The sequence below is a fragment of the Gemmatimonadota bacterium genome (genome assembly GCA_022560615.1).
Classification (GTDB): domain Bacteria; phylum Gemmatimonadota; class Gemmatimonadetes; order Longimicrobiales; family Gaopeijiaceae; genus UBA1138.
Genome location: JADFSR010000004.1, coordinates 115,344 through 173,014, shown reverse-complemented (window position 1 = coordinate 173,014; position 57,671 = coordinate 115,344). Strand labels below are relative to the sequence as shown.

The window sequence follows — 57,671 nt, the reverse complement described above, 5'->3', positions numbered from 1 at the left end:
GAGAGCTCCGCCTCCCGTCCGTCCGCGTCGAGGGCCTTCCTCACCGCAGCCTCCAAGAGCGCCTCTTCAACAGCGTCGAAGCCGCCTAGGTTGACCTGAACTTCCATCCCGCTCGGGCTATGCCGGCGCGCCGGAGTCGGCCGCCTGTGACTCGATGTCGGCGACCTGCGAAGCGTCCGGCTCAGCGCCGTCACCGTTTCCTTCCTCGCTGTCCGTCAGGTGCCTCGTGGACGGGTACTCGATGCGGCGGTGAAGGACCCCGGAGAGGATGTTGACGAACTGCTCCTTCACCTGCTCGATTTCTCGGAGCGTGATCGGAGCGTCGTCGAGCTGCCGGTCACTGATCTTTCCGTCGACGACATTGTGGATCAGATCGCGCACGCGGTCGCGGGTCGGATCCTGCATGGCGCGCGTCGCGGACTCACAGGAGTCAGCGAGCATCGCGATCGCTGTCTCCCTCGATTGGGGTTTCGGACCGGGGTATGAGAATCGCTCCTCGTCAATGTCACCGTCCGCTTCCTCTCCGGCCTTCTCGTAGAAGAACCCGATCCTCTGTGTGCCATGGTGCTCCAGGATGAACTGGATCACCAAGTCGGGCACTTTCGCGTCCTTGGCGAGCCGGACACCCTCGGTGACGTGCTCCCGCACGATGCTCGCCGAAGTCTCCGGCTTGAGTTTGTCGTGCGGATTCCGCCCCTCCTGCTGGTTCTCCACGAAGTAGTGCGGTTTGAGGATCTTCCCTACGTCGTGGTAGTAGACCCCGACCCGGGTCAAGAGGCCGTTCGCGCCGATCTTGGTGGCCGCGGTTTCGGCGAGATTCGCGACGCTGATCGTGTGCGCGTAGGTACCGGGCGCCTCGAGCGACAGACGACGCAGTAGCGGTCGAGTGGGATCGACCCATTCGAGCAGCGTCTGGTCGGTCGTGATCCCCGTGAAGAGCTCGAACACGAAGAGGAATCCCGTCGCGAGCAGCGCCGAGACTGTGGCGTTCCCAGCGACGATGGCAGTGCCCTGGGCGATGTCTATCATGTCCCGAGACGTCATCAGTCCATAGGCCAGCAGCATCAAGCCACCGGCTGCGGCAATGATCGCGATCGCGACCCACGTCTCCGAACGCCGCCGCACCGCCCGTACGCTCATCGCGGCGGCGGCACCCGCAGCGATGATCAGGAGCACGGTTCCGTACGAGGCGAAGGGAGACAGAGTCCCCGTAATCGCTGCAAGCACCAATACCAGGAAGAGCGCCATGCGCGAGTCCCACAACACCGCGACTGGCAGCGCCACGAACGCGATGGGAAGCCACTCTGCCGCGATACCGCTCCGGTCAATCGCCACCGCCGCCGCGAAGTACGTCGAGACCAGCAGCGCGATGAAGAGTAGCCAGCGGAAGTTGGCGTACACCTCGGGGCGATTGAAGAACAGCAGCAGGCCGAACAGAGAGAAGAGCATCACGTTGAGCAAGCCTGCACCGATCACGGCGGCGGCAGACAATTGGGCCGTTTCACCACCGCCACGAGCCCGCTGCTCCACGGCGTATGCTTGCAGGCGCTCCAACGTCTCCGGCCCGATGGGATCCGCTTGGCGCACGATCGCCTGGCCCTCGAGCACGCGTTGCTTCACCGGGGGAACGGCCCGTGCGAGCGCATCCCGACGCGTCTCCGTCGCGAGCACATTGAGGACGTAGGTCGGCTGCATATGCCCGATCAGGATCATGCGGAAGAGGTCAGACTCGTCGGGCGTAGTGAGAGGCGGGAGAGCCAAAGCCGCCTGGTCATAAAAGTCTCGCGAGGTGGGGATGTCTTCGGACAACCTCGAGACCTCCCGGGTATCGCCTTCGCGGACATAGATCGTGCTCGTGGTGACTTCACCCATCACGGTGACATCGACGACGCCGTCCGCAAGAATCTCGCGGGTCGCCGCTACCGCGGAGGCACGGAACGCCTCACGCGACGCGCTGTCCTCGATGAAGTCGACTTGAGACGCGGTGGCAGTAATCCGACTTCCCTGTAGGATCGTTTGTACCCGCGTGCGGTCGTCGACCATGACGGCTGAGTCGAGCTGATCGAAGAAGCGTTCGAGCTTGGCCCTCATCGTGTCGGCAAATTCCGGGACGAAATTGAATGTCGGGGGCTCTCCCTCGCGCACCGAGTTTTGCTCCGCCTCGAGCTCGGCAAGGGTCTTCAGGACATCGAATGGGAACTCGGCGATGACGTCCTCGGGGGCAACGCTCCAGGCCTCGTAGGGCCGGACGTCCGGCCCTTGGGCCGGTGGGAAGGAGGAGGTGACGAGGCCGGCAAGTACAACGACCAGGAGGATACGCGCGCCGTGGTGGGGAATGCGCTCTCTCCACGAAGCACCGGGTTCTCCCGACAGCCTACGCAGCACGGAGTCGCCCCCGTTACGGTCGTTCTGGCGACTCACGACGGTTCGTCCTCCGCCTCCGACGCCCGCGCGTAGGCGTTGATGATGTCCTTCACGAGCCGGTGCCGGATGACGTCCTTGACGTCGAGGTACACGATCGAGATCCCGTCGATGTCCGACAGAATGCGCTCGACCTCCAAGAGACCGGAGTCGGTCGCGCGGGGAAGATCGATCTGCGTCTTGTCCCCGGTGATCACGACCTGGGAATTCAGCCCAAGGCGGGTCAAGAACATCATCATTTGCGCCGTCGTGGCGTTCTGAGCCTCGTCGAGAATGACGAAAGCGTCCGACAGCGTGCGGCCGCGCATATATGCCAGCGGAACGATCTCGATCGTCGACTCCTCCAGCGCCCGCCGCATCCGGTCGGGCGGCATCATGTCCTCGAGCGCGTCGTAGAGCGGACGAAGATACGGGTCGACCTTTTCCTGAAGGTCCCCGGGAAGAAAGCCCAGATTCTCCCCGGCTTCGACCGCCGGACGTACCAGGATGATCCGGCGCACACGCTTCTTGTAGAGCGCGTCGAGGCCGCACGCCACAGCGAGGTATGTCTTTCCGGTCCCGGCGGGACCGATACCGATGACGATGTCGTTGTTGGTGATCCTCTGCACGTACCGCCGCTGACCATCGGACTTCGGCACGATGACCCGCCGCGAGCCGGGGATCGCGATGCGTATTTCGTCTTCGGGGTGGACGATCCCTTCAGGGCCGAGCGCGTCGACGCCATCCGCGAAGCGGCCGATGTCCGGCACGTCGAACGGCGCGCGCAAGCGAGAAAGCTCGATCATGTGCTGCACGACCGGGGCCGCCCTCTCGACTGAAGCGAGGCTACCCGAGAGGATGAGATGATCGCCGCGCATCACGACCCGGATGCCAAAGAGCCGCGTGACTTCCTGCAGGTTGCGATCGATGACCCCGGTCAGCATGAGGGGGTCGGCCCCCTCCGCGTCGAGTCGATGCTCTACGATCGTATCGCCGTTGGGCAAATTCTCTCCTGGAAAGCCTCAGCCTTCTACTTCTTCTTCGTGATCGTGAGACCGAGCTCTTCTAGCTGCTCGTCACCGAGTGCCGTGGGCGCGCCCTCGAAGAGAGCTCGCGCCGCAGTGGTCTTCGGGAACGCGATCACGTCCCTGAGACTACGTGATCCAGTGAAGCGCTGCACGATTCGGTCGATTCCCAACGCGATGCCCCCGTGTGGCGGCGCACCCGCGGCCAACGCATTGAGCAGGAACCCGAACTTCTCATCGATCTCCTCGTCGCCGAGCCCCAGTGCCCGCAATATGCGCCGCTGGAGCTCCGGCTGGTGGATCCGGATGCTGCCGGACCCGAGCTCGGTTCCATTGTACACCAAATCATAAGCCGTTCCCCGCACCGCTGCCGGGTCCGTCTCGAGCAAGTCCAGGTCGTCGACGTGGGGCATCACGAACGGGTGGTGGCTCGCCGTCAACACCCCGTCCTCTTGATCGAAGACCGGGAAGTCGGTGACCCAAAGCCACGCGTGCTCTCTCTCGGGCTCGAGTTCGAGGACCGTGATGGCCGCCACGCGCGCCGCTGCCAACGCCGGCGATGTGATGTCATCGAAGCCCGCGGCGAGCAAAGCGAGGTCGCCGGCCTCCAAGCCCATAGCGACCGCGTGCTCCGGCCGCAAGAACTTCCCGAGCGGCCCCGAGGTACCCTCCTCGGTGCATTTTGCCCAAAGAAGACCGGGAGCTCCGGTCGCCTTCGCCTCGGCTTCGATCACCTCGATCTGCCTCCTGGACAGGCGAGCCCCACCCCTCAAGCAGATACCACGCACCCGGCCTCCGGCTGCGACCGCCGACCGGATGATGCCGAAGTCCAGAGAGGCCGTCGCCTCCGTCCAATCCACGATCTCGAGGCCGAAGCGCAGGTCGGGGCGGTCCGATCCGAACCGGTCCATCGCGTCCGCCCAAGTGAGGCGGGAGAACGGCAGCGACGCGTCGAGCCCGGCCACGTCCGAGAGGCGAGCCATGAGCCCCTCCATCAACACGAAAATGTCCTCCGGCTGCACGAAGGACGCCTCCACGTCGATCTGGGTAAACTCGGGCTGACGGTCCGCACGCAGATCCTCGTCGCGGAAGCACCGCGCGATTTGGAAGTACCGGTCAAAGCCTGCGATCATCAGAATTTGCTTGTAGATTTGCGGGCTCTGAGGAAGCGCGTAGAACTCGCCCTTGTGAACACGGCTCGGCACCAGGTAGTCGCGCGCGCCCTCCGGCGTCGCCTTGGTCAGGATGGGCGTCTCGATTTCGAGGAAGCCATGCCGGTCCATGTAGTTACGCGTCGCGAGGATGAGCTCGTGTCGGAGAATCAACACCTCCTGAAGCTCCCGACGCCGAAGGTCGAGAACGCGGTGCTGCAGGCGGAGTTCCTCGGCGGGCAGCTCGTCTTCCGGCGCTCGGTACACGGGGATGGCGGGTGTCTCGGCGTCCGAGAGGATCTCCAGGGTCACCGCCTTGATCTCGATCTCTCCCGTCTCGATGTCCTTGTTGCGGGCCCCCTCCGGCCGAAGCTCGACCGTCCCGACGACTCGAATCACGTCCTCGTGCCCGATGTCGCCTGCGATCTCCATGCTCGCTGCGTCAGTCCAGTCAGGACCGAAGGAGAGCTGCAGCAAGCCGCTGCGGTCGCGAAGGTCCACGAAGACCAGGCCACCAAGGTTTCGGCGGCGGTGGACCCAGCCCGCCAACTCCATCCGCTCCCCCGCATGCTCGGCCCGCAGACCGCCCACCATGCGCGAGCGCATCTGTGTTCGTTCGTTCTCTATGTCGGTCATCTCAGAATCGGTCTTCGGGTTCGACGGGGGGCAGGGCGCCTCGACACGGCCCAGAGTCCTCGCTCTGGGCGAATGTGCGCGCGCGCGTAATGCCTGAGGACCATGGAGGGCGTCGTGAACGAGCCTGTCGCTCACCACGTTATTTGCCTCGCCTTCAGCGGGTTCCGGCCGGCGGCTAAGTTAAGCAATGCCTCCCACGCAAGCCATCGATCTGCTCTCGTTGACGCCGGACGAGCTGGGCCGGGCGCTGGCAGAGCACTTCGAGGCGAGGGCGCAGCCCCCCTATCGGTCCGCACAGGTCAAGCGGTGGATCTACGAGGGACTTGCGCCGTCGATCGAAGAGATGACGGACTTGCCATTCCGCGAACGGGAAGCGCTGCGTGAGCGCTTCGCACTGGTCGAGGCTGAGTCGGCGCAGGTCGCACTGAGCGAAGACGGCACCGTCAAACATCTCTGGCGGCTCGCCGACGGCGAGTTGATCGAATCGGTGCTGATCCCGACGAAGAAGCGGATGACCCTGTGCATCTCTTCTCAAGTCGGGTGCGCACTCGCGTGCACGTTCTGCGCGACCGGATGGGGTGGCTTCAACAGACAGCTCACAGCCGGCGAAATCGTCTCCCAGTACCGCGCCTCCCGCCGGTGGGCCGAACAGAACGGGCGCGGCACCATCACGAACATCGTCTACATGGGCATGGGAGAGCCGTTCGCCAACCGGAAGTCCGTGCATGCGTCGCTCACCATCCTGAACCAGGGGTACGGAGTCGGTGCACGGCGGATCACGGTGTCGACCGTCGGCGTGGTGCCCGGAATCCTCGAGCTCGCAGAACGGCCAGAGCAGTTCCGGCTCGCGCTCTCGCTGCACGCACCGGAGACCGAGCTCCGCGGCTCGTTGATCCCGTTGGAGAAGAGACACCCCTTGCCCGAGTTGCTGGAGGCGCTCGGGAAGTTCAACGATAGTGGCGGCAAGAGGATCACTTTCGAGTACACGATGATCCGGGGAATCAACGACGACATGGCGTTAGCCCCCAAGCTCGCCGAGATCGCGAGCCAAGTCCGCGCCTTCGTCAATCTCATCCCCTTCAATCCGATTCCCTATCAGGACTGGCGTCCGTCCCCACCGGAGCGAATCAGAGACTTCGCCGCTGTCTTGGAAGCGGCCGGTGTATCCGCTGCGGTGCGTGAGACGCGGGGACGCGACATCGACGCCGCGTGCGGCCAACTCCGCGCCCACACACTCGTGCAGCTCGAACAGGGACGCGGGTAGAGCGAGCAGCCCGTCTCGCGAGACTACCTGATGCCGCGACCGATTCGGCTGCCGCGGATCTCGCGGAGCCACGGGAAAGGCCGGTACGACTCCTTGTTGTATGAGAAGTACGTAAAGACCGCCCGACCCTCCAGGCGCCAACCCTCGAGAAGGCCCCAGTAACGGGAGTCGAGGCTCGTCTCCCGGTTGTCCCCCATCATGAAGTATCGATCCTCGGGGATCACGAGCGGACCCCAAGTGTCCCGTGTAGGCGCATACGTCTGCGGATCGGTGCCGGGTAAGAGGAACTCCCTTTGCCACTCCATCCACGGGTGCGTTTCGTCACCGACGTCGCTGTGCCTTAGGTACGGTTCGTCGAGGGCCTCATCATTCACGTACAGCACGCGATTCCTCATGCGTAGCGTATCGCCAGGCATGCCGACGAGACGCTTTACGAGCTTCAGCGTCTCTTCGTGCGGCGGATCGAAGACGAGCACGTCTCCTCGCTTGGGCGTCGAGTAGCCGGGAATCCGCACGTTCGTAAACGGGATATACGACCCGATGGAGGCGCGATTCACCAGCAACATGTCGCCGACGAGCAGCGTCTCCTCCATCGAACCCGACGTGATCACGAACGTCTGCACGAGGAACGAGCGAAGGAAGACAAAGAGCAGCGCGGCGATGACGAACGACTTCGCCCACTCGACCGCCTTGTTGTGCGGCTGCGCGTCCTTCTTCGACTTTCCGGCTTCCGCGTCGCTACTCCGACCCGTCGCCCTCGCCCTGCCCTTGCTGTTCGCCATCTATCCCGTGGAGTCGTGAGTCGTCGTCTATCGCCTGAACCAACCGCGCGGATCCCACCATGCCGGCTGCTCGCGGCCATCCGCCTCGGGCAGCTCCGGGCGACGCCATTCACTTCCCAGCAGTACGGACACATCCACGTAGAGATTCGAGTCTGGTTGGCTCCGCACGTTATTGATTCCGAGTACATCCGCAACGGCCCTCGCCGTTTCGTCCCGCCCGACGCGGTCCAAGACAACCGAGGTATCGGCGTCGAAGTCCCCAGCGTTTCCATAGTCCACGACGTCGAACCCGGAGTCGCGTAAGTATTCAGTCGCGTCCCGCGCCAAGCCGGCGATCCCGCCTGCGTTCAGGACCTCGACGCGGACGCGGGTGGTCGGCATCGGGCCTCGCTGCGCATCGTTGACCACCGGGGAGGGGGCGACGCCGGATCCAACGACAAAGACACCGACACCAATTGCGACTGCGGCGAGCACCAGACTCCAAGCGATTCGGGAGCGAGAGCTGGCCATCACTCTGTCACCAGCGCGTTCCAGAATCCGACCGTATCCGGAAGCAGATCGAGCCCGCGATCCACGACGTGACGGACTCGCGCGCCCACGATGTCCCGGGTGACAGCGTCGAGCTCCGCAGGCATTCGTGCCCGGAGTCCTGCCCTCCACTCCGGAATGAAAGTTCGCCCCGGATCCAGAAAGTCCGCCGCATACAAGGCACGACCCAGCATGCCGAGCGATGCGTGGCCCACGGTGTGATACGTCAGCGCAATGAGCAGCTCTCCGTCGAGCACGCCATGCACCCGCAGCCGTTCGGCTACAGCGGGCCCATGCAGAATCGGCCCAGGAAGCGAAGATTGGTTAGGGGGCACCTTCGGACGCAGGACGTCAGGCGCGACCTCGCGAAGGGCGTCATGCAGGAATCCGGCCGCACGCCACCGGTACCGGTCCCAGTCGGAGAGTCCGAGTGCGTCGGCCCAGGCACCCAGCAGTTCGGAAACGCGCACCATGTGTGCGCGTCGGCTGGGGCCCACTGCTGCCCACTCGGGCAACGTGCCTTCGGCTGCGGCCTCGATGAGGGGGTGTCGACCGTTGTTCACGGCTAAACATGGTCCCTAGCAGCCCGTGGTAGAAGTACAATGGGCCGCCTCATCGAGTTGACCCGGTTAGCTTTCGGCATGTCGATGCGATGGGACGCACTGCTTGTGCGGCACACGGCGCGCGAGCTCGACGAGCGCCTCGCACGCGCGCGGCTTTCGGCGATCCGTTTGGACGGAGTGCAGCGAGACGTCGTGCTGTTCTTCCGCGATTCGACGCTCCTGTGGCGACTCCACCCTACGCGCGGGTACCTCCAGACCTTCGCCGCGTCCGAGCCTGGGCCGGGCGCCATCAAGCTGCCGACGCGAGTTCGTAGGGTCTACGCGCCCCCGGATGAACGACTCCTCGTCTTCGAATTGATGCCGGTGCGTGGTCGCCGAAGGTCTCGGGACCTGATGATCGAGCTCCTCGGGAACCAATGGAATTGCATCGTGACGGAGGGCGAAGAACAAGTGATCCGGCACGTGCTACACACGCGCGTCGGGAAGCGAACCCTGCGCGTCGGACAGCCCTACGCCCTTCCCGCGCCCTCGGCTAGACGCGGTACCGATGGAGCCATCACGGTCGAGGAGTGGCGAGCGCTCACTTCGGGGCTCGACGATAAGGAGCGTCGCAAGCGCCTCATCTCCAACGTTGCGTGGACATCTCCGGTGAACGCGGCCGCTCTTCTCGACGAATCACTGGAGAATGGCGGTCAGGCGCTCTGGGAGCGGTGGGCGTCCGGGAAGGCCGACCCGGAACCCGTACTGCTCCGGTCGCCTCGAGGACTCCAGCCATACCCTTTCAGGCTGCCACATGAGGACGCGGAGCCGGTGGACTCGCTCATCGAAGCGCTCGAGCGCATGGCCGACCACGACGGTGCCGACGGCTCGCGAGCCGTCTTCCTCGATCCACCGCTGCTTCGCCGCCTCGAGCGCGCGATCGAGCAGGCGGAGCGTCGAGTGACTCGATTGATCGCTGAGCTGGACGGTCTGCCGGACGAGCATGGGCTGCGCGCGATCGGTGACCTCATCCTCGCCCGGTTCTCCGAGATTCCTAGCGGCGTCGCCGGCGTAAGGCTCGAAGACTTCGAGGGGAAAAGTGTCGTGGTAGAGCTCGATCCTGCTCTAGCCACGCACGCCAACGCGAGTGGTTATTACGATCGCGCCGGCAGGGCTACCCGCGCTCGGGAACGGCTGCCGTCTCTCATCGCCCAGGCTGAGTCCGGGCTCACGACCTTGCGTTCGCTCGTCGAGCGGGCCGGTTCGGGAAACGTATCGGCGGGCGAGATCGAGGCGGCCATACCGGATGACGTTCTGACGGTGGGAAAGGGGGGGAGGAAACAGCTACCGCCGTACCGCCGCTTCCGCAGCTCGGGCGGCATCGAGATCCGAGTGGGGCGTGGCGCACGCCACAACGACGATCTCACGTTCCATCACTCCGCGCCGACCGACGTGTGGCTGCACGCCCGCCACACGGCGGGAGCCCACGTCATTCTGAGGTGGAACGGACCCGGCAACCCCCCCGCGCGTGACCTAGAGGAGGCGGCGATGCTGGCGGTTCTGCACTCGAAGGCCCGTACGTCGGGCAGTGCACCAGTCGACTGGACGCTCCGCAAGTACGTCCGGAAGCCGCGTGGGGCGGCACCGGGCTCGGTCGTGCCCGATCGCGTACGGACCGTGTTCGTCGAGCCGGACGAGCGCGCGCTTGAAACGCTCGTCGATAGCGATTACTAGTGGCGCACGGCGTCCATGCCAGACCGGAGGGACGACAGAAAGCTGGCAGCGGAATCGATCCCCCCGTCCTCGAGCACTTGGATCAATGCGCTTCCCACGACGACCCCGTCGGCAACCGCGGCAACCTCGCCGGCCTGCTCCGGAGTGGAGATCCCGAACCCGACGGCAACCGGTAGGGAGACCGCCTCTCGAACTCGGCCGACCTCGTCACGGATTGCATCCCTCAACTCAGACCTCGCTCCCGTGACGCCCGTCCGGGAGATGTAATACAGGAAGCCCGAACCACCCGCAGCAATCTCGGGGACTCGATCCGGCGCAGTGGTCGGTGCGACGAGTCGGATCAGGTCGAGCGGTGACGTGGAGATTCTCTCTTCCAGGCCAGGATCCGCCCCGGCCGGCAGGTCGGTCAGGAGAAGGCCGTTCGCGCCAGCCTCGACGGCATCCGCCAGGAAGGCATCGACTCCGTATCGGAGCACCGGATTCAGGTACGTGAAGAGCACGACCGGCGTCTCGTTCCGCGAGCGGAACGCGCGCAGGTCGGCGAGCACGGAGCGTACGGTCGTTCCGCTCTCCAGAGACACGAACGAGGAACGCTGAATGGTTGGGCCATCGGCGAGCGGGTCCGAGAACGGGATGCCCAACTCCAGCACGTCTCCCCCGGCTGATGCCAGTGCCTCCAAGAGCGGCACGGTCGAATCGAGAGCAGGATATCCGGCGGTGACGTACGGCACGAGCGCGGCTCGACCCTCCGAGCGGCAAGCCTCGAACGTTCTAGAGATCAAGCCAGTAGGTAGTCGCTGACGCGGATCCCGTACCTCTGTGGATCTGCGGTCCGGATGATTTTCCGGATTTGACCTGCAGGCGGATCAGCGTCGGCCAGATCGACTGTGAGAGGTTGCACAAGGGGCACACCCTTCCTGTCCGAGATCACCCGAACCGTCGGCCGATGCAGCAGGTTCAGATCTGGATTGACCTTCGCCACGACTCCGAGCTCGCGCGTATCCAGGATGACGAGGCTCCCGACCGGGTATACCCCCGTCGCGGTGATCAGCACTTTCACGAGCAGGATATCCTGGCCACGCTTCGTGTTGTCGCGCATGTCCTTGAGTACGGCGTCCGGCGACCACGGCTTGTATTGGTAGCTGCGCACTGAGGTGCCAGCGTCAAAGGCGTCGGCGACCGCAACGATCCTCGAGAAGAGCGTGGGTTCGCGAGGACGCTTGTTCGACGGATAGCCCGTGAGATCGATCTTCATGTGATGCTCATACGCCATGAGCATCTGTCGGTAGGGTGTGTCCGCGAAGCCGTGCATGCTGAACAGGATCAGCAGCCCCTCCGTAGTGTGCTCCTTTATCTGCGCCCATTCGTCATCCGTAAGGCCGCCCGCCTTGTTGATGACGTCGAGGTCGACGCGTTGCTTCCCGATGTCGTGGAAGAGCGCCCCGAGCCCGAGCTCGTAGAGCTGGAGCTTATCCAGCGCAAGCCGCTGCCCGATGATCACGCTGAAGATGCAGACGTTCACGCAGTGGGTGAACGTGTATTCGTCGAAGTCCCGCAGCGTCGTCATCGTCACCATCGACGACTCGTTCGAGATCACTTGATCGACAATGCCCTGTACCGCGCGCTTCACCTTGCGGACGTTCACAGCCTTACCGATGCGCGTGTCCCCGAGCGCGTCCTTCGCAACCTGGACCGACTGCGCGTAGGTACGCTTCGCCGCGGTGATCGCGTCCTCATCGTCTTCGGGCTCGTCGCCCTCCTTCTCTGGGCGGAGCTCGATGTGCTGGGTCGGCGTTCGCTCGAAGTGCCGGCTGAAGGCCTCGAAGGGATCGTCCGCATCGGGACTCTGGAGCAGCATGGAGATGAAGGGGGCCCACTCACTACGCTCGATGCCGTGGTGCACCTCGACGGTCCCAATGCCGTGATCCTGTAGCGCGCGAGCAAAGGAACCGAACGTCGAGAAGTTCGTGAGGTCCAGGCGTACCCGAGTCTCGTTCAAGAAGAAGAAGTCTCCTACCACGCGCACCTCGGCGGTGCCGTCGTTCTGCACGACCCGCTCGATCAGCCCATGAAGCTCGGTCAGCGCGGTCTGCACGGTCTCGTTTTCGACTGGATAAAGCTTCAGCGCGCTCAGCGCACTGTAGAACGCCGCCAGGATCCTGCGCCCCTCTTGCTGGTAGTTGATCTCAGCCATTACTCGGCGCCCTCGCCCCGCATGGCGCGACCGACGTTGCTGCGCACGACCGCGTCGTCATCATGGCTCGAGTGACCGAGTGCGTCTCGCGCGGCCTGACTTCCGACCTTGCCAAGCCCGAGCGCGGCGGCGGCTCGGATTTCGGACGGCTCGCGTTTGCCCAGAAATCGCTTGCGGTTGAGCAGACGGCCGAGCAGATCGACGCCGTCGTCGTCTGCGAGCACGCCGAACGCCTCGAAGAACGCGACCTTTTCGGAGATGTCCGCGATGCGAATCTCCTTGCTCTCGAGGATTTCGGCGAGCACCCTGGCCGCTGGTCGGTGTTCGAGTTCGCCGAGTGCTCTCACGGCGGCGATTCGGATGTCCCGTTCCGGATCGTCAAGCATCTGCTCGAGCGCGTCCGCGGCGATCGACGCCTTGAGAGAGGTCACGGCCTCGATAGCCGCGAAACGCACAGCGGGGTCGGCGTGCGCCAATACGCCGACGAGCGCCGGCCCGGCTTCGGCGATCTGCATCTCGCTCGCGAGCCGCACCGCGCCTGCGGCGAGGACGGCGTCGTCCTCCTCCATCAGCTTCACGACCGCACCGCGGTTGAGGTCCGCCATCCCCTGCACGGCGTGCCGCAGAACCGCCTGTAATTCCTTGTGGTCCACACTCTCCGAGGAGCGCAGCAACGGCGCTAGAGCCTCCGCTCCCAGGAAGTGCACGAAGGCACCGAACTGGGTCGCCGAGGCCCTGATCGTGCCATCGGAAAGCGCCTGGATGAGCTCGGTGATCCCCTCCGGAGTACTGATCTCATGGACAATCTCACGACACTCGGCCAACCGCTGCTCGTCGAGCCTTCCCTCCTGGTCTTCGAGCGCGCGTAGCTCCTGAAGCACCTGCGTAGCAGCCGCGATCTGCCCGCGACTGAGGAAGCTCGGCAGAAGAGCCTTGAGGATGCCCAGGATCTCACTCTGGCGCTCGCGGTTCTCTGGCTCCTCCAAGCGATCTAGGAGCGCCGCGAGCACGTCGCTGCTCAGGTCCCTCTCCATCTCCTTCTTGAGTTCCGCGGCTAGGACCTTCATCTCCTCGGGATCGAGGGCGTACAGGGTTGGATTGAAGTCGTCCTGGGAAACCGTCTGCGGCCCTTGTTCTTGCTCGGCGCCTGCCTGGCCTGATTCGGGGGGACCCTGCTCTTCCTCGTCGGCGGTAGCCGCCAACGCCGCTTGCATTTCCGCCGGGCTGTTGCCCGGTCCGGCCTCGGGTAGCGAAACGCCTTCGGCGAGCAAGTCGACGTATTGGTACAGGAAGAACTGGAGGTCGGCCTCCCAAAGAACCGTCAGCAGGTCGTCGCCTTCCGGCACGAGCTTCCGCGCCTTCTGCAACACGCCCAGAAAGCTCACGAGCTCCTCTTCTTCCACACCCGGAAGGAAAGTGACCTCCCTCACGCTGTCTTTGAAGAAGAGGAAAGCGAGCGAGTCGTTCCGGTTCTCGGTGTGATATACCGGAGTCTCACCGAGCAGAAAGTGCTCCTCGGTGACCCTCAGGACGAGCCGGTCGGTCAGCGCCCAGAGTGTCCGGAAGTCCCCGCGCAAGGAATCGACGAAACGCTGCCGGACTGGGTTGTTCTCGTCGTATAGCTGGTACGCGCGGAAGGCCTTCCCCAGTGTGGTGAAGAGGGTCTTGACCTCCCCGACGGGTAGGTCTTCATCCCACCCTGGGTCAGCGGGAAGCCCTCCCTTGCCGGTCACGACCTCCGTCAAACCCGCACCTACAGCAGCAAGTCACCGCGTCCTTCGACGCGGGCGACGTGAGCGACGTCCTTGTCACCGCGACCCGAGAGGCAGACCAACAGAGGGCCGCCGTCCCGGTACGAGGCCCCTTCACGGAGCACGTATGCGATGGCGTGAGCAGACTCCAACGCGGGGATGATTCCCTCCAGTTGCGAGAGCCGACGAAAGGCCTCTAGCGCCTCATGATCCGTGACGGACGTGTACGTCGCGCGGCCTTGTTCCTTCAAGTACGAGTGCTCAGGCCCAACACCCGGATAGTCGAGCCCCGCCGACACGGAGTGGGCAGGGGCCACCTGTCCGTCCGAATTTTGCAGAAGATAGCTCAGCGAGCCGTGCAGAACACCCGGCCTTCCCGCGCTGAGCGACGCCGAGTGCCTGCCGGTCTCGATGCCCGCCCCAGCCGCTTCCACGCCGACCAGGCGAACACCATCCTCCTCCAGGAACGCTGAGAACATACCCATCGCGTTCGACCCTCCGCCAACGCAGGCGACTACGACATCGGGAAGTCGTCCCTCCGCCTCGAGAAGCTGGCTGCGTGCCTCACGACCGATCACGCACTGGAAGTCGCGGACCATGCGTGGAAACGGATCCGGCCCCACGACCGACCCGATGATGTAGTGCGTGTCTTCGACGTTCGTGACCCAGTCCCGGATCGCCTCGTTCGTCGCGTCCTTCAGCGTCCGCGTACCCGACGAGACGGGACGGACTTCGGCGCCCAGCAGTTCCATTCGATAGACGTTGAGGGCCTGCCGCTCGATGTCCTCCTCACCCATGTATACGACGCACTCGATGTCGAAGAGCGCGCAGGCGGTCGCGGTCGCGACCCCGTGTTGTCCCGCGCCGGTCTCAGCGATGATCCGGTGCTTCCCCATGCGCCGCGCCAACAGCACCTGCCCGATCGTATTGTTGATCTTGTGCGCACCGGTGTGGTTGAGATCCTCACGCTTGAGGTAGACGGCGGAGTGACCGATTTCTGCGCCGAGGCGCTCGGCCTTGTAGAGCGGGGTGGGCCGCCCCACGAACGTGGTCAGCAAGTGCTCCAGATCGCGTGCGAACCCGGGGTCGCGCCCGGCTTCCTCGTAGGCCACGACAAGTTCGTCCAGCGCGCGAATTAGAGTCTCGGGGACATATCGCCCACCGAATTCCCCGAAACGCCCCGTCAGGGAGGGAGTCGGGGTGCTCAACCTGTGGCCTCTTGCTTGGACAGGCGGACCGCGTCCAGGCTCGGCCCCGACCGAGCGGCCGAGATGAACGCCCGCACCAGGTCCGGATCCTTCTCCCCGACCTTGGACTCGACACCGGAGGAGACGTCGACCACGTCGGGTCGGAAGCGTGCCACGGCGGCCGCGACGGTGGCAGGGCCCAGTCCACCCGCCAGTATCAGATGCTGTGCGTCGGACAGATGCTCGTGGACCCGCTCTGGGTCGAGCTCGAGGCGGACGCCACCGCCGCCCACGACCCCTGCCTTCCACCCCTCGAGCAGGAGCCCGTCGGCGAGCCCACGATACTTGTCGAGCGCGGTGACGACATCGTCGACGGTGCGCACGCGGACCCCCTTCCACAGAGACCAACTTCCTCGTCGGGCCAGCGCTTCCAAGACGTCCGGAGGCTCGTGACCATGCAGCTGGATCACCTGTGCACGGAGTGCCTCGGCCTTCCTTTCTGCTTCGTCCGCGGACTCATCGACCAAGACGGCTACCGGTCGCGCGCGCACCTCCTCCACCAGCGCGCGTGCTCCTTGCAGATCGACGCTCCGCGGGAAGCCCGAGGTCAAGACGACGCCCAGAAAGTCGGCTCCGTGGTCGTCCGCCATGACGACGTCCTCACGGCGCCGGAGGCCGCAGATCTTCACAAGAGGGGTCTCACGCATGCACACGCTCCACACGTGCGACCCGGGACAACTCCGCGGCCGCGGCTCCGGGATCTGTGGCCCTGAGCAAGGTCTCCCCCACCAAAACCGCATCGACGCCGCCCTGCCCCAGACGCGACACGTCCGCGGCATCGCGAATACCGCTCTCGGACACCACGACGGCATCGTCCGAGATCTGCTCCAGCAGTCTCAGCGTCACGTCGAGATCGGTCGTGAACGTCGCCAGGTCTCGATTGTTGATCCCAATGACTTTCGCGCCCGCCTCCAGGGCGCGGTCGAGGTCGTACGCATCGTGTGTCTCGACGAGCGCGTGCATGCCGAGCGCCTCGACGTGCCTCAGCAGCCCGCGCAGCGAGTCGTCGGACAGGATCCTCACGATCAGCAGGACCGCGTCGGCACCAACCCCCCGGGCCTCGAGCACGTGTAGAGCATCGAGCGTGAAGTCCTTACGCAGAATGGGGATCGCCGTAGCGCCACGGATCTCGACGAGATCCCGGTTCGAGCCCCCGAAGTACGGCTCGTCCGTAAGAACGCTGAGCGCGGCGGCCCCCGACATCTCGTACGATCGCGTGAGTTCTGCGGGCTCGAGGTCTGGGCGGATGGGCCCCGCACCGGGAGACCGCCGCTTGCACTCGGCGATCAGAGAGACCCTCGCAGGATCCGAGATGGCCGCTCGGAAGTCCCGCACCGGGGGCGCGTGCTCGAGAGCTGCTTCGAGGTCGGACGCCCGGTTGTGGAGGGCCCCGAGCTCCGCGCGCTTGGTACGCACGATTTCCGCGAGAATCCCAGGAAGCGCGGCAGGATCTTGCGTTTCGGGCAACGTTCGGGTATCCTTGTTTCGGTTCTTGTTCGGGTTCACCTGGCAATGGAGGGCACGGGAATGCCCCTGACCAAGCGACAAAAGGAAATCCTCGACTACATCGGCGAATTCATCGCCAATCACGGCTATGCCCCGAGCTTCGAGGAGATCGCGAAGTCCTTCGGGTACGCATCGCTCGCAACGGTCCACGAGCATCTGAGCAATCTGGAGCGCAAAGGCTACATAAGAAAGTCCTACAATGAGAGCCGGTCCATCGAGCTCGTGAGACCGGGTCAGGGCGAGCCCTCGATCGAACTACCGTTGCTCGGCGCGGTCGCGGCGGGCCTGCCCATCGAGGCCATCCAGGACACCGAGACGCTCGCCGTTCCCCCGGACATGGTGCGCCGGCATAAGGACAACTACGTGCTGCGTGTCGAGGGAAACTCGATGATCGAGGAGCAGATCCGGGACGGCGACTACATCGTCGTGCAGGCGCAGGAGTCGGCAGAGGACGGGCAGATGGTCGTTGCGCTCGTATCCGGCGAAGCGGCCACCGTGAAGAAGCTCTATCGGGAGCCCGGCGGACGGATTCGGTTGCAGCCTGCGAACCCCGCCATGGCGCCCATCCTAGTCGATGCTGCCGACGTGCGGGTGCAAGGTGTGGTCGTGGGCGTCATCCGAAAGTATTGACCAAACACTAGGATTAGGGGGTGCGGCACGCCGCCCCGCTCCTCCACTTTCCTACGCATCATTTTCATTCGGCTTGCGTGGCGTTCCTCAGTCGCTCGAGGGCCTCGGCTGCGCGCCCGTCGTCGATGCTCGATTCGGCCAGACGGACCCCCGCTTCAAGGGATTCGACTGCACCACCCACGAAGATAGCCCCTGCCGCGTTCAGCAGGACCGCGGTTCTGGCCCCGCCCTGCTCACCGCCCAGAACTCGCTCGATCACTACCGCGTTCTCCGACGGTTCTCCGCCCGCGAGCGAGGCGAGGTCGGCCCTCTCGAGCCCGAGCGCCTCGGGCGTGACCTCGAAACGAGTGAGGCCGGACTCGGTGAGCTCGGCGACGCTCGTTACGCCGGAGGGGCTGATCTCGTCCATGCCGGGCTCTCCATGTACTATGAGCGCTCGAATGTGGCCGAGTTCCTGGAGAGAGCCTGCGACGAGATCGATCAGCTCCGGGTCTGCGACGCCGATGACCTGGCGCTGGGCGCCCGCAGGGTTCGTGAGCGGACCGAGGATGTTCATGACCGTGGTGATGCCGAGCCCGCGTCGAACCGGCCCGACGTGGCGCATCGCCGGGTGCAGCAGGGGAGCAAACATGAACACGATACCCACCTCGGCGAGTATTTCGCCCATGCGGTCCGGGGTGAGGTCGATGGCGACCCCCAGCGCCTCGAGCACGTCCGCACTGCCGCTTCGTGAGGTGAACGAGCGGTTCCCGTGCTTGGCGATCGGTACGCCCGCACCTGCCGCGACGAGCGCAGCCGCGGTGGAGATGTTGAACGTCGTGACCTCTCCGCCTCCCGTGCCAGCCGTGTCCACGAGCCTCGAGGGATCGGACGACGTCACGGGCAGCATGGCCTTCCTCAGCGCACGCACCCCCCCCGCGACCTCGCTGGGTTGTGCCCCTTTGACCCGGAGAGCTACGAGCAAGCCCGCCATTTCCACCTCGGAGGCCGAGCCGGCCATGAAGCGATCGAACGCGGCCTCAGCTTCCTCGGCGCTCAGGTGAACACCCTCCACGACCTTGGCGATGAGTCCCTTCAAGTCCATGTCGTCGTGCTGCTCGGACACGCGCACACTCCAGCTGCTAGGGGCCTCTGAACGAGGCAGAAATCCTAAGCTCCGTACGGTTTTTCTGCCAATCGGCGCCCCCCCGGCGTCGCTTGACATCCGCCCCAGTGAATCTACCTTTTCGCCGTGGAAGCCCCCGAGACGTCCCGATTACAGCTCACCGTCCACTACGACGGCTCAGCGTTCCATGGATGGCAGTACCAGCCGGAGCAGCGAACCGTCCAGGGTGACCTGCAGGCAGCTCTCACCCAGCTCGCGGATTCTCCCCGCACGGTCATCGGTTCGGGCCGCACCGACACGGGTGTGCACGCCACGGGACAAGTCGCGTCGGTCGATATGCCAGCACGGTGGACTCCGGCGAAGCTTCTGAAGGCGTTGAACGCGACATTACCGCAAGAGATCTGGATCGAGTCGGTGCGCCGAGCTGCGCCCGACTTTCATCCCCGGTACGACGCGATCGCCAGGACATACACCTATCGTGTGGGCGTCGATGACCAGGCCCGGTCTCCCTTCCAACGTAGACAGTGCTGGCCGCTGTGCGAGACGCTCGACACCGAGTTGTTGACCGCTTCAGCCGCGGACGTCCTCGGGGAGCACTCGTTCGAGGCGTTCACCAAATCGGGCCGGCCCGAGCAGCGTGGGTACCAGTGCGACGTGGCGGAGGCCGCATGGGCCGACTGGGAGCTGGGCATTCGCTTCGACATCACGGCGGACCGCTACCTGCACCACATGGTGCGGTACCTCGTCGGCACCATGATCGACATCGCGCGGCACCGCCGACCGACCGCGGACATCGCCGCACTGCTCTCCGGCCACGGCAAGCTCACCACCTCGCCACCCGCACCGCCCGAAGGGCTCTTCCTCGCCCGGGTGGAGTACCCGGAGAGCGCCCTGCTGGCGGACGAGCCACCGGCATCACCTTCACGGAGCACCGCCACCGCATGAAGATCTTCCTCGACACCGCCGACCTCGTCGAGATCCGACGCGCCGCTGACGCCGGCCTCGTCGACGGTATTACAACCAACCCGTCGCTCATCTCGAAGGTCGCGGGCGACCGAGATCCGAAGGAGATCTACCTCGAGATCTGCGAGATCGTGGACGGTCCGATCAGTCTCGAAGTCGTGGGCGTCGACAGGGACACCATGGTCGCGGAAGGACGGAAGTTGGCCGCCATCCATGAGAACGCGGTGGTGAAGGTGCCGCTCACCGAAGACGGGCTGAAGGCGTGCCGCGATCTTCGCGCGGAAGGGTTTCACACCAACGTGACGCTTTGTTTTTCCGTTTCGCAGGCTCTGTTGGCCGCCAAGGCAGGCGCGACGTACGTGTCTCCGTTCGTTGGCCGGATCGATGACATCTCGGGTGAAGGGATGGACGTCATCCATCAGATCCGTCAGGTGTACGACAACTACGGGTACGAGACGCAGATCCTCGTCGCCTCGATTCGCCACCCTGTGCATGTGGTGGAGGCGATGATGCTCGGGGCGGACTGTTGCACGATGCCGCCTAAGGTCCTGTGGCAGCTCAGCAAGCACCCGCTGACCGACCGCGGGCTCGAAGGATTCTTGACGGATTGGAACAAGTTAGACGCGGAAATCTGAGCGTCGTGGGCCTAGCAGGGTGATCGGAAAGGGGGGCGGGCCGCGCGACCCACGCCTGACGGCGCGGGTGCCCCGCGCTTGCGCGCGTTCAGGCAAGGAACGACGAGGAGTCGTAGCCGAGCGGGCACCGCCGCCGAAGGCGGTGGTCCGACGAGGAGAGACGATGGATCAACCGCGCGGGCACCGACGCGAAAGCGTTGGTCGCCATGTGCCCAACACCATGGCTGAAAGGACACGGAAGTATGTGGGTTGCGGTGGCACGGCCCCATCTCCGTCGTTGGAGCTCCTCGAAGTAGCTACGGCTACGCCTTCGTCGCACCGCGACCCGCGCAATGCGCGGGTGCCCTCTGGGGCCGTGGCACTCGGGGACCCGTGCGACAGCACGGGTGGCGGCCCGCCCCCCTTTCCGATCACCCTTCTAGCATGACAGATAGAAGACGCGTCGCCGCAATCGGCCTCCTGGCCGCTCTGATCTGCGCTCCAGCGTGCGGACAGGAGTCGGCTGAGGTCGCGTCCACCGCAGGGCTGAGCGAGGAGCCAACCGTTTCCGCGGGCATCGCTCCGGCGAAAGACGCGTCAGTCGGAACCGCACCGGCTGAGACGGAGCGTTCTCGCGGGGTACCCGGCGAGTTGGACCAGAGCCGGACAACGGCGATCGTGCGGGCCGCGAACCGAGTCGCCCCGGCCGTTGTGAGTATCAGCGTGATCCGAACCGAGCGCATTCGGGCCCGGACCCGGTACGAGAGCTTCTTCATGCCTCCAGGCGGACTGCGGCGCAGCGCGGGCTTCGGCTCGGGCGTGATCGTCCGCAGCGACGGGATCATCCTCACGAACGACCACGTGATCACCGGTGCGGACCAGATCCGGGTCACCTTGCCGGATGGGCGCGACTATGACGCCACGGTGGTGGGTACCGACCCGGTCGCCGACATCGCCGTGCTTCGCGTCGAGGGCGAGGGCCTGCCCTTCGCGCCTATCGGAACCGTCGAGGGGCTCATGATCGGGGAATGGGCTCTTGCGATCGGGAATCCTCTCGGAAACTACGCCTCCGATACCAAGCCGACCGTGACAGCCGGAGTGATCTCCGCAGTGAACCGCAACATCATCCCCTCCTCGGACGACGGCAGCTTTTACTTCGGAATGATCCAGACAGACGCCTCGATCAACCCTGGCAATTCGGGCGGCCCGCTCGTGAACGCCGCGGGCGAGGTGATCGGCATCAACGCATCGATCATTTCGCGCAGCGGTGGAAGCGAAGGACTCGGGTTTGCGATCCCAATCGACCGCGCGATGCGCATCGCAGATGATCTCCTGCGCACTGGGCAGGTGATCCGTGCCTGGGTGGGCATCGACGTCGAGCCGCTTGAAGCCGACCAGTGGGGACGCACACACGGGGTTCGAATCTCGCGGGTCGCCGACGGGTCGCCGGGAGACGTCGCGGGGCTCGAGCCTGGGGACCAGCTGCTCTCCGCAAACGGTCGTGCGCTCACGGGGCCGCTGGACTTCGAGGGCGTGCTACTCGATCTCAGGGCAGGCGAGCGCCTCACACTAGATGTCGAGGGCCAGAACCGGCCCGTCACCCTGGAGACGACGTCGTATCCGTCCGTGACAGCCGAGCGCGTGACCGTGCTGCGCGACATCCAGCTCATTTCGGTGACACCACAGGTCCAGGCAGAGCGAGACCTCGTGAGCGAGTCGGGCGCGCTCGTAACCGACATCTCGGATCGCTTGTCCGAACAGTTGGGGCTCCGTCGGGACGACGTAATCCTGCAGATCAACCGGATCCGCGTCCGGACCGCGGACGAGACCGCGCAGGCCTTCGCGGCGGTACGCGGGACCGGTCGCGTCGCGCTCATTTTCGAGCGCGACGGCGGCCGGTACGTGCGCGAGTTTTACTGGAGACGGTGAGCGTGACTCAGTACGACCGCTACTGCCACCCTCTCTCGGAGCGATACGCATCCAGCGAGATGCAGCAGATCTTCTCGCCGAAGAAACGTTTCGGCACCTGGCGCCGTCTCTGGCTGGCGCTCGCCGAGTCGGAGGCCGAGCTCGGCATCGACATCTCGGACACGGCGCTCGAGCAGATGCGCGCCGCGCTGGACACGCTCGACTTCGAGCGGGCAGCCGAGTACGAACGGCGGTTCCGCCACGACGTCATGGCGCACGTCTACCTCTTCGGGGACGATGCTCCCGAGGCCAAGGGCATCATCCACCTTGGTGCCACCAGCGCCTTCATCGCCGACAACACCGACCTGATCCTCCACCGCGAGGCGCTACGCCTCATCCGGAATCGACTCGTGCGATGCGTCGCGGCGCTCGCGGATTTCGCGCGAGAGCACGCGGCCCTGCCGACGCTCGCGTACACCCACCTCCAGCCGGCGCAACCCACGACCGTCGGCAAGCGGGCCACACTGTGGATCCAGGATCTGCTGCTCGACATCGAGGAGATCGATCACCGGATCGCGACCCTTCGATTCCGTGGCGTGCGAGGGACCACGGGCACTCAGGCCTCATTCCTGGAGCTCTTTGAGGGCGCACACGACAAGGTCGATGCGCTCGAGCGCGCGGTGGGAAAACGCATGAGCTTCGTGAGCAGCTATCCGGTGACCGGACAGACGTACCCGCGAAAGGTCGACTTCGCGGTGCAAGCGTCGCTCGCTGGGGTCGGGGCCTCGCTGTCCAAGCTGGGAAACGACTGGCGCATCCTCGCACACCTGCGCGAAGTCGAGGAACCGTTCGAGTCCGAGCAAATCGGCTCGTCTGCGATGCCGTACAAGCGCAATCCTATGCGGGCTGAGCGCATGTGCGCTCTGGCACGCCACGTCATCGTGCTCGCGCAGGACCCGGCGTTCACCGCCGCGACACAATGGCTCGAGCGCACGCTCGACGACTCGGCCAACCGGCGACTCTCGGTCCCCGACGCATTCCTGACACTCGACGGCTGCCTCGTGCTCGCCGAGAACGTCGCCACGGGTTTGATCGTGCATCCGGAGGTCGTGCGCCGAAATCTCGCAGAACATCTTCCGTTTATGGCGACGGAGACGATCTTGATGCAAGCCACGGCACGCGGAGGCGACCGACAGGAGCTCCATGAGCGGATTCGCAAGCACTCGATGGCCACCGCAGCGCGCATGAAGGAGGACGGGGCGGAGATCGACCTGCTGGAGCGAATCGCAGGGGATGAGGCCTTCGGGCTCGACGAAGACGAACTCCAGGCGCTCGTTGATCCCCTCCGGTTCGTAGGGCGGGCGCCAGAACAGGTCGCCCGATTCCTCGACACCGCGGTGGCCCCGGTGCTGGAACGACTCGCCGGCGAAGCGCAACAACTACAGGAAGCCGAGATCCATGTCTAGCGAAGCCTTGTCGCTGGACTCGGGACTCGACCTGCCGCTGCTCCACCGCGGCAAGGTGCGGGACGTCTATGAAGTCGACGCCCACACGCTGTTGATGGTCGCGAGTGATCGCATTTCGGCGTTCGACGTCATACTACCGCAGCCGATCCCGCATAAAGGTGAGGTGCTCACGCTCGTCACCGCGTGGTGGCTCGAGCAGCTTGACGACCGCATCGCGCACCACCTCATCGCGGTCGATCCCGACGCGATCATCGCACGTCATCCGGAGCTCGCCACGACCCGGGACACGTGGGCGCGGCGGGCGATGCTGGTGACCCGGACGCGACCGGTACTCGTAGAGTGCGTCGTGCGCGGCTACATCACCGGCTCGGCATGGAAGGAATACCAGAGCAGCGGCTCGCTGGCGAACGAGCCACTGCCGGAGGGTCTGCGGGAGAGCCAGCGGCTCGATCCGCCGATTTTCTCCCCAGCCACCAAAGCCGAGCAGGGCGAGCACGACGAGAACATCACGTTCGGTCAGGCACAGGAGCTGCTCGGCACGGAGCTGGCCAACCGGTTGCGCGACTTGTCGCTCGACATCTACGGATATGGCTGCGGTGTCGCGGAGACGTGCGGTATCATCCTCGCCGATACGAAGTTCGAGTTCGGCTTCGACGCCGCGGGAGAGCTGCTGCTCATCGATGAGGTGTTGACGCCAGATTCCTCGCGCTTCTGGCCCCAGGAGAGCTACGCGGTCGGTCGTGGACAGCCGTCGCTGGACAAGCAGCCCGTTCGCGAGTGGCTCGATGAATTGCAGGACTGGGACAAGAGCCCGCCGGCGCCGGAGCTGCCGGATACCGTCGTGACCTCGGCTCGCGATCGCTACGAAGACGTTTTCCACCGCCTGACCGGTATTGAGCTGGCCGACTACCAGCCACCGCTCTTCGGGACCGATCGGTGAGTTTCGCCCGCGAAGGCTACCCGTTCGTCGCAATCGAGGTGCTCTTGGCGGGCCTCGCTTGGGTCAGCGTCGCTGCGGGCATCGGTGGGCCATGGCTGCGAGGCATTGCCGGGCTACTCACGGTGATCTTCCTCTTCACACTTTGGTTCTTTCGGGACCCTGCGCCGATCGTCCCGGCCGACACCAGCGCCGTCGTGGCCCCTGGCCAGGGGAAAATCATGTCGATCTCGGAGGTCGACGAGCCGACGTTCATGGGCGATACCGTCCGCAGAATCACGATCTTTCTTTCTGTCTTCGACGTGCATGTGCAGCGCGCACCGGTGAGTGGTCTCGTCGGGCATCGGGCCTACAAGCCGGGCAAATATCTGGCCGCCTGGAATGAGAAGGCGTCGGCAGACAACGAACAGTCCTCAATCGGGATCTTCACGCCACACGGCAAGGTTCTGGTTCGGCAGATCGCCGGCCTGATCGCGCGCCGAATCGTTTCCGATCCGTCCGAAGGCGACGAGGTGGTACGCGGCGATCGCGTCGGTCTCATCCGCTTCGGCTCGCGCGTCGACCTCTTCATTCCCCTGGATTGGGACGTGGTCAGTTCCGTCGGCGACCGGGTTCGCGTAGGTTCGTCTGTGCTCGCCCGATTCCCCCCTGAAGGCTGAGGAATGAGAACGCCGCGCCCCCCGCGACGAGAGACGCTGCAGAAGGGGATCATCATCCTCCCGTCAGCGTTCACGCTCTGCAACCTCTTCTTCGGGCTCTACGCGATGATCGCTGCTTCTCGCGGCGATCTGATCTGGGCGGGGTGGTGCATCGTTTTCGCGGGCACGCTCGACATGCTGGACGGGAGCGTCGCCCGCTTCACCCGCACGGGGTCCCGCTTCGGCGCCGAGCTCGACTCTCTCGTCGATGCAATCTCGTTCGGGGTCGCGCCCGGCTTCATCATCTACGAGATCTTCTTCGCCGACGCGCAGTGGGCCTGGATTCTGTCGTTCGTCTACGTTACTGCTGTCGTCGTACGACTCGCGCGCTTCAACATCGAGCAGGGTGGGGAGGCGAAACGGCACTTCCACGGTCTCCCTTCGCCTGCGGCAGGGGGGACCCTCGCCACCTACTACCCGTTCAGCCAAACGCAGTTCTTCCAGACGTATCTGAGCGACCTTCCCTGGGCCCAGATCATGGGCGTGGGCATGGTCCTGCTCGGTGTGCTCCTGGTGAGCCACGTCCCATACGCCAAGGTGCCGAAGATCGGCCTCCGCACCACCAAGGGCGTGCTGAACACCGTTTTCGTGCTGAGCATGCTCTTCGCGGCGCTCGCCGTGCCCCGGTATTTCTTCTTCAGCGTGGGTATTCTCTACCTCGCCTGGGGCTTGATCAAGTCCGTTCTTCTCGGACTGCTCGATCGCATCCCCAGCGGCGACCCGCTGCTGGATGAAGAGGAAGACCACTTCGACGACCGTGCAGAGGTTCGCACGCTCGAATATCCCGACTTCGGCGGTCACCATCGCAGGCGAACCATGGAAGAAGAAGCTTGAGCCGGTTTCGACTGGAAGTGAGGGTAAGACCGCGCCCGGGCATACTCGACCCACAGGGCAAGGCCATCCATCACGCGCTGAACTCCCTCGGATGGGATGGCGTCGACGACGTCCGCGTCGGCAAGGCGATCTACCTGGACCTTGTCGCTGACGACGCGGGAGCTGCCCTCGAGGCAGCGGAAGCGATGTGTCGGAAGCTGCTCGCGAATCCCGTGACCGAGACCTTCGAGGTGTCGCTCGTCGAAGAGCTCGCAGGGGCTCAAGCGGCGGAAGCATGAGGGCCGCCATCATCACCTTTCCAGGCTCGAACTGCGACTACGATCTCTATAAGGCCGCGCAGCAAGTAGGAGCCGAGGCCACCTTCGTTTGGCATCGGGAGCGCGGCCTCGATGGCTATGACGCAGTGCTGCTCCCAGGCGGTTTCTCGTACGGTGACTATCTGCGCGCCGGAGCGATCGCCCGCATGAGCCCCATCATGGAAGACGTCATCGATTTCGCCAAGAGGGGTGCGCCTGTGGTCGGAATCTGCAACGGCTTCCAGATCCTCTGCGAGGCGGGCTTGCTTCCCGGAGCGCTGGTACGCAACGCATCGCTCCTGTTCGCCGGCAAGGACGTGCGGATCCGTGTGGAGCGAGCGGATACGCTCTTCACGAGCGACTATCAGCCGGGACAGATCTTGCGCGTGCCGATCGCGCACGGTGAGGGCAACTACGAAGCGGACGAAGCGACGCTCGAGCGGCTGGAGGGCGAGGGTCACGTCGTCTTCCGGTACGTGGACGTCGAGGGCGAAGCAACGGATGCGGCCAATCCGAACGGTTCTTGGCACAACATCGCGGGCATCATCAATGAAAACGGTAACGTTCTGGGCATGATGCCCCACCCCGAGCGAGCGATGGAAGAACTTCTCGGGTCTACGGACGGCATCGGCGTATTCACATCCCTCGCCACGAGCCTATCAGCTGTCGCGAGCTAACTGCGAACACTTCATCAGGAAGAGCGGCCATACCGTGAGCACGGTCGACGAAGCCGTCACGGAGACCCACGTCGCCCCCCGCCCGGGCGATCCCGAAATCACGCCCGAGCTCGTCGCGGACCACGGCCTCTCGCCAGAGGAGTACGAGCGGATCCGCGCCCTCATGGGGAGGACCCTCACCTTCACGGAGTTGGGTATTTTCAGTGCCATGTGGTCCGAGCACTGCGGCTACAAGAACTCCAAGCGCCTGCTCCGGCTCCTACCCACCGAAGCTCCGTGGGTCATTCAGGGACCCGGTGAGAACGCCGGGGTGATCGACGTAGGCGAAGGGTACGCTCTCGCCTTCAAGATCGAGTCGCACAACCACCCGTCCGCGGTCGAGCCGTACCAGGGTGCGGCGACGGGCGTGGGTGGTATCCTGCGAGACATCTTCACGATGGGCGCACGTCCCGTCGCGGTGCTGGACTCCCTGCGTTTCGGGGACCTGGACAGCGCGCGAGTGCGCTACCTGTTTGGTGGGGTCGTGGCCGGCGTGGGCGACTACGGCAACTGCATTGGCGTTCCGAACATCGGTGGCGAGGTCGTCTTCGACCGCGGCTACGAGGACAATCCCATCGTCAACGCCATGTGCCTCGGCCTGATGAAGACTGAGGAGTTGATCAGGGCGTCTGCTTCCGGCGTCGGGAACCCGCTCATGGCCGTAGGCGCCCGTACAGGTCGCGACGGCATCCATGGGGCGACGTTCGCAAGCGAAGAGCTCAGCGAGGACTCCGACGAGTCTTCGCGCCCGCGAGTCCAAGTGGGTGACGCATTTACGGAGAAGCTCCTCCTCGAGGCAAGCCTCGAGCTGATCGCGAGCGGCGCAATCACCGGCATTCAGGACATGGGCGCCGCAGGGATCACGTCGTCGGCCGCCGAGATGGCGGGGCGGGCCGGAAACGGGGTCGAGATCGACATGGCGCAGGTGCCGGTTCGCGAGCACGGCATGACCCCGTACGAGATCCTGCTCTCCGAGTCGCAGGAGCGCATGCTCGTGGTCGCAGAGAAGGGCCGCGAGCACGAGGTCGTGAGCATCCTCGAGAAGTGGGAGCTCGAGGCGAAAGTCATCGGCCACGTCACCGACGACGGCCGCTTCCGGGTACTGGAGAGCGGAGTCACGGTCGCCGACATTCCCGCCCTGCCGCTCACGGAAGGGTGTCCGACCTACGAGCGCGAAGGCATCGAAGGCGAGGAGATGAAGGCGCTGCGTGAGACCGATCTCCGTGCGCATCTGCTCCCCCGCGGCAATCTGACCACGCCCTTCCAAGAGCTACTGGCCTCACCCAACATCGCGTGCAAACGATGGGTCTATCACCAGTACGACACGACGGTGCGAACCGCGACCGCGGTTCGGCCGGGAGGAGACGCCGGCGTCATCCGGATCCGTGGCACCGACAAGGCGGTCGCTGCGACCACGGACTGCAACGGTCGCTTCGTCTATTTGGAGCCCCGGACCGGAGCGATGATCGCGGTGGCGGAAGCCGCTCGTAATCTCGTGTGTGTAGGCGCCGTTCCGACGGCGATCACGAACAACCTGAACTTCGGCAACCCACTCAAGGCGCACATCTACTACCAGTTCCGCGAAGCGGTGCTGGGCATGAAAGAGGCGTGCGAGGCGTTCGAGACCCCCGTCACCGGCGGGAACGTCTCGTTCTACAATGAGACCGACGGGCGCGCGATCTACCCGACGCCTGTCATCGGCATGGTCGGCGTGATCGACGATGCATCGAAGATCGTAGGCCACACGTTCCGCACGGAGGGCGACGACATCGTATTGCTCGGTGAAAACACCGACGAGCTCGGCGGCTCGGAATACCTGTACGTGACCGCGCGTCTCGTGGCAGGAGCGCCCCCGAGGGTCGATCTGGGCAAGGAGCGGGCACTGCAGCAGGCGGTATTGATGATGACGCACGACCGCCGCCTCAGATCGGCGCACGACTGCTCGGATGGCGGGCTGGCCTGCACGCTCGCCGAATGCGCGCTCGGAGACGGTGAAGCACCGATCGGAATCGACGTTCAGCTCCATGACGACTTGGCGCCGGTAGCCACGCTGTTCGCGGAATCCCAGGGCCGGGTCGTCGTTTCGTGCGCCGCGGAGCAGACCGCGGAGGTCCTCCGCATCGCGCAGGAGCACGGCGTCCCGGCCACGAAGATCGGATCGGTGACCGCCGTTGGCAGCCCCTTCCGGATCGTCATGTCCGAAGGCAGGGTGGAGGCCGACCTGGCCGAGATGGCGGACGCCTATTTCGGGGCTTTGCCCGACATCATGGACACGCCGTCGACCTCGGGAGCCTGACATGACGACGACCTGCCTCGACGAGGGTCCACACGAAGAATGTGGCGTGGTTGGGATCAGCGGGATGGACATGGCGTCGGAGCAGGCGTTCCTGGCGATGTACGCGCTGCAGCACCGCGGTCAGGAAGCCGCCGGGATGGTGACCTTCGACGAGGAAGGTCCCCACGTTCTGAAGGGACCGGGCCTGGTTGGTGACGTCTTTGAGACGTGGTCGATACGGAAGAAGATGCGCGGCCGAACCGCGGTCGGGCACCTCCGATACTCGACGGCCGGAGGCAGCGATGTCGAGAACATCCAGCCCATCACGGCGCGGTATGCGAATGGAGATATCGCGCTCGCACACAACGGCAACCTCACCAACCACTTCGAGCTGAGGAAACGGCTGGTCGACGAGGGTGCGATCTTCCGCACCACGTCCGACTCGGAGACGCTGGTGCATCTGATCGCGAAGTCGCGTCACGATACGGTGGATGCACAGGTCGACGACGCGCTCACCCATTTGGAGGGAGCATTCTCGATCGTGCTCTCGATCGACGACACGATTTATGCAGCACGCGACCCCCGCGGATTCCGGCCCCTCGTATTGGGTCGGAAGGACGGCGGCGCGATCGTCACGAGCGAAACGTGCGCTTTGGACATTCTCGGCGCCGAGTACGTGCGTGACCTCAAACCCGGTGAGGTCATCCGCATACGCAATGGCGTGGTCAAACAGCTCCGTTCATTGGCCCCGGCCGAACAGCCGTCTCCGTGCATCTTCGAGCTCGTCTATTTCGCGCGTCCGGACTCGCGCCTGTGGGGGATCAGCGTCGACGCCGCGCGCCGCGCGTTCGGCCGCCGCCTCGCAAAGGAGCACCCGGTGGCAGCAGACGCCGTGATCGCGGTCCCGGACAGCGCCAACTCCGCTGCCCTCGGCTTTGCCGAGGAAAGCGGCATTCCGTTCGAGCTGGGCATACTCCGACATCACTACGTGGGGCGCACCTTCATCAAGCCGTCGCAGGAGGACAGAGACTTCGGCGTGCGCATGAAGTACAGCCCGGTGCGAGAGGTGTTGGACGGGCGGCGCGTCGTGATGGTCGACGACTCGCTCGTACGCGGTACGACGAGCCGTTCGCTCGTGCGCATGCTGCGCCGGGCGGGAGCGTCTGAAATCCACCTCCGCATCGGCTCGCCGCCCGTGAAGTGCCCGTGCTTCTATGGAATCGACATGCCCACCAAGCGCGAGCTGATCGGGTCGAGTCTCGAAGTGCCGGCCATCGCCGAGAAGCTCGGCGTCGAATCACTCGGTTACCTGTCCTTGGAAGGGATGGTCGAGGCCGTGGCCGCCGGTGGGCCGTATTGCACCGCCTGCTTCTCGGGCGACTACCCTGCCCCGCTCGTCGACGTCGACAAGGGCTTCGTCTCCGAGCAGGGTCCAACGCGGAAGTGAGCCCCACGTCCGAACAGCTGCTCCGAATACCCAAGGCGGAGCTGCACGTGCATTTGGACGGGAGCCTCCGCACCTCGACCATGGTCGAGCTCGCGGCTGAGCGAGGTGTGCAGCTTCCAACGGACGACCCGGTGGCGCTGTACGATTACATGGTCGTGGACGACGCACGTAACCTCGAGGACTACCTCGAGCGCTTCCACATCACGCTGTCGCTGATGCAGGACGCCGAGGGGATTGAACGCATCGCGTACGAGCTCGCCGAGGACCACGCCAACGAGAACGTCCGCTATGTCGAGGTCCGTTTCAGCCCGATCCTCAATGCACAGGGCGAGCTGGAGGCCCATGAGGCGCTCGAGGCCGTCCTCAAGGGCCTGCACCGCGCCGAGAGCGAATTCGACGTAAGTACGGCGGTGATCGTGTGCGCCCTGCGCAGCCTCGACCCCAGCGTTTCCAAGGAGATGGCCGAGCTCGCAGTGGCTTTCGCCGACCGGGGCGTTTGCGCGTTCGACGTAGCGGGTGCTGAAGCCGGCAACCCGGTGCGCGACCATCTGGAAGCCCTACGGACTGCTGAAGCTGGCGGCCTCCCGATCACGATCCACGCCGGTGAAGGCTTTGGCGCGTCCTCGATCCGCCAAGCGATCGAGGACGGTGGAGCAGGTCGGATCGGCCACGGTACGCGGCTGCTCGAAGACGAATCCCTCCTAGGTCAGGTCAGAGATGCCGGTATCCCGCTCGAGGTCTGCATCACCTCCAACGTGCAGACTCGCGTGGCAGCCACGCACGCCGACCACCCCGTTCGGCACTACTACGACGAGGGCCTCGCGGTCTGCCTGTGCACCGACAATCGCCTCATGTCCGGCGTGACGCTAACCGAAGAATACGAGCACGCGCGGGACGACCTCGGCTTCACGTGGCAGGAGCTGGTGCGCGTGGCGAGGATGGGGTTCGAGAGTGCCTACGCGCCGGGTGACGTGAAAGAGGAGCTGCTGGGCGACTTCGACCGGGACGTCGCAGCGCTCTAGAGCGGCCCCAGGTGAAACAAGCAACGAAGGCATGGGGCCCCCGTGCGGGGGGCGCGCTCCCCGGGGCCGCTCGCCGTTTTGCGGTCCTGTTGCTTGGGGGGCTCGCTTAGCGACGCGACGCGGGGCCTCTTGCGGCAGGTGAGTTTTGGGGGAGCGCGCGTCGATACCCCGGGGAGCGCGCCCCCCGCCCGGGGCCCCACACTTGAAGCCCCGCAGGCTCCCCGAACGCGAATCGCCCCCGCCGGACCGAAGTCCGACGGGGGCGTCCTGATTCGCTCAGGTACTACTGAGCTAGGGCAAGATCACGAAATGATGAAGTTTACAATCGCCTGATCTTGGTCGCCCCTCAACCTGACCAGAAAGAAGCCACCCGCCGGCGAGGTTTCGGCTCCCGACGTGGTGACATCGTACACGCCTTCAGGCAGGCTGATGAACGTGTAGTTGCCACTCGCGTCGGTGTTCACCTGTCTGCTGAACTTAGCATCAGCCCAAGTGGTGGTGCATGTACCGGCAAAAGGTGGAGTCGGGCCTACTGGAAATCCAACAGCAGTGGCGCACTGCCTGAGAAAGACGGTAACAACCTGCCCGTCGCCGTCACCGTCGACGACACTACCAGTCAACGTGCCATTTGCGAACAGGTGGAGGAAGTGCGTCGGCGTGATCGTGGATGCCGCGTTCACGCTATTGGGACCAGCGCCGTTGTTGCCAAGATCGTCGGCAGCCACGTTCAACGCGTAATCCCAGCGCGGCAGCTCATCCAGCTGAGCCAGCGGATCGGTGTTCCCGACCTGCCTGGTTGCGGTCTGGTTCTTTGTGGCGCCTGCGCCTTTGGCCGCTGTGGTCAGCATGGACGTCTTTGCAAGCGGATCGCCACTGCTGTCGAGCGAGCGGAGAACGGTCACGCCCGCCAAGCCGTTCGGATCGGCCGAGATGATGTAGTTGTCCTCCTTGAGGCCCGTAAAGCTGTAGGCACCGTCCGCGTCGGTCGTGGTAGTCACCTGAGTCTCGCCGCTGTCGATCTTTCCGTCGGCGTCCGCGTCGTCGGTCAGCGTGATCACGACACCCGCGAGCGCTTCAGCCGCATCGACCGTGTTGAAGTCGCTGTCGCGGTCGTTCACGACGAGGCCCTCGATCTTCGTGGCCATGTAGTGCGGCGCGAAGTTGACCACGGACGTTCCGCCCCACCCCTGGTTGTCACGCGTAGCGGTATGCGCGTCGGTGTTCTCGTCCTCGCTGCCGACCTTACCTGCGACGGGCACGGTCTTGGCACCCGTATTCGCCTTCTGCGTCGTGTCCTGCAGCGTCACCATGTACTCCCACTTGCCCGTGTCGTCCTCGACGGAGACGGTGTACGGGCCCTCGCGCATGCCAGTCAGCGCCCAGGTGCCATCCGTGGCGGTCTTCACGAGGATGCTGTCGGTGCCGCGCTTGTTCGGCTGAATGTTGTCGGACGTGGCCTGGATCGTAACCAGGGTTTTCTTGTCTATTGGCGTAACGCCGTCGACCGAAAGGATCGTGCCCGAGATCGAGGTGTTGTTCGCCTTCGTAGCGAACGTCGAGACGCCACCGCTACCCCTGAGCGGAGCGATCGTATCGACCTGGTCGCCACCGTCGAGCGTGAAGTCGACCAGGGTGTCGTTCAAGATGTCCACGCGGGGATCCGTCGAAGTGGCACGGATCCGATACAACATGTCGAGGCGGCCGCCGCCCGTCGTCGCCGCTGTGTCCACGGTGATGTTGAAGTACGGACGCTCCCACGCCTTGAACGGAGCACCCGGGCCCGGCGCCAAGCTGCCGCCGAACGTCGTGGCCTTCCCCTTCGAGCTGATATTGTACAGCTGGAACCGGAGAACGCTGACCCCGGTGGTCCCATCCCCCTTCGTGAACGTCGCGACGTCCGTCGAGTCGTCCTGCTCTTGGTGTATGCCGAAGAGTACGTCGACGTCGGTGTACTTGACGCGTTGGGTGCCCACCCAGATGGTGTCGTTGGGAAGATTTGTACCATCCCAGATGAACCTGACCTGGCCACCCTTAACCGACCCTTCTCTGTCGGTCGCCGTCTGAATGAAGCCGTGCCCGTTGGCAGCGGCCTGGGTGGTCGAAAGGCGCATCCAGAGCGTGTCAGGCAGCGCACCATTCGTGGTCGCCGCCAAGTTCGCCACCGTGAGGTCGAAGTAGGACCAACCCACTGCGTCCGTCGCGCCCGACATCACTGGGCCCACCAACGTGTCCTTATTGGCCCGCAGAACAGTCTGCCACCCGGGCAGGGCGTCGCCGTCGATCTCCTCGGCGTTGAAAGCGATCGTGAGCGCGTTGTACAGCGCGTCGAACTCGTCCACCGCCGTGGTCGAGGAGTCCGTCGTCGGATACTGGATCTCGATGATCGTCTCGCCGTTCTCCGCGTACGTACCGCTCGGGGCACCCCGGCTGGCAGCGAACACGAGGTGGTCGACCTTGGACGAGTCCGGGCTCAAATCTTTTGAGCGGGCGAATCGGAACGTAGACATGCCAGCCGAATTGGTCTTGACGGCTTTGCTCGTCAACTTCCCGGCCGTGGCCCCGGTCGCCACGTAGGCCGCCGCATGGGCCTGAGTATCGAACAACCTGATCGACCAGCTCTTGATCGGGCTGATCGCTGGCCCCGGCTTCGACGCTACGTCGAGGTCGGTTCCGAGAAACGCTCCGACGTTGATCGTCTGCGTGATGATGCTGAACGGGAAGTTCGCCGTGCCATGCTCACCCGGGCCAACCGTCGTGGTCAACTGGGTCATGCCCGAGAATGCCACCATGCCCGGCACGTTCGCCAAGCTGCCGATCGTAATGTGGTACGAGCCCTCGGCGAGGTCCGGGAATGTGAAGCTACCCGTCGCGTCGGTCAGAACCGTCATCGTGTCGAGGACCAAGATGCCCTCGAGCGAGATAGGCACGCCCGCGATGGTGAGGTTCTCTTCGAGCCCCGTGTTGAGAACGCTGTCCTTGGAGAACTCGTCGATGAACAGCGCACCGCTGATCGAGGCGGTCGTTACGAGCGAACCCTCGAAGGTCACCACCTCGGAAGCGCCCGTGGCGAGCGTTACGCTCGCGGACGTCGACCCGAAGATATACGAGGCCGTGCTCGGGTTCGTCATCTCGACGGTGTAGCTCCCGGCGCGGAGACCGCTGAAGGAATACTGACCCAATTGGTCCGTCGCCGTTGCAGCGGAAGACATACCGCCGATCGCAATGGACACGCCCGCGAGGGGGGCGCTACCCACCGACACAGCGCCGATGATGGCCGAGGTCCGGACGTACGAACCGTCGAAGTTGGCAGTCACCACCTGACCAGAGGACGAGATCGTCGCGGCCTTGAGCGTGGCCGTGAACGTCGCATCGGAGGCGAAGCCACTGATGGTTACCGTGTACGAACCGACCGGAACGCCATCAAACTGGTAGGCGCCGGCGGCGTCTGTTGTCGCGGTAGGACCGGACGACAGCGTCACCGCGACACCAACAGCAGCAACAGCCTCAATCGTGACCACGCCCGCGATCGTGCCTGTGACCGGAGGGACGATTGGGTCGACTCCCTCGTCACAAGCAGCGACTGCTACGAGCGCTACGAGGGTCAAGTACTTGAAACGCTTCATTGTCAGCTTATTCCGTCGAGGAATGGATGAGGTGCCCAGATCGGGCACATGGAACCGAAGGGCTTATGAGCAAAGGGCGTGCCACTTCGCCCATACACCTAAGTCACCGTACGGCAACTAGTTAACGTCTCGTCAGTATTCTGGGACACCCCAGAAAACGGGCAACCCTCAGATTTCTGAGGCTCCCCGTAAGAAGTCTTCTGCCAAGTCGATGAGGTCAGCGGAACCGACGTAGACCGGTGTTCGTTGGTGAAGCGACTCCGGAACGACCTCGGACAGGTCCTGCAGCCCGGTGCTGGCGCGGCCCCCGGCCTGCTCGGCAATCATGGCGATCGGGGCAGCCTCGTACAGCAACCGTAGCTTCCCGGCCGGCTTCTCACGTTCAGAGGGGTACATGAAGATCCCACCCTGGAGGAGCGTACGGTGGAAGTCCGCCACGAACGACCCGATGTACCGCGAACCGAAACGACCGTCGTTCTTCAGGTGGCTGATGAGGCGTTGCTGACCCCTGGACCAACGGTCGAAGTACGCCTCGTTCACCGAATAGACCTTGCGCGGCGGATCCGGAAAACGCATCTGGGGATGGCTGAGCAGGAACTCGCCGATCGAGGGATCGAGCGTGAAGCCGTGCACGCCGGCACCCGTAGTGTAAACCAGCATGGTCGAAGAGCCGTAGAGCACGTATCCGGCGGCAACCTGTCGAGAGCCGGGCTGGAGACAGTCCTCCAGCGTGCCCCGCTCCCCGGACGTGATCTTCCGGTGGATACTGAAGATGGTCCCGATCGACACGTTCACGTCGATATTGGACGACCCGTCCAACGGGTCGAAGATCACGACGTAGTCCCCGGCGGGGAATTTTTCCGGGATCGGGATGTAGGTCTCGTTTTCTTCCGAGGCCATGCACGCGACGAGCCCGGTGTGATCGAGCGCCCGATACATCACACGGTTCGCGAACTCGTCGAGCTTCTGCACGCTCTCGCCGTGCACGTTCTCCGTGCCGGCCCCGCCGAGGATGTCGACCAGCCCGGCCCTGTTCACCTCGCGCGCGATCACCTTGGCGGCGAGCGCGATGTCGTGCAGTAGGCTGGTAAACGCCCCGGTCGCCTCCGGGACCAGCCGTTCCTGGTCGATCACGAAGCGGGAGATCGTGACCACGTGACTTTCGGGCATCGCCTTGGCACTCCCGCTAGGTGGTTCTTGCAATAGGAACGTGGACAATCTAAGGACGGCGCGGGCAGGCTGCACCCCCCTCTCCGACCGAAATAGCCACAAACAACCCTCTTGTTGCGAGTACAATTGCGAGCAGATCTCAGAATTCGATTCCGATCTAGAGGAGCAGGTAAATGAAGGAGCACGAGCTCGCGGTGGTCGACGGAGGCGCGAACGGGACAGCGCCCCTTCCGGACCGTCAGCCCATGACGCTTGCTGCCTGGGAGGGAACCGTACGCGAGCTGGCTCCTAACGAGGAACAAGACATCGCAGAAGTGAAGTCCCCGCTCGCCAGAGCCTTGTCTACGCTACTTCATCGCGATCGGGCAGGTCAGCAAGGCGGCCCAAGCAGCCGGTGGCCGAACACAAAGCGCTCCACGGTTTCGAGGACTTGCTCTACGACGCCGAGGGCAACCTGAAGGATCGACGCGTGCGTGAGGACAGCAGCTTCCTGCGCGCGCTCTTGGCTTCGATCGACCCAGAACATTGGGGGTCTCGCACTGAGCGGGACTCGAACATCACGGTCGTGATCGTGGATGACGCGGAGTAGCGTAAGATGTTGCTCCCGCTCGACAGCGAAGGCTGGGAGACGCCGACCTGGGAACACTTCCTCCAGCTCGCGATCGAAGAAGAGGAGCGCGGCGAAGTGACGCATCGCGATCCGGATAGACGCTACGACCTCACGCCGAGGAGCTTTTACGACTTGCTCGGGTGGAAATCCGTGGCGGGGTTCCTAGCGACCTCGCTTGACGAGCTGTCAGCAGTGTTCGAGGAGCCCGTCCCTGATGTCGTCGAGGATCTTGTAATGCTCATTGGGGCCGTTCATGACATACGAGTGCGGTTCTCGGACGGCTCCGTGCGGGTGTGGCTCAAAACGTACGGACCGCACCGCGGCCTGTTCCAGTGGCAATATCCGGCTGTTGCCTGAGGACTGATCAGGCGTTGCCCGACGAGTTTGATTGGACGGCACACGGGGCGGTGATCTTCGAGCCCGGTGGCGTCCAGCAGCAGCGGCCCTCTCAGCCCCCCGAACCGTCCCAGACGACGGTCTCGGGGAAGAACGCCGCCCACGCGAACCAGAACGAGACGAAGGCGCCGGTGATCTGCTCGAGGCGTCGGCCAGCGAGGGCGCCCGAGGTCGCGAGGCCGTCGAACCTCCAGTCCGAGCCCGTCTCCACGTCGACGAAACCGTTCGCGGTCGTCGCGAAGGAGAGCTCCTGCCCATCGACCTGGGTCGAAAACGCCATGGCAGCGTCGGCGGATCTGTCCCAGAAAACGACGCCGGAGCCGTTGAGCGCCGAGACCGCCTGCCGTTCCTGACGCCGCAGCTCTTCGAATGGGAAAGCGAGGCCACCGTCTCCCCCAATCGGGACCCCCAGAACGCGCTCCTTCGGGGGGAGCCGGGGATCGATCGGAAACGGGATCAGCAGGAACGGGTTGTCGATCCTCTCGTAGTCCGCGTGGATGTTCACCTCGTAGCTGCCGAAGCTGAAGTCACCGGTATCCTGAGAGACGACGACCGTGTTTGGATGCAGGCGCTTCCACGCGTCCCACCGGATCTCCACCGAGGGGACCACCGAGAGGGATGCGCCGGTTCGGGCGCTCGGCCCACACGTGGCGGCTCCGCCCCTCATCTGAGTGAAGAACGACGCGGGTTCTGCTCGATCGTACATCACCAGGTTGTTGAAATGTAGGAGTCCACTGACGCCCATTTCGACGCCCCCGAGACCAGAACGGTCGAAGACGAGCGACGAACCCGTCAGGGGACAGAACGTCACAGCGAGGCTGACGGTTGCTCGGGTTAGATTTACGACCTCGTGAAAGCGCAAGACGTTGAGCGGGATCGCTAGAGGCTCGCCCTCGAGGATGAATCCGACGACGCGCTCGTTGTCCGCCACGTAAGAGGCATCGGCGTGATCGGCAGGGATGAACGGCGGGTCCTGGAGGGAAATGATGCCGTCGGGACCCAGGACGGAGGCGAGCTCATCGGTAGAAACGTTGCAGAAGACCCCGTTCGAGGCGTCGACCAGGACGCCCGTGCCGCCGACCTCCGGGCCGCACCCGGCGACCAACGCAGTGAGTGCGAACAGTTGTGTGATTCGAGTCAACGCTCTCACCTCCGATGTCCCTCCCTTGTTATCTCTACCCGCCAATCTTGCAAACCTGCTGCAGAGCCCGAGGGTTCCTGGAGGGTCCCGCCGAGTTACCGACGGCTATCTATCTAGAGCCTCGGAGTGTTCGGGAGACCTCCACTCAGCGGAGCCACCGCCTACTTCACGATCGACGGGTTTTCTGCGCCGGTAGAGACCCCCACGCGCGTGAGGGAAATGGCAAGCCCTTGCAACTTTTTGGGGTCGAGGGCACCGCATGGATATGCACGCTCCCAGCGTATGATCGCGATGCATAAAGAGCCAGGACCACGCCGATGACCGCCAAGTCCTTGGAAGCCCAAGGGATTCAGGGCCCTAGGGTCGAAAAAACAGGTTTGCAGAAGCTGAATTATGTTGCTTTGGGCACCCCCAATGGCCGATTCCTGAGTGATTATGCACGGACCAGCCGAGTGGGTAGCGATCACGAAGGACGACATCTCCCGGCCCGACCTCGACTCAGGTCCATCGATCGACAGGACCCCAGAGGGAGACCAGACCAGCCCTGCAGCGATGTGGACTACGTCGAGGCCGTTGTCCGCATGTTCGAGATCTCGATCGAGGGCACCATACACACCACGCTCGACGCGCTCAGCCAGCGGTGGGGAGGCTCGAAAGGCGATGTAATCAAGAGCCTCTCACACATAGGCGCGACCACTGCCGTCGATGTGTTGATCCCGTGGCCCGACCAAGCGGTCCGGATCGTCAGACTCTTTGTCGGCCCGACTTGGGGTGCCTTCGGTAGCCAGCCCCTTTAGCGCCCCCGACAGCATAGTTGTCCCACGGGGTATCGGGAAGCTCCTGAGCCTCTTGAGCGCGCTACGGGTGTCTTGGAAGTACCCTGTTGTGGGCGCCCTAGCGACTTTCGGGCTTTCTACGGGGACTCAGAACGTTCGGATGGGCCACCCCGGGGCTCGAGTTTTCACGGGGCCTAGCTTTTCTTCAACGCCTCGGTTCACTGTACGTATCTAGCCCCCTCTGGCAATTTTCCAAGATTTTGAAATCGAGGTCAGGTTGCAGCTCGGACTCAGACTTTCGGGCTGGCGGGGGTGAACCTCGACGTGTATCGCGCTCTGCTCCAGCCTGTTGATGAAACCAAGTCAGAGACCAGTACGACCGGCGCGACCCTGATGTTGGAGTGGATGCTACAGGAGGCTGCGCTGCGGGATGCGGGGGGGTGGGACGCAATGCGTGACCGAGGGCCTACCCCTCGTTCAGCGACCTAACCCTCAACCAGGAGAATATGGACATTCTCAAGCCCTGGGCTCGACCATTCCGGATACTTAGCGACAGCGCTCGCATGAACCGCTGCCCGCGTATCGGCGTCGGTCACATGGCTTACGGTCTGATCGAAGAGTCGATCACCGATCTTTAGGCGCACCCTGGGGTCGCGCATCACGTTGCGGTTCCAGGCCCGGTCGTCGGGAAACACCCCGCCCTGGTAGTAGGCGGAGAACAAGTAGAGGTCGCCGTCGTAGACTGTGCAGTATGTGGTAACGGAATGCGGCATCAGGTACGGCGTGCGGGTTTGGACGAAGATCTCCTGATGGCCTTCCGTGAACGACCAATCAGTAACCGGCTCGGTGACCCGGTCCCCAGTTAGCCACAACCCAGGGCGCTGATCTCTGGGCTCGTAGCCAAGAAGGCGAAGTGAGACGAGGGTGACTGCCACGATCAGAGGCAAGGTGATTCCAATCGCCTTCGCGGCTTTCTTCATCTGTGATCACCATCGTTGGTCGCGTAGCTCCTTGCCCGCTCCTGCACCCCATCCCACGCCGCATCAATCCCGAACGCCAGCAGGATAACGCCGACGATCACCACGCCTTCCACGAAGACGCGTAGCCAGGGGATGGAGCCGGTCAATTAGGCACCCGGCGCTTCAGTTCCTCGAAGAAGTTCTGGACGAGGATGACCGACTTGGAATCGCCTTCCGCCCCGTACTGTCGAGCCATCAGGAACCGCTCGCCGTCTGAACTAATGTCGTAGAAGTTGTTTCCCCCACCAGCCCTGTACACCGCCGGGATGGTGAACAGCGTCTCCTGGGTCTGCGGCTGACCCGCAACGGGATCGAACTGCGCGGCCACCATTCCGCGGTCTCCGTCCACGAAGAACAGCTCACGCCCGCTCTTCGCCCAAACCGGCGCGATTCCCCCGTCGGTTGAAACCATCACCCTGGTCGAGTCCACATTGGGAAACGGACGAACGAACACCTCGTCGCGGCCCGTCTCGTTGGAACTGTAAGCAAGCCAGCGCCCGTCCGGCGACAGTGCAGGTGCAGCCTCCGCAAACTCGGGTGTCGCTACGAGGGGTGCGGCGGCGCTGTCCACGCCGGGACGGAAAGCCAGGATGTCGCGCAGGCCCAAACCCATCGCACTTGTCGCCATTGCACGAAGCACCAACCACTCGCCGTCGGGACTCCACGAGCCCTGCGCGTAGGGACGCTCGTCGTCGAGCACGAGCACCGGCTCTCCGGTTCCGACCCGCGTCTCCCCTCGTCCGGCGAGAGCTTCCACCTGAAGCTGGTCGGCAGACCGAACGTGTACCCCCGGATGAACGGGCGTCGCCTGACCAGAGCGAGTGACCCAGACGAACTCATATCCTGACCCACCCTCACCCGCCAGGTACACGAGGGTGCCGTCCTCAGACACACTGTAGATCAGGTGGCCGTGAGCGGCTTCATTGAAAAGACCTTCCGCCATCGGTACGGCCGCGCCCGTGAGTGCCACTCGCTCCACATCGAAAGTGGCAGCCATGAGCCTCCCGTCAGGGGTGCCGAAGAGCAGATGGCCCGACGCTGCGTAATGAGGATTGCTTCCGGGAGTGAGCACCCTCCGCTCACCCGTTTCGAGGTCCGCGGACAGAGGGTGAGATCACGTTCCATTTCTTTCAGAAGACACTGTCCGGCAACCTGAGCAAAACCCGAGGCGCGAGGCGATCCTTCTTCATCAAGGACACCTGGAAGAATGATCTCCCCGGGAAGTGCAGAGCGCGCGTGGCGAAAGCGCTGGGTTAGTGATTGACAGAAACCGCTCACGGGTGGGTCAACGCTCTCGACGCACTCGGAAGGTCCCGTCCGGCCGCGCGACGATGGTCACGGTGCCGTCGAGGTCGGTCCGGTACAGCGTGGTGCCCGAGGCGAGAAGCCGACGTAGGACCCGAGGAGATGGGTGCCCGTACCGGTTTCGTCGACCCACCGAAACCACCGACAGCTGCGGCGCGAGCCGTGCGAGCATGAGCGAGTCGGTCGAGGTGTCGCTTCCGTGATGGCCAACCTTGAGCAGCTCGAAGTCGCTCCCCAGCGATGCCGATACGTCGACCTCCACGTCCGCCGGGGCGTCACCCATGAGTAACGCATCGAATGCGCCGTAACGCACATGGATCACGAGCGACGAGGCGTTCGACTCGGTGTCGCCGTCGGAGAGATGCGAATCAGGCGCAAGCACGTCGAACGAAACTCCGTCCAACGTCCATTGGTCGCCCGCACGCCACGCCCCCCACGCGACCCCTCGCTCCCGAGCGAACTCGAGCAATTCAACGTATGGTCGCTTGGGGCTCGGCCGGCCCGGATCGATCACGACACCCACGGCTAAGGAGGCGAGAACCGCCGCTGCACCCCCGATGTGATCGAGATCGGGATGCGTGAGTACGAGGGCTTCGAGTCGCCGGACCCCTCGCCTCCGCAGCGCCCTGACCACCGCGTGGGCACCCGGATCGTCGCCCCTACCGGCCGGCCCGGCGTCGATGAGGACCCAGCGAGCACGCGGAGTTCGAATGGCGATCGCGTCCCCCTGCCCGACGTCGAGAACGATCAACTCGAGCGTGCCGCGCCCGGTAACGGAGAGCACGACCGGCCAGACCACCAGCGCCGCGACCACCCAGGCCGCGCGCGAGATCCGACGCACCCGTCCTCGGATCCGGGGCGCTCGAGTCGCGAGTACGCCCAGAGAAAGACCGACGCAGGCGACTTTGACAGCCGTCTGCGTGGTCCACGCGCTTACCCACGTGTGGTGGCCGAGCCACTCGGTCCCGATCTCGAGGCAAGCGAGCAGCGAGTCGACGCCACCGGCCAAGAAGCTGGCTACCACGGGGAGCGGTAGCTCGAGCAGCAGCGACACCAACGCGCCCGGGACGGCGAGCGCGACCAGCGGGGCCGCCAGCAGCGTAGCGGGGATTCCAACCAGCGAGACCCGTTCAAAGTGCCACGCGACGACCGGCATCGTAGCGACGGTTGCGGCGACGCCGGCGGCGAGCGCGCTCGCGAGTCCGTCCGGCATGCGACGGCCACCGAGGCGCCTCAGGGTTTGCCTCACCGGGTCGGCCCAAGCCACCAAGCCAGCCGCCCCTGAGAACGATAACTGGAAGCCCGGACTCCAGAGGCGCCGCGGGTCGAGGACCAGCAGGACGAGCAGCGCGGCCCCGAGCGCGCCCCAGCGTGCTGGGGGACGAGCGCGAGCGCGGGACACGGCGACCAGTGCGATGATGAGCGCCGCCCGGCAGGCGGCGTCCGGAAAGCCGATGAGCGCGACGTACAGCCAAGTCGCGACTGCCGCCACAACCGACGCACGCCGCCTGGGAACGCGAAAGGACTTCACAACCGCCAGGATCAGCCCACTCACGACGCCGACATGGAACCCCGAAATCGCGAGCAGGTGGGCAATCCCCGTGCGGGCGAAGGCCTCGCGCAGATCGCTGCTCAGCCCCTCCTTCCTCGCGAGGATCAAAGCCGAAACGAGCGCGCCCCGGTCACCGTAGCGCTCGTGTAGGCGTTCGACGAGCGAAGCCCTCCACCGCACCGAGGTCCAGCGCCAGCCGCGGTCGCTGCCCGGCACGAGGTCCGTCGAGGTCACGAGAAACCAAGGGCTCCGCTGTCCTTGGCGCCAAGACCCTCCCAGGCGCACCCGCCGACCCGCGAGGATGCCGCCGTCGTGGTCCGTTACGACACGGACCTCACAGCCCGAGTCCTCGACCTGAAACGGAGCGGCGCCTCCTCTGGGTGTGGCGAGGAAATGGCCTGTGATTGTGGTCGAATCAGGCGGGCACGAGTACACGGTGTCCGAGGCAAGACCACTGATCAGCCCGGCGGCGGCAAGCACGAAGAGGATCCATAGCTCGCGGGGACGCCGAGATGCGCCGATGGGCGCGAGAAGAAAGACTGTGACCACCAGCGGCGCGACCGTCACGAGTGCGCCGAAGCGACTCACCGCGACACCGGCCGCAAAGGCCAACGCCGCGGTAGCGACCGGTGGCAGCGACCTCAACTAGGGTCGCCCGTTCCGGCCGGGATCAAGCCTCAGTTCTCTTCTCCGCCTCCCTGGAACAATTCACGCTGATTGCGGTCCATGAACCGACTCCGCTCCTCACGATCTTCCGCCGCGAGCCGGTCGCGTAAGATCCGCCGAACCTTTAGGTCTGACTGAACGCCCGCCACGAGCATGATCACCATCCCCGTGATCAGTCCACCAAACGCGACGACCGTGAGTGGGACTCCGTATAACGTCTTGATGCCAAGGCGGAGCGTGACGCGCTGGCCTCCGTTCAGCGATGCGAAGCCCAAAGAGAGCGCCAGGACAGAGAGAAAACCCAGCAAGCGCCAGAATCGGTTCACGCCCGTTCTGCCAGCGCCGGCTCTTCGACCTCCCTTCCTGCGAACGTCGCGCCGGTCGTGGTCTGCAGCTCGACCATCGTGTACTCGCCGACGCGAGCCGGCTCACCGTCGAAGACGACGACCTTGTTGCGACGGGTTCGGCCGAGGATCTGACCTTCGCTCCGGCCCTTTCGTTCGATCAAGACCCGCTCGACGCGACCGACCTCTCGGGCGTTGATCTCGGCTTGGATGGCACGGCTCACGTCGATGAGCCCCTCCAGCCGCGCTTGTGCCACGTCCGGGTCGATGAAGTCCTCTTCCGGGAGCTTCGTCGCCGGCGTGCCGTCGCGTGGGGAGTACTTGTAGGTGAACGCCTCGTCGAAACGCACCGTGCGCATCAAGTCCAGCGTGTCCTCGTACTCCTCATCGGTTTCACCGGGGAACGCCACGATGATGTCCGTTGAAAGCGCGACGTCCGGGATCGCCTCGCGCACGAGCTCGACCTTTTCGAGCAGCTCTTCTACCGTGTAACGCCGCAACATGCGTTTCAAGGTGCGGTTGTTTCCGGACTGCGCCGGCAGGTGTAGCTGCTCACAGACGGCAGCCTCAGCGGCCATCACATCGACCAGCTCGGGAGTCACGTCGTTGGGATGCGGCGACGTGAAACGCACCCTCTCAATGCCGTCGACTCGCGCCACGTCGGAGAGAAGGCGCGGGAAATTCCACTCGCGCCACTCGTACGAATTGACCGTCTGGCCGAGCAGCGTAACCTCGGTCACGCCGGTCTCCACCAGACCGCGGACCTCTTGAAGAATCTCCGAGGCCGCACGGTTTTTTTCGGGCCCCCGCACGTAGGGCACGATGCAGAACGTGCAACGGTGGTCGCAGCCTCGCTGGATCGGGAGCCAGGCGGTGGGGCCCTCCCCCCGGCGCTGCTCCAGCCCCTCATAGTTCTCCCCGAGGCTGAGATCGAGCACCGCGAGCTGAGGGCCCCTCTTGCTTCGTTTCGGGCCGGCCGCTGCCCGCTTCTGCTCGAGACTCGCGAGGGCGTCAGGTAGAGCCCGGTAGCCGTCGGGCCCCATGACCAGATCGACGTAGGGCGCCTGCTCGAGCAAGGTCTCGCCCAGGCGCTGCGCCATGCACCCGGTCACGCCGATGACCATGTCGGGGCGGTCGCGCTTGAGTCCATTCAGCTGCGCTACGCGGCCGAGCACGCGCTTCTCGGCGTGCTCCCGGATCGCGCAGGTATTGATCAGCACGACGTCCGCCTCATCGGGAGTGGCAACGATGACGTATCCGTTGCTAGCGAGCACGCCTTCCATCAGCTCGCCGTCGCTGATGTTCATCTGACATCCGTACGTCTCGACGTACGCTCGGCGGGCTGGCAGGGGCTCGTTCATGCCGAAATCACGGAAGGTTCATGGGACCATGCAATATACAGATGGTCCGCATCGCCCTGCAGTGTACCTGCCGGAAGCCGCGGGAGCACGCCTGTCAGCGCGCGGTGAGCCGGTGGAACCCCGTCGCCCACCCCGACTCGCAGATAGTCCCCGGTCAGCGCAGTGCCCCCGTCACCTTCTACGACCACCTTGGCGGAACCGCCGATGCGCGTCGTCCGATACTCGCTGCCCTTCGCCTGGGCGATCTCCCGAAGCTCGCGGCTTCGCTCCCCGGACACACGCTGCGGAACCGGGTCAGGAAGGTCGACGGCGACCGTCCCGTCACGTGGGGAGAACGGGAAGACGTGCAGGTAGGTGAAGGGCAGCTCCTCGATCAGCGCTCGGGTCGCTTCGTGATCACGCTCGGTCTCTCCCGGGAACCCTGTGATCACGTCCGCGCCGAGTCCGAGCGGAGACAGGCGTTCGGCGATCTCGAGCACGCGCACACGATACTGCTCACGCGTGTGCCACCGTCGCATGAGCTTGAGAACAGGGTCGGCCCCGCTCTGAAGCGGCATGTGGACGTGGGGAGCGAGCCGACCCTCGGAGGTGGCAAGGAGGTCGATGAGCAAGTCGTCTACCTCCGTGGCTTCGATACTGCCCAGGCGGAACCGCGTGTCAGGGACCCGGTCCAGCAACAGGGCCACGAGGCGCGAGAGCGTCCAGGTCGGGTCCAGATCCCTCCCGTAGTGCCCGATGTGGATGCCTGTCACGACCAGTTCGGCATGCCCACGGGCCAGCAGCAGCGCTTCCGCCACCACCTGTTCGGGCGCTCGGGAGCGCGACTCGCCTCGAGCCAGACGTGTGGCGCAGAAGGAACACCGGCGGTCGCATCCGTCCTGGACCTTGAGCCACCCTCGCGCCGCGCCCCGGCGCGTCCGCAACAGCTCGCCCCCGATCGGTTCGGTGTCGATCCGATCCAGTGACGAGCGGAGCTCGATCTGAACCGGCGCCGCCGGCTCGAGCGCACCGGCGACGGCGACCGGATCATGTCCCTCGATGACCGCAATAACCCCGGGCATCGCCCGGTATTCGTCGGCCTTGAGCGCCGCCGAGCAACCCGCGACTACGACCTGCGCCTCAGGCTTTTCGCGCACCAGGCGACGGATGAAGCGTCGGGCGTCCGCGTCCGCTCGGTTGGTGACCGTGCACGTGTTGACCAAGTAGATGTCGGCGTCGGAGCGCTTGACCATGGTCTCGCCTCCACGCGCTTCCACCTCCTGGCGCATCCGCTCGGTGTCGTACTGATTGGCCTTGCAGCCGAAGGTGTGATAGAAGACGCGCATGCTGGCGATGGTTGCTAATAACCGGATACGCTCAGCGAGAGCGTCGCACGCCAGAACCGCTCCGTGAGCGAGGAGTCGGAGCGCTCACCCCTCTCGAGCGCAAAATCCGCGCCGGCCAGAGTGATCCCGTTCGTCTCATTCAAGATGAAGCCGAAGCCGCCGGCGAAGGCCGTCTCGGTCGCGCCCGAGCTCCCGAACGAGAACGGGAGACTACTCTTCCGGTATCCAAACCGAAGCGGTGCGGTAAGACCCAACAGCCGCGCACGCGACAACTCGAGACCCACACCGAATCCGTTCGTGCTTCCCACGGTGGTGGGAGTCATCAAGTCGTCAGCGACGTCTGCCCAATCGGCGCGAATCACGCTTGCTGTCACGAGTAGTCCGGGTGCCAGCAAGACGCTCGTACCCAACCGGTACTGAAAGGGAAGGTCGAAGGCGCGGTCGCTCCCTTCCGTCCCCTCCGATGCAGTGGCGTTGAGGGAGCCGGACCAAGTCGCGCTACCTGCGACACGGGCGACAGTGCCCACGTCGGCAGCGAAGCCCGCCGTCACGGACGAGCCAGAATAGCTCCACCGGCCGCCCACCTCGTACACGTCGAGGTTCTCGGTCGCGGTCGCCACGCTGAAGTCGCGAATCAACCGGCGCGACACGGAGCCCGCGTACCGACCCACTGTGACGCCTACGCCCAGCCGCTCGCTGAGCCGCCTCGAGTAGCCGAAGTTGACGTGGGAGATGGCGCCGTCCTGCTCGAAGAAGTCCGTAGCATCGGTGGGACCGTCGATCAGTTCGACCGTCACATCACGTTGGCCGTCAAAGCGCTGGTCGAGGAATGAGCCGGAACTTGCCGTAAACATGCCTGAAAAGAGCGGGTACCCGATGCCGAGCAATGGGAAGCGGTTGCCCTGAAAGCTCCCGCTCTCGTCCGCTCCACGCTGGTATTCGACCCAGGACGGCTGCGCCACGAGCACCGCCGAGGGGATGACGAGCAAGCCGGCCGCACCTGGATCACCCGGTAGAATCGAGTGTCCCCACAGACCGATGCCGAGGTTGCCCAACGCCCTTCCGCGCCCATCGATCGGCTCGCCTGGGAGGCCGAGCCCCGCCGCGTTGTAGAGCGACTGCGCAGACAGCGATGCCGCGCTCAACGACAGCGCCGCGGTCAGCACGAAGACGCGCACGCGCACAGGTACGTACCTCACGGTAGCTCCACTGATCGGCCGATGGTTACGATCAACCTGAGGAACGGGGCGTTTTCGTCACCCGGGCCATGGAACGACGCGAACGCGATCGAAACTGGCTCGAAAACCGAGAGCAACGCGAGCGTCTGCGGGGGCTCGAACCCCGCCGCATCCGTCCCTGAGATGAGATTCTGCGCGAAGATCGTGATCGGAATCTCGACGTCCTGACCAGCCTGCTCGCCGAAGAACTCAGGTCCGATGAGGCGCCCCACAAAGCCGACCAGTGAGTTCCCCAGCGGCGCCTTCGGCAACGCCGCCCGACTGAGCACCGGCCGCACGTCGATCGCCACGGTGTCGGTCGGCTGGAACGCCTCTTGAGTTCGTCGGGTCCGGAATACCAGCGCCGCGTAGTTGAGCTCGGAGGCATGGAGTGTCACGGGGCAAGAGACCACAGCACACAGCGCCTCCGGGCCATTGAGTTGCATCGGCATGCGCACGTCGAGAACCGTACGCCAAGCCGGCGCCCCACCGACCCGAATGCCGTCCGGCGGAGGCTCGGGGAACGGGTTGTAGACGAAGCTGATCTCCTCACGCGGCGCCACGAGGAAGAACGTCGAGTCGGGGTTCAGACTCGGACGCGTATTGAGTCGTAGCACGGCCGTCGCGATCTGGATCCGCGCGCCTTCCGTGAGCAGATCGATTCGCGCACCCCGGCTGGCGTCCAGGGTATCGGCCCACGCGGCGATCTGTGCCGAGTCTAGCTCGAACCAGACGGAATCACCCGTCGCCGGGTCCCACTCGGCGGTGCCCAGAGGCACAACGGGCCCGGCGCCTTCCTCCGGCCACAGCCGCCGATCGTTGATCGTGTCGACCGCTGTAGTCCAGGTGACCGTGCTCACGTCCCACTCGTGCTGAATCGCTCCCAGACTCAGCAGCACAGGCCCCTCATTGGTGCTCGCGATCGTGTCCAGGAAGGCGACCAGGCGACCACCGATGTACGTGAGCGACGAATCGGTACGGGTCGTTCCCGTAGTATCCCTCACGGCGACCGACGTGGGATACGCCGCGAAGCGCAACAGAGTCCGGGCGTCGAGTGTGCCCGCGAAGGAATTGGCGAGCACGCCGGTGCCCAACTCTGAAGGGGATCCATAACCACCGATCACCTCGAGGTTGGACGCGAAGTCCTCCCATGGGACGTGCAGCTCCAACGTGATCGGCTCTTCGGGGAGCAGGGCATCGTCGAGCGACGTCGGCGTCTGTTCCTCGCATGCGACGACGCCGAGCGCTGTCAAGCCGAGCAATGATCCGGCAAGGTTCCTACGCACGTTGTCTCGTTTCAATCCTGTCGCCTGCCGGGCCATTCCGGCAGGCCCTCGAAGGGCTCGGGCAGAAGTTCGCCCAATGTCCACTGTTTTCGAAGACCACCCGCCTCCGACACCACGACCAGGTCCGGCGCGAACTCCGCAAGGACCTGACGGCATGCGCCGCACGGGCCGATCGGCCGCTCACCGTCGGTGACGATCGCCACGGCGCGAAAGCGCTTCACCCCCTGGGCAACTGCACTCGCCACCGCTGACCGTTCCGCACACACCGTAAGACCGTACGATGCGTTCTCGACGTTGCATCCCACATGCACGGACCCGTCTTCCGCGAGCAGCGCCGCACCCACGTGGAACGCCGAGTACGGCGCGTACGCCTTTTCCGACACGGCCCGAGCCTCGTCGATCAAACTCTCAAGATCCATCGAGACCCTTCCAAATCCGGGGAATCCGCGCCGTGAGGCCGGTCAGCACTTCGTAGCTGATCGTGCCAGCCAGTCCCGCTACCTCGTCCAAAGTGATGCGACGGTTGCCGTCGCTGCCGATCAGCGTCGCGGTATCGCCGAGCCCAACGTCCGGAACGCCGGTGATGTCTACCACCGTCACGTCCATGGAGATCCGCCCGATGATCGGTACGCGAACTCCCCGTAGCAGCGCATGTCCCCGATTGCCGAGCGCCCGCGGGAGTCCGTCTCCGTATCCGATCGACAGCGTGGCCCACCGCTCCGACTCTTGCGCGCGGTACGTAGCGCCATATCCGACGGTGTCCCCGGGTCCCGCCTGCTTGAGATGCACGACGCGCGCTCGAAGCTCTGCCACGGGTTCCGGAGCCGGGAGGCCCGCGCCCACCTCACCGCCGTACAGGAAGATACCCGGCCGCACCACCGCCACCGCGTACTCGGGGAGCCGCATTGCGCCCGCACTGTTGAGTACGTGAACCACGACGCCATCAGGTGGTTCGAGGCGCTCGAGGGTGACTTGGAGCCGACGCCACTGTTCGTGCACCGATTCAGGACCCTCGTTAGCGGAGTGCAGGTGTGTGTAGCACCCTACCCAGCGAAGCGCCTCTGCGGCCGCCCGTGACACCGCCGGACCCCAGCTGTCTACGTCACGCCAATCGAGGCCGGACCGGCCCATCCCCGTATCGATCTCGAGGTGTATACCAGCGGGCAGTCCGAGAGCGCGAGCCGTGTCTTCGGTCATTCGCAAAGCGTCGAGGCTCGAGATCCCGATCTGCAGGTCGGACCCCAGGGCGGTACGCAGCGAGCCTTCGGGCACCGGGCTCAACACGACGACCGGCCGTGTGATGCCGAGCGCGCGCAGTTGGGCGCCCTCTTCGGCGGTCGCTACCCCGAATCCCCAGGGGTCAGTAGGCTCGAGCGCCCGCACCGCCTCAGCGACACCCAAGCCGTACGCGTCGGCCTTCACCATCGGAAGCAGGCGCGCATGGGGACCGACGGACGACTGGACGGTCTTGGCGTTTCGCAGGAGCGCCGCGGCGTCGATTTCGGCCCAGGCTCGGGAGGTCGGATTCGTTGACATGCGCCGAGAAAGATGCCAAGAACTACCCTCACTTACGACCCCTGGGCTTCATGACCCACACCCCCGACAACGCAGCCGAGCGGCACCACTTTCCAGGGCCCGGGACGCTCGATCGGGCGGTCAAGCTGGTCCGCTTCCTGAGGGAGAACTGCCCCTGGGACGCGGAGCAGACCGCCGAGTCATTGATCCCGCATCTGCTAGAGGAAACACACGAGGTCGTCGACGCGATCCGCGACGGCCGCCCCCAGGACGTAGAGGGCGAGCTCGGCGACCTGCTGCTCAACCTCGCGTTCCAGATCGTCGTCGCTGAAGAGTCGGGCACGATGGATTCGCATAGCGTCTATGCACGGCTCGAAGAGAAAATGATCCGGCGGCACCCCCATGTCTTCGGGGACGGTGAGCGACAGGACTGGGAAGTCCTAAAAGCGGCTGAGCGAAAGGCAGGCGAAAACGTGCTGTCCCGCATGGCGAAGGGGCTCGATCCTCTGACGAAGTCGTACCGGATCCAGGAGCGAGTGGCCGCGGTCGGGTTCGATTGGGAGAGCTACGAGGGGGCGTGGCAGAAGGTCGCCGAGGAGCTGGAAGAAGTACGGGGCGCTGTAGAGTCCGGTGACGCCGAGGCCGTTCAGGAAGAGATCGGCGACCTCCTCTTTGCGGCCGTGAATCTGGCACGGCTCGCGGGGCCCCACCCCACCACCGCCTTGAGCCGAGCAAACACGAAGTTCCAAGCTCGCTTCGAGCGGCTCGAGCAGCTCGCGCTCGAGCGCGGAATCCGGATCGAAAGCGCAGGTCTCGAGGTGCTTGACGGCCTGTGGGACGAAGTGAAACGGGAGGAGCCGGGGCGCTAGTACCCCGCGGCCTTATCCACGCGGTTCCTCCACTCCGTGGGGGCGGCGCCGCGCAGGAAGCAGTCGAGGTCGTGCAGGATGAGCGCCGTCTCCCGCGCCCAGAACCCGCGCGTCACCGCCGATACGTGCGGAGTGATCAGCACATTCGGTAGCGCCCACAGCGGGTGATCCGCCGCGAGCGGCTCCTTCACAAACACATCGAGTCCGGCGCCTCGTAGTCGTCCCTCTCGAAGCGCCGCCACAAGAGCGTCCTCAACGACCAGCCCGCCGCGTGCCACATTGATCAGCAGAGCTCCGGCTTTCATCCTCCGGAGCGCGCCCGCGTCGATCATGCCGCGGGTCTGCTCTGTTTCCGGGGCGGCCAGGACAAGGACGTCGCTCTCGGATAGTACGCGGTCCAGGCCCTCGGCACCGTGAACGACATCGATGTTGGCGGCAAGCGAGCCTCCACCCCCGACAGCCTTCAGCGCCGCGTCTTCGGGCCCGGGCGGACTGCGCTTGAGAGCGATGACGCGCGCACCCAGGCTCGCCGCACGTCGCGCGACCTCTCGGCCGATGCCCCCGTACCCGACGATGCCCAGAGTCGACGTGGAGAGCTCGCTGAGCGGCGCTTCACCTCGATAGTAGGGGTCAGTGTCCCAGTCGGACGTGCGTTGGTTGGTGACCGCTAAGTCGAGTCCTCGGCCGAAGAACAGGATCATGCCGATCACGGTCTCGGCCATCGGCTCCGCGTGGACTTTGGCGGAGTTCGTGAACACCACGTCGCTCGAGAGCATCACGGGGGTCAGGGAGCTGCCGACGCCTGCGGCACCCGAGTGGACCCAACGGAGCGCCCGACCCGCTTCGATGAGCTCGGCGGCGATTCCGTAACCGAAGTAGATCTCCGCCGAGGCGATGGCCTCGAGCACGGCCGCCGACACCCGCCCCCCTCCGTCCCCTGAGCCGTCGGTCTCTTCGTCGATGACGACGAGCTGCCAATCGCCCGGCAGCGCCGCACGAATCTCCTCGGGGACCCACTGCGGCATCGCCCAAATGGGACGCCGGTCCATCATGTCCAACACTGCCCTCGGCACTACGAACTCAGCAGCCCGTGGGAGAGACCAACTCGTCGGGTCATATCATCTTCAGGTATTGGGCGCACTGTACTTCTACCACAATCTGCTAAGGGTACAGCCGGTTCATGAGGCGCGGGAACGGGATCATCTCGCGGATGTGGTGGCGGCCCGTGATCCACCCGACAGTGCGCTCGAGCCCGAGTCCGAATCCCGAGTGCGGGAAGGTGCCAAAGCGCCGCAGATCGAGGTACCACCGGTATGCCGCTACGGGCAGACCCTCCTCCTGGATGCGAGCCAGGAGCCGGTCGTGGTCATCCTCTCGCTGACTCCCGCCGATGATCTCACCGTACCCTTCCGGCGCGAGCAGGTCATTGCAGAGCACCGTTCGTGGATCGTCCGGATTCTCCTTCATGTAAAAGGCCTTGGCGCCCTTCGGATAGTTGTAGACGAAGAGCGGACGGTCCTGATCCTCCATCAGCGACGCTTCGTCGGGCGCGCCCAGGTCCTGCCCCCATTCGGTCTTGGATCCCTTCTGCTTCAGGAGCTCCACCGCTTCGGTGTAGCTGATGCGGGGGAACGGAGTCTTGATGCGCTCGAGATTGCTGGTGTCCCGTTCCAGGACTTCGAGCTCATCCGCGCAATTCTCGAGGGCTCTCTCCACCAGATACGAAACGAACTCCTCCTGCAGACGCATGTTGTCGTCCGAGTCCGCGAATGCGACCTCAGGCTCGATCATCCAGAACTCGGTCAGGTGTCGCCGTGTCTTCGACTTCTCCGCCCGAAACGTCGGACCGAAGCAGTACACTTTTTTGAACGCGGGGCACGCGGCCTCGACATAGAGCTGACCCGTCTGCGCTAGATAGGCCGTCTCGCCGAAATACTCGGTCTCGAAGAGCGTCCCGGCATGCTCACCGATCACACCCGTGAGAATAGGCGTATCGATCCGGGTGAAGCCGCGGCCGTAGAAAAAGTCGTGGATCGCCTGCGAGACCTCCGCGCGCACCTTGAGGCTGGCCCGCTGCAGCGAGGAACGCAGCCAGAGATGTCGGTGATCGAGTAGGAAGTCGACCCCGTGCTCCTTGGCCTGGATCGGGTATTCGTCCGCGCCCGACAGCAACGACAACGCCCTGACCCCGAGCTCGTATCCGCCGGGCGCCCGCGCATCCTGCTTGACCTCACCCGTGACGGTGACGAGCGACTCTTGCGTCAACGCGCCGTGCAGCGTCCATGCGGCTTCCTCGATCTGATTCTTGAGCAGGACGGCTTGCACGGTGCCGGTGCCGTCCCTGACCACGAGGAACGCGACCTTGCCGTGACCACGGGTCGTCTCCACCCACCCCCGCACGGTGACGGTCTCACCGACATGCTCACCCAACCGTTCGATATCGACCATTAGTCCGCTCGAAGTCGTCGATTCCCGGCGTACGCGGGACGTCCAGCCCGGTCCCTGTTTGCTCCGCAAGACATGAAGAGTGGAGTCGAGGGCGGCATTAGGGAAGCGCTCGCGACGCCAACGCCTACCCGACGCCAAACATCTCCAGACGCTCTCGATACCGCGACTCCAAGAGTTCCCGCATCCGCCTCTGCGCGGGCTTCTGGAGCTCGGGATCCGCGGCGACGAGTTCACGAGCCGCGCGCTGGGCCTCGATCAAGAGATCCTCATCCGTCATGAGATCCGCGAATCGTAGCAGCGGATCGCGCCCGTGCTGCTGGCTACCGAAGAGATCTCCTTGGCCTCGGATGCGAAGGTCGGCGCGCGCGATCTCGAATCCGTCTGAGGTGTCGCGGAATACCTTGAGGCGCTCCGACGCCTCCTCCACGGGCTCTGCGATCATGATGCAGTGGCTCTCGGCCGCCCCGCGACCCACGCGCCCCCGTAGTTGGTGCAGCTGTGAGAGTCCGAAGCGCTCGGCGTGTTCGATCACCAGCACGGTGGCGTTGGCCACGTCGATGCCGACCTCTATCACGGTGGTAGCGACCACGAGGTCGAGGTCCCCCGCCAAGAACGAACGCATGACCGCGTCCTTTTCCGCCGGCCGGAGCTGGCCGTGCAGAAGCCCGAGGCGACGCTCGGGGAACACTTCCTGTCGAAGGCGCTCGAATTCTTCGGTTGCGGCGAGCAGATCCACCTTCTCGGATTCGCTCACCAGAGGATAGACAATGTATGCCTGCCTCCCTTCCGCCAGCTGTTCGTCGACGAAAGCGTACACAGCGTCCCGGCGGTCGGGGGTCCTCAGCACGGTCGTGACCGGCTTTCGACCCGGCGGCAACTCGTCGAGCACGCTGAGGTCGAGATCGCCATAAAGGGTCATCGCGAGCGATCGAGGGATCGGCGTCGCGGACATGACCAGCACATCAGGACGGAGGCCCTCCCTCTCGACCAACGCCATGCGTTGCCGTACGCCGAAGCGGTGCTGTTCGTCGACGATGACGAGCCCGAGCCGAGCGAAGCTCACGGTGTCCTGAATGAGCGCGTGCGTACCGACAACAATGCGAACCTGTCCAGACTCGATGGACTCGAGCGCCTCACGGCGCTCGGAGGCGGTGAGGCTGCCCGTGAGTAGGACGACGTCGACGCCCAACGGCTCGAGCCATTCCGTGAGCTTACGCGCGTGCTGCTCGGCGAGGATCTCCGTTGGCGCCATGAGCGCGGCTTGATAGCCGCCCTCCGCGGCTAGCAGCATGGCAAAAACTGCTACGACGGTCTTGCCCGATCCCACGTCACCCTGCAGCAAGCGGCTCATGCGCCGCTTCGACCTCATGTCCCGGTAGATCTCCCTCAGCACCGCGGCCTGAGCAGTCGTCAATGCAAAGGGGAGGCCCTCGTGCAGCGGTCGAATCAGTTCGTTGGTCCGCTCGTGCGTGATGCCCTCCTCGACTTCGGTCGCGCGCCGTCGGGCTTGGGCTTGCACGAGCTGCAGGAAGAAGAGCTCGTCGAAAGCGAGTCTGCGCCGTCCGACTTCGGCGTCGGAGAGGCTCGCGGGACGGTGCAGCGCCGACAGCGCCTCGCCCAGACTCGGGAGCCCGCGCGAGGAGCGCTGCTCCTCGGTGAGGTATTCGTCGTCGTCGGCCCAGGAGAGCAACTCGTCGAGGTTGCTCCCCAAAATCCTTCGCAGCAGCCACTGCGGAACATCTTCGCTCGCGGGATAGCTGACGAAGATCGTGCCTTTGTCGGGCTCGCCGTCCCCGGACCGCGACAGCAACGAGTACTCACGTGGGTGGATCTGACGCCCGTGGAAGAACTTCACCGGACCCGTCACGAGCAGCGTGTCGCCAGCGCGGATCTTACGATCCAGCCACGGCTGGCCCGGCCAAGCGACCGTGATCATGCCCGTATCGTCTTCCAGGACGACCTGGAAGATGCGCAGGCCGCGGCGGGTCGGGATGACCCCTTTGCTGCGCACCCGACCGACCGCGGTCGCGTCCAGGCCGACCTCGAGGCTTCCGATAGGGGTGAGGGTCGACGCATCGTCGTAGCGCCTTGGGATGTGGTACAGGAGATCTCGAGCAGAGGTAATGCCCATGTTCGCCAGAGCGTCCGCTCGCTTCGGCCCCACCCCCTTGAGGAACTGGGCCGGGCGGTCGAGCTGGGAGAAGCTCACGCCCACTTCATGACTCGAAGACTCCCTCCACGAATGCCTGAGGCTCGAAGCTCTCGAGGTCGTCCAGCCCCTCGCCGGTCCCAACGAGTTTGATCGGCACGCCGTACTCCTCACGCAGTGCCACGACGATCCCACCGCGTGCCGACGAGTCCATCTTGGCGAGCACGATCCCGCTCACGTCGACCACTTCCTTGAACGCGGCAAGCTGGCGCACCGCGTTCTGACCGACGGTGGCATCCAATACCAACAGCGTTTCGTGCGGAGCACCCTCGATGCGCCGCCGCACCACCCGGTCGATCTTCCCGACCTCCTTCATCAGCCCCGTGTTCGTATGGAGACGTCCAGCTGTGTCGATCAGCACGACCTCAGTGCCTCGGGCTTCGGCCGCGTCGAGCGCGTCGAACGCGACCGCCGCGGGATCCCCGCCCTGCTCGCCTCGAAGGAAATCGGCACCGATCCGGGAAGCCCATATCTCCAACTGTTCGACCGCGCCTGCCCGGAAGGTGTCAGCTGCGGCCAACATGACCTTGCGGCCTTCCCGCACCAAGGAGTTGGCGAGCTTCGCCACCGAAGTGGTCTTTCCGACCCCGTTGACCCCCACCATCAAGTAGACCGTTGGGCCAGAGTCGGCGGCGCGCAGGAACACATCGTGGGTGCCTTCCAGGATCGCCCGGATTTCTCCTTTCAGCGTCTCCACGAGCTGCGCGCCTCCCCGGGCCTGGCCCCTGCGCAGGGTCTCCTCCACCCGCGCGACGAGGCGCATCGTCGCGGATACGCCGAAGTCCGCCGCCAAGAGCCGCTCTTCGAGAGCCTCGAGCGAAACGTCGTCCCTTGCTCCCGCGACGAAGCGAACGTCGGTCAGCGCCAGGTCGACGACCCTCCGCCACAGGCCCTTTTTCCGCTCCAGCTGGTTCTTGAAGAGCCGAGCCATCAGCGGAGTCCCGTTCGGCGCCGCGCGACCCATTCCGCACACAGCAGCGTGATGAGTAGCAAGTACGGCCAGGGAGACGTGCGCAGCGGACGCCCACCGCGCGCGCCAGCGAGTGCCGCCGCCCTCGCACCCATCGGTTCCGGTAGCGTCGGTGTCGGAATCATCTCGGACGAGTTCGCGGATACGTCGAATCGACCCGCCGCAAGTACTTCACCCGTTAAATTCGACGCCCGATAG

At 64.7% G+C, this 57,671-nt stretch carries 52 protein-coding genes (2 of these 52 cut by a window edge); 19 read left to right on the top strand and 33 right to left on the bottom strand.

All coding sequences use genetic code 11. The features are described from left to right. The 4 genes from ybeY to aspS all read right to left on the bottom strand — a co-directional run. Positions 1-107, bottom strand: partial view of an rRNA maturation RNase YbeY gene (gene ybeY / locus IIB36_04430; protein MCH7530995.1) — the 5' end (the start) only. 316 nt of this gene lie to the left of the window's left edge; the window shows 107 of its 423 coding nt (coding positions 1-107); the start codon lies at positions 105-107; the stop codon falls past the left edge of the window. A gap of 10 nt (positions 108-117) precedes the next feature. Then, positions 118-2,421 (bottom strand): HDIG domain-containing protein, encoded by a 2,304-nt coding sequence (locus IIB36_04425; GenBank protein MCH7530994.1) that lies wholly within the window; start codon positions 2,419-2,421, stop codon positions 118-120. Beyond that, entirely contained in the window at positions 2,418-3,344 is a 927-nt protein-coding gene (locus tag IIB36_04420; GenBank protein MCH7530993.1) for a PhoH family protein, read from the bottom strand. The genes IIB36_04425 and IIB36_04420 overlap by 4 nt, the downstream gene beginning before the upstream one ends. 86 nt (positions 3,345-3,430) lie before the next feature. Then, complete coding sequence (gene aspS, locus IIB36_04415) at positions 3,431-5,182, bottom strand: aspartate--tRNA ligase (protein ID MCH7530992.1); 1,752 nt, start codon at positions 5,180-5,182, stop codon at positions 3,431-3,433. A gap of 217 nt (positions 5,183-5,399) precedes the next feature. Here aspS and rlmN point away from each other — a divergent pair, with 217 nt between their 5' ends. Beyond that, positions 5,400-6,476, top strand: a complete 1,077-nt coding sequence (gene rlmN, locus IIB36_04410) for a 23S rRNA (adenine(2503)-C(2))-methyltransferase RlmN (protein MCH7530991.1) — start codon at positions 5,400-5,402, stop codon at positions 6,474-6,476. Between the two features lie 23 nt (positions 6,477-6,499). Here rlmN and lepB read toward each other — a convergent pair whose 3' ends face one another. The 3 genes from lepB to IIB36_04395 all read right to left on the bottom strand — a co-directional run bounded on the left by lepB (position 6,500) and on the right by IIB36_04395 (position 8,349). After that, positions 6,500-7,258: a signal peptidase I gene (lepB, locus tag IIB36_04405; protein ID MCH7530990.1), complete on the bottom strand. Its 759-nt coding sequence runs from the start codon at positions 7,256-7,258 to the stop codon at positions 6,500-6,502. A gap of 27 nt (positions 7,259-7,285) precedes the next feature. After that, on the bottom strand, positions 7,286-7,639 hold the full coding sequence (locus IIB36_04400; GenBank protein ID MCH7530989.1) for a LytR C-terminal domain-containing protein: 354 nt from the start codon (positions 7,637-7,639) through the stop codon (positions 7,286-7,288). 128 nt (positions 7,640-7,767) lie between these two features. Beyond that, positions 7,768-8,349, bottom strand: a complete 582-nt coding sequence (locus tag IIB36_04395) for a hypothetical protein (protein MCH7530988.1) — start codon at positions 8,347-8,349, stop codon at positions 7,768-7,770. 39 nt (positions 8,350-8,388) lie between these two features. Here IIB36_04395 and IIB36_04390 point away from each other — a divergent pair, with 39 nt between their 5' ends. Continuing rightward, positions 8,389-10,062, top strand: coding sequence for a DUF814 domain-containing protein (locus IIB36_04390; GenBank protein MCH7530987.1), 1,674 nt, complete (start codon positions 8,389-8,391; stop codon positions 10,060-10,062). On the opposite strand, the gene IIB36_04385 is transcribed toward IIB36_04390, so the two are convergent. The 6 genes from IIB36_04385 to trpC are packed head-to-tail and all read right to left on the bottom strand — an operon-like array spanning position 10,059 to position 16,721. Next, the gene (locus IIB36_04385) at positions 10,059-10,844 is read right to left on the bottom strand and encodes a tryptophan synthase subunit alpha (protein ID MCH7530986.1); all 786 of its coding nucleotides are present in this window, start codon (positions 10,842-10,844) and stop codon (positions 10,059-10,061) included. The two genes, IIB36_04390 and IIB36_04385, sit on opposite strands and share 4 nt — an antisense overlap. Further along, a complete protein-coding gene (locus tag IIB36_04380; protein ID MCH7530985.1) occupies positions 10,841-12,256 on the bottom strand; it encodes an HD domain-containing protein in 1,416 nt (471 codons plus the stop codon). The genes IIB36_04385 and IIB36_04380 overlap by 4 nt, the downstream gene beginning before the upstream one ends. Then, entirely contained in the window at positions 12,256-13,989 is a 1,734-nt protein-coding gene (locus tag IIB36_04375) for a HEAT repeat domain-containing protein (GenBank protein MCH7530984.1), read from the bottom strand. Before IIB36_04375 ends, IIB36_04380 begins: the two co-directional genes overlap by 1 nt. 20 nt (positions 13,990-14,009) lie before the next feature. Then, on the bottom strand, positions 14,010-15,215 hold the full coding sequence (gene trpB, locus IIB36_04370) for a tryptophan synthase subunit beta (GenBank protein MCH7530983.1): 1,206 nt from the start codon (positions 15,213-15,215) through the stop codon (positions 14,010-14,012). Then, a complete protein-coding gene (locus IIB36_04365; GenBank protein MCH7530982.1) occupies positions 15,212-15,901 on the bottom strand; it encodes a phosphoribosylanthranilate isomerase in 690 nt (229 codons plus the stop codon). Before IIB36_04365 ends, trpB begins: the two co-directional genes overlap by 4 nt. Beyond that, positions 15,894-16,721 carry an indole-3-glycerol phosphate synthase TrpC gene (trpC, locus tag IIB36_04360; GenBank protein ID MCH7530981.1) on the bottom strand — a complete coding sequence of 276 codons (828 nt, stop codon included), beginning with the start codon at positions 16,719-16,721 and terminating at the stop codon, positions 15,894-15,896. The genes IIB36_04365 and trpC overlap by 8 nt, the downstream gene beginning before the upstream one ends. A 60-nt stretch (positions 16,722-16,781) precedes the next feature. On the opposite strand from trpC, the gene lexA reads away from it, so the two are divergent. Beyond that, positions 16,782-17,390 carry a transcriptional repressor LexA gene (gene lexA, locus IIB36_04355; GenBank protein MCH7530980.1) on the top strand — a complete coding sequence of 203 codons (609 nt, stop codon included), beginning with the start codon at positions 16,782-16,784 and terminating at the stop codon, positions 17,388-17,390. A gap of 64 nt (positions 17,391-17,454) precedes the next feature. On the opposite strand, the gene trpD is transcribed toward lexA, so the two are convergent. After that, on the bottom strand, positions 17,455-18,474 hold the full coding sequence (trpD, locus tag IIB36_04350) for an anthranilate phosphoribosyltransferase (GenBank protein ID MCH7530979.1): 1,020 nt from the start codon (positions 18,472-18,474) through the stop codon (positions 17,455-17,457). 147 nt (positions 18,475-18,621) lie between these two features. Between trpD and truA the strand changes: the two genes are divergently transcribed. From truA to add, 12 genes are all read left to right on the top strand, one after another. After that, on the top strand, positions 18,622-19,440 hold the full coding sequence (truA, locus tag IIB36_04345) for a tRNA pseudouridine(38-40) synthase TruA (protein ID MCH7530978.1): 819 nt from the start codon (positions 18,622-18,624) through the stop codon (positions 19,438-19,440). Next, entirely contained in the window at positions 19,437-20,093 is a 657-nt protein-coding gene (fsa, locus tag IIB36_04340; protein ID MCH7530977.1) for a fructose-6-phosphate aldolase, read from the top strand. Before truA ends, fsa begins: the two co-directional genes overlap by 4 nt. A 423-nt stretch (positions 20,094-20,516) precedes the next feature. Then, positions 20,517-22,001, top strand: a complete 1,485-nt coding sequence (locus IIB36_04335; protein ID MCH7530976.1) for a trypsin-like peptidase domain-containing protein — start codon at positions 20,517-20,519, stop codon at positions 21,999-22,001. Beyond that, on the top strand, positions 21,998-23,446 hold the full coding sequence (locus tag IIB36_04330) for an adenylosuccinate lyase (protein MCH7530975.1): 1,449 nt from the start codon (positions 21,998-22,000) through the stop codon (positions 23,444-23,446). Before IIB36_04335 ends, IIB36_04330 begins: the two co-directional genes overlap by 4 nt. Beyond that, positions 23,439-24,386, top strand: coding sequence for a phosphoribosylaminoimidazolesuccinocarboxamide synthase (locus tag IIB36_04325; GenBank protein MCH7530974.1), 948 nt, complete (start codon positions 23,439-23,441; stop codon positions 24,384-24,386). The genes IIB36_04330 and IIB36_04325 overlap by 8 nt, the downstream gene beginning before the upstream one ends. Then, entirely contained in the window at positions 24,383-25,042 is a 660-nt protein-coding gene (locus IIB36_04320; GenBank protein ID MCH7530973.1) for a phosphatidylserine decarboxylase family protein, read from the top strand. Before IIB36_04325 ends, IIB36_04320 begins: the two co-directional genes overlap by 4 nt. Positions 25,043-25,045: 3 nt before the next feature. Further along, entirely contained in the window at positions 25,046-25,915 is an 870-nt protein-coding gene (gene pssA / locus IIB36_04315; GenBank protein MCH7530972.1) for a CDP-diacylglycerol--serine O-phosphatidyltransferase, read from the top strand. After that, positions 25,912-26,193, top strand: coding sequence for a phosphoribosylformylglycinamidine synthase subunit PurS (gene purS, locus IIB36_04310; protein ID MCH7530971.1), 282 nt, complete (start codon positions 25,912-25,914; stop codon positions 26,191-26,193). Before pssA ends, purS begins: the two co-directional genes overlap by 4 nt. After that, entirely contained in the window at positions 26,190-26,888 is a 699-nt protein-coding gene (purQ, locus tag IIB36_04305) for a phosphoribosylformylglycinamidine synthase subunit PurQ (GenBank protein MCH7530970.1), read from the top strand. Before purS ends, purQ begins: the two co-directional genes overlap by 4 nt. Before the next feature lie 97 nt (positions 26,889-26,985). After that, positions 26,986-29,223: a phosphoribosylformylglycinamidine synthase subunit PurL gene (gene purL, locus IIB36_04300; GenBank protein ID MCH7530969.1), complete on the top strand. Its 2,238-nt coding sequence runs from the start codon at positions 26,986-26,988 to the stop codon at positions 29,221-29,223. A gap of 1 nt (position 29,224) precedes the next feature. Beyond that, the gene (locus IIB36_04295) at positions 29,225-30,649 is read left to right on the top strand and encodes an amidophosphoribosyltransferase (protein ID MCH7530968.1); all 1,425 of its coding nucleotides are present in this window, start codon (positions 29,225-29,227) and stop codon (positions 30,647-30,649) included. Then, positions 30,646-31,671 carry an adenosine deaminase gene (gene add / locus IIB36_04290; GenBank protein MCH7530967.1) on the top strand — a complete coding sequence of 342 codons (1,026 nt, stop codon included), beginning with the start codon at positions 30,646-30,648 and terminating at the stop codon, positions 31,669-31,671. Before IIB36_04295 ends, add begins: the two co-directional genes overlap by 4 nt. A gap of 302 nt (positions 31,672-31,973) precedes the next feature. Here add and IIB36_04285 read toward each other — a convergent pair whose 3' ends face one another. Together IIB36_04285 and fbp are read right to left on the bottom strand one after the other, a co-directional pair. Further along, complete coding sequence (locus IIB36_04285; GenBank protein MCH7530966.1) at positions 31,974-35,294, bottom strand: hypothetical protein; 3,321 nt, start codon at positions 35,292-35,294, stop codon at positions 31,974-31,976. Between the two features lie 168 nt (positions 35,295-35,462). Then, positions 35,463-36,464, bottom strand: a complete 1,002-nt coding sequence (gene fbp / locus IIB36_04280) for a class 1 fructose-bisphosphatase (GenBank protein ID MCH7530965.1) — start codon at positions 36,462-36,464, stop codon at positions 35,463-35,465. 394 nt (positions 36,465-36,858) lie between these two features. Here fbp and IIB36_04275 point away from each other — a divergent pair, with 394 nt between their 5' ends. Continuing rightward, the gene (locus IIB36_04275) at positions 36,859-37,053 is read left to right on the top strand and encodes a hypothetical protein (GenBank protein ID MCH7530964.1); all 195 of its coding nucleotides are present in this window, start codon (positions 36,859-36,861) and stop codon (positions 37,051-37,053) included. Positions 37,054-37,059: 6 nt separating this feature from the next. Further along, positions 37,060-37,431: a hypothetical protein gene (locus tag IIB36_04270; GenBank protein ID MCH7530963.1), complete on the top strand. Its 372-nt coding sequence runs from the start codon at positions 37,060-37,062 to the stop codon at positions 37,429-37,431. Positions 37,432-37,522: 91 nt separating this feature from the next. Here IIB36_04270 and IIB36_04265 read toward each other — a convergent pair whose 3' ends face one another. Next, positions 37,523-38,611, bottom strand: coding sequence for a DUF3179 domain-containing protein (locus IIB36_04265; GenBank protein MCH7530962.1), 1,089 nt, complete (start codon positions 38,609-38,611; stop codon positions 37,523-37,525). Positions 38,612-39,192: 581 nt separating this feature from the next. On the opposite strand from IIB36_04265, the gene IIB36_04260 reads away from it, so the two are divergent. Continuing rightward, positions 39,193-39,408, top strand: coding sequence for a hypothetical protein (locus IIB36_04260; GenBank protein ID MCH7530961.1), 216 nt, complete (start codon positions 39,193-39,195; stop codon positions 39,406-39,408). Positions 39,409-39,872: 464 nt separating this feature from the next. Here the strand turns inward: IIB36_04260 and IIB36_04255 are convergent, their stop codons facing one another. From IIB36_04255 to alr, 11 genes are all read right to left on the bottom strand, one after another. Continuing rightward, on the bottom strand, positions 39,873-40,367 hold the full coding sequence (locus tag IIB36_04255) for a nitroreductase family deazaflavin-dependent oxidoreductase (protein MCH7530960.1): 495 nt from the start codon (positions 40,365-40,367) through the stop codon (positions 39,873-39,875). Next, positions 40,364-40,513 carry a hypothetical protein gene (locus tag IIB36_04250; protein ID MCH7530959.1) on the bottom strand — a complete coding sequence of 50 codons (150 nt, stop codon included), beginning with the start codon at positions 40,511-40,513 and terminating at the stop codon, positions 40,364-40,366. Before IIB36_04250 ends, IIB36_04255 begins: the two co-directional genes overlap by 4 nt. Further along, positions 40,510-41,403: a PD40 domain-containing protein gene (locus IIB36_04245; GenBank protein ID MCH7530958.1), complete on the bottom strand. Its 894-nt coding sequence runs from the start codon at positions 41,401-41,403 to the stop codon at positions 40,510-40,512. The genes IIB36_04250 and IIB36_04245 overlap by 4 nt, the downstream gene beginning before the upstream one ends. A gap of 288 nt (positions 41,404-41,691) precedes the next feature. After that, positions 41,692-43,908 carry a DNA internalization-related competence protein ComEC/Rec2 gene (locus IIB36_04240; protein ID MCH7530957.1) on the bottom strand — a complete coding sequence of 739 codons (2,217 nt, stop codon included), beginning with the start codon at positions 43,906-43,908 and terminating at the stop codon, positions 41,692-41,694. Positions 43,909-43,940: 32 nt separating this feature from the next. Next, complete coding sequence (locus IIB36_04235) at positions 43,941-44,255, bottom strand: hypothetical protein (protein ID MCH7530956.1); 315 nt, start codon at positions 44,253-44,255, stop codon at positions 43,941-43,943. Continuing rightward, entirely contained in the window at positions 44,252-45,634 is a 1,383-nt protein-coding gene (gene miaB / locus IIB36_04230; GenBank protein ID MCH7530955.1) for a tRNA (N6-isopentenyl adenosine(37)-C2)-methylthiotransferase MiaB, read from the bottom strand. Before miaB ends, IIB36_04235 begins: the two co-directional genes overlap by 4 nt. Beyond that, positions 45,631-46,959, bottom strand: a complete 1,329-nt coding sequence (locus IIB36_04225) for a MiaB/RimO family radical SAM methylthiotransferase (protein MCH7530954.1) — start codon at positions 46,957-46,959, stop codon at positions 45,631-45,633. Before IIB36_04225 ends, miaB begins: the two co-directional genes overlap by 4 nt. A 14-nt stretch (positions 46,960-46,973) precedes the next feature. Then, the gene (locus IIB36_04220) at positions 46,974-48,158 is read right to left on the bottom strand and encodes a hypothetical protein (GenBank protein MCH7530953.1); all 1,185 of its coding nucleotides are present in this window, start codon (positions 48,156-48,158) and stop codon (positions 46,974-46,976) included. Further along, a complete protein-coding gene (locus tag IIB36_04215) occupies positions 48,155-49,462 on the bottom strand; it encodes a hypothetical protein (GenBank protein ID MCH7530952.1) in 1,308 nt (435 codons plus the stop codon). The genes IIB36_04220 and IIB36_04215 overlap by 4 nt, the downstream gene beginning before the upstream one ends. 11 nt (positions 49,463-49,473) lie before the next feature. Then, complete coding sequence (locus IIB36_04210; protein MCH7530951.1) at positions 49,474-49,881, bottom strand: cytidine deaminase; 408 nt, start codon at positions 49,879-49,881, stop codon at positions 49,474-49,476. Then, the gene (gene alr / locus IIB36_04205) at positions 49,871-50,998 is read right to left on the bottom strand and encodes an alanine racemase (GenBank protein ID MCH7530950.1); all 1,128 of its coding nucleotides are present in this window, start codon (positions 50,996-50,998) and stop codon (positions 49,871-49,873) included. The genes IIB36_04210 and alr overlap by 11 nt, the downstream gene beginning before the upstream one ends. Before the next feature lie 50 nt (positions 50,999-51,048). Here alr and mazG point away from each other — a divergent pair, with 50 nt between their 5' ends. After that, a complete protein-coding gene (gene mazG / locus IIB36_04200) occupies positions 51,049-51,846 on the top strand; it encodes a nucleoside triphosphate pyrophosphohydrolase (GenBank protein MCH7530949.1) in 798 nt (265 codons plus the stop codon). Here the strand turns inward: mazG and IIB36_04195 are convergent. The 5 genes from IIB36_04195 to IIB36_04175 form a co-directional block, all read right to left on the bottom strand. Further along, positions 51,843-52,919, bottom strand: coding sequence for a D-2-hydroxyacid dehydrogenase (locus tag IIB36_04195; GenBank protein MCH7530948.1), 1,077 nt, complete (start codon positions 52,917-52,919; stop codon positions 51,843-51,845). The genes mazG and IIB36_04195 overlap by 4 nt on opposite strands. 88 nt (positions 52,920-53,007) lie before the next feature. Next, positions 53,008-54,294: an asparagine--tRNA ligase gene (gene asnS, locus IIB36_04190; protein ID MCH7530947.1), complete on the bottom strand. Its 1,287-nt coding sequence runs from the start codon at positions 54,292-54,294 to the stop codon at positions 53,008-53,010. A gap of 124 nt (positions 54,295-54,418) precedes the next feature. Next, positions 54,419-56,503, bottom strand: a complete 2,085-nt coding sequence (gene recG, locus IIB36_04185; protein MCH7530946.1) for an ATP-dependent DNA helicase RecG — start codon at positions 56,501-56,503, stop codon at positions 54,419-54,421. Between the two features lie 7 nt (positions 56,504-56,510). After that, the gene (ftsY, locus tag IIB36_04180) at positions 56,511-57,434 is read right to left on the bottom strand and encodes a signal recognition particle-docking protein FtsY (GenBank protein MCH7530945.1); all 924 of its coding nucleotides are present in this window, start codon (positions 57,432-57,434) and stop codon (positions 56,511-56,513) included. Further along, positions 57,434-57,671: the final stretch of a hypothetical protein gene (locus IIB36_04175; GenBank protein ID MCH7530944.1), read on the bottom strand. Its footprint extends 1,685 nt past the window's final position; 238 of the gene's 1,923 nt are visible here — the last part of the coding sequence; the start codon falls outside the window, past its right edge; the stop codon is at positions 57,434-57,436. The genes ftsY and IIB36_04175 overlap by 1 nt, the downstream gene beginning before the upstream one ends.

Bases quoted from the DNA above. Each gene is read 5' to 3' on its own strand.
- IIB36_04325 (MCH7530974.1), top strand. From the start codon at position 23,439: ATGTCTAGCGAAGCCTTGTCGCTGGACTCGGGACTCGACCTGCCGCTG.
- mazG (MCH7530949.1), top strand. From the start codon at position 51,049: ATGACCCACACCCCCGACAACGCAGCCGAGCGGCACCACTTTCCAGGG.
- alr (MCH7530950.1), bottom strand. From the start codon at position 50,998: ATGTCAACGAATCCGACCTCCCGAGCCTGGGCCGAAATCGACGCCGCG.
- IIB36_04210 (MCH7530951.1), bottom strand. From the start codon at position 49,881: ATGGATCTTGAGAGTTTGATCGACGAGGCTCGGGCCGTGTCGGAAAAG.
- trpD (MCH7530979.1), bottom strand. From the start codon at position 18,474: ATGGACTTGAAGGGACTCATCGCCAAGGTCGTGGAGGGTGTTCACCTG.
- fsa (MCH7530977.1), top strand. From the start codon at position 19,437: ATGAAGATCTTCCTCGACACCGCCGACCTCGTCGAGATCCGACGCGCC.
- IIB36_04400 (MCH7530989.1), bottom strand. From the start codon at position 7,639: ATGCCGACCACCCGCGTCCGCGTCGAGGTCCTGAACGCAGGCGGGATC.
- IIB36_04420 (MCH7530993.1), bottom strand. From the start codon at position 3,344: ATGCTGACCGGGGTCATCGATCGCAACCTGCAGGAAGTCACGCGGCTC.
- IIB36_04390 (MCH7530987.1), top strand. From the start codon at position 8,389: ATGGGCCGCCTCATCGAGTTGACCCGGTTAGCTTTCGGCATGTCGATG.
- IIB36_04255 (MCH7530960.1), bottom strand. From the start codon at position 40,367: ATGAAGAAAGCCGCGAAGGCGATTGGAATCACCTTGCCTCTGATCGTG.
- IIB36_04285 (MCH7530966.1), bottom strand. From the start codon at position 35,294: ATGAAGCGTTTCAAGTACTTGACCCTCGTAGCGCTCGTAGCAGTCGCT.
- lexA (MCH7530980.1), top strand. From the start codon at position 16,782: ATGCCCCTGACCAAGCGACAAAAGGAAATCCTCGACTACATCGGCGAA.
- asnS (MCH7530947.1), bottom strand. From the start codon at position 54,294: ATGGTCGATATCGAACGGTTGGGTGAGCATGTCGGTGAGACCGTCACC.
- fbp (MCH7530965.1), bottom strand. From the start codon at position 36,464: ATGCCCGAAAGTCACGTGGTCACGATCTCCCGCTTCGTGATCGACCAG.
- IIB36_04380 (MCH7530985.1), bottom strand. From the start codon at position 12,256: ATGGCTGAGATCAACTACCAGCAAGAGGGGCGCAGGATCCTGGCGGCG.
- IIB36_04245 (MCH7530958.1), bottom strand. From the start codon at position 41,403: ATGGCTGCCACTTTCGATGTGGAGCGAGTGGCACTCACGGGCGCGGCC.
- pssA (MCH7530972.1), top strand. From the start codon at position 25,046: ATGAGAACGCCGCGCCCCCCGCGACGAGAGACGCTGCAGAAGGGGATC.
- IIB36_04295 (MCH7530968.1), top strand. From the start codon at position 29,225: ATGACGACGACCTGCCTCGACGAGGGTCCACACGAAGAATGTGGCGTG.
- IIB36_04335 (MCH7530976.1), top strand. From the start codon at position 20,517: ATGACAGATAGAAGACGCGTCGCCGCAATCGGCCTCCTGGCCGCTCTG.
- IIB36_04225 (MCH7530954.1), bottom strand. From the start codon at position 46,959: ATGCGCGTCTTCTATCACACCTTCGGCTGCAAGGCCAATCAGTACGAC.
- IIB36_04270 (MCH7530963.1), top strand. From the start codon at position 37,060: ATGTTGCTCCCGCTCGACAGCGAAGGCTGGGAGACGCCGACCTGGGAA.
- purQ (MCH7530970.1), top strand. From the start codon at position 26,190: ATGAGGGCCGCCATCATCACCTTTCCAGGCTCGAACTGCGACTACGAT.
- IIB36_04260 (MCH7530961.1), top strand. From the start codon at position 39,193: ATGTTCGAGATCTCGATCGAGGGCACCATACACACCACGCTCGACGCG.
- miaB (MCH7530955.1), bottom strand. From the start codon at position 45,634: ATGAACGAGCCCCTGCCAGCCCGCCGAGCGTACGTCGAGACGTACGGA.
- lepB (MCH7530990.1), bottom strand. From the start codon at position 7,258: ATGGCGAACAGCAAGGGCAGGGCGAGGGCGACGGGTCGGAGTAGCGAC.
- aspS (MCH7530992.1), bottom strand. From the start codon at position 5,182: ATGCGCTCGCGCATGGTGGGCGGTCTGCGGGCCGAGCATGCGGGGGAG.
- IIB36_04365 (MCH7530982.1), bottom strand. From the start codon at position 15,901: ATGCGTGAGACCCCTCTTGTGAAGATCTGCGGCCTCCGGCGCCGTGAG.
- rlmN (MCH7530991.1), top strand. From the start codon at position 5,400: ATGCCTCCCACGCAAGCCATCGATCTGCTCTCGTTGACGCCGGACGAG.
- ftsY (MCH7530945.1), bottom strand. From the start codon at position 57,434: ATGGCTCGGCTCTTCAAGAACCAGCTGGAGCGGAAAAAGGGCCTGTGG.